Source organism: Rhodococcus sp. NCIMB 12038 (genome assembly GCF_002165735.1).
In the GTDB taxonomy this organism is placed as follows: Bacteria; Actinomycetota; Actinomycetes; order Mycobacteriales; family Mycobacteriaceae; genus Rhodococcus_F.
Genome location: NZ_NHML01000007.1, coordinates 230687 through 288357, shown reverse-complemented (window position 1 = coordinate 288357; position 57671 = coordinate 230687). Strand labels below are relative to the sequence as shown.

The following is a 57671-nucleotide window of genomic DNA, read 5'->3' as shown; positions in this document are numbered from 1 at the left end:
GCCGGGCTGCTCACCGAGACGATCGAACACGCGTCCGTCCTCGAAGCGCAGGAGGAGAGCGCCGGAGCGCTCAGCGAAGTGGACGGGGCGCGGCTGCATCTGCCGTCCCTCGCCGACGGTGTGGACCTGGGCGGGCTGTACGAGCTCGCGGAATATCTGACGGAACAGGGTGTCCGATGACCCAGACAGCTGAACACGAGCGTCGCCGCACCGCCTCCGCACTCGACGTCGCGGGGATTCTGGAGAACAGGGCAACGCGGATCGTCGTATGTTGCGGAGCCGGCGGCGTCGGCAAGACCACCACGGCCGCGTCGCTGGCACTGCGCGCGGCGGAGCAGGGACGCAAGGTGGTCGTGCTGACCATCGACCCGGCCCGCCGGCTCGCGCAGGCTCTCGGCGTCGCGGAACTCGACAACACGCCGCAACCGGTGCAGCTCGGACCGGACGCGACGGGCGAACTGCACGCCATGATGCTCAACATGCGCCGCACGTTCGACGAGATGGTGATCGAGCACTCCACGCCGGAGAAGGCGGAGCAGATTCTCGCGAACCCCTTCTACCAGACCGTCGCCAGCTCGTTCTCGGGGACGCAGGAGTACATGGCGATGGAGAAGCTGGGGCAACTCGCCTCCAGCGACGAATGGGATCTGGTGGTCGTCGACACGCCACCGTCGCGCAACGCCCTGGACTTCCTCGACGCACCCCAGCGCCTGGGCGCCTTCCTCGACGGTCGCATGATCCGGTTGCTCACCGCGCCCGGCCGCGGCCTCACCCGGCTCGTCACCGGCGCGATGGGCCTGGCGCTGCGCGGCGTGTCCACCATCGTCGGCAGCCAGATGCTGTCGGACGCCTCGAGTTTCGTGCAGTCACTGGACTCGATGTTCGGCGGATTCCGGGAAAGGGCAACGCGCACTTACGAATTGCTCCGGCAGCCGGGAACGAAGTTTCTGGTGATCGCCGCAGCGGAACCGGACGCGCTGCGCGAGGCGGCATTCTTCGTCGACCGGCTCGCAGGCGACGCGATGCCGCTCGCGGGCCTCGTCCTGAATCGGACGCACCCCACTCTCAGTTCCCTGTCGGCCGATCACGCGGTCACTGCCGCCGACCAACTCGGGGACCAAGACCCCCTCACCGCCGCTGTGCTGCGAATCCACGCCCATCGGGCGGTGATCGCCAAGCGTGAGGTCCAACTACTGAGCCGGTTCACGGCAGCCCACCCTCGGGTACCGATCGTCGGCGTGCCCTCGCTGCCGTTCGAGGTGTCGGACCTCGAGGCCTTGAGAGCGGTAGGCGACCAGCTCACCCGGACGAGCTGATCAGCCCGCTACCGGAGAACCGGTCACCCGCCTGTGTTCTTCCTTACTGCGAATCCGATCCCGCATCTCAGACAGCGGACTGGTGCTGCCGCTGAGCCTCGAAGAAATCGGACCATGATTCCACCTCGGGGTGCTGCTTGAGCAACGCCCGGCGTTGACGTTCCGTCATGCCACCCCACACGCCGAACTCGACACGATTGTCGAGTGCATCGGCTCCGCACTGCATCAATACCGGGCAATGCCGGCAAATGGTTGCGGCCTTGCGCTGTGCTGCACCGCGTACAAAGAGTTGATCGGGATCGACTTCCCGGCAACGGGCCTGGGTGACCCAGGCGATTCGCGCTTCTGCTTGCTCGACGTCCAGACGGCTGGTTGGGGTGGTCATGTGCATTCGTTTCCCCTCTTCGAGTCTGCGCAAACCCAGCGCGTAGCACGCCGAGGCTGCACCACATAAGCGATGGGGTGTTATCTCCATCACACTGTTCCAACAATTTAGGTAAAGAAACCGCCACGCGCAAGACGAAGAACACGCTTTTTTGGTACGGCCGTCCATACCCCGTGCTCAGGGCATTTTCCGGGCCGAATTCTGCGCCCAACCAGCGCACCCTCAGACCCCACGTAGTCTGTAGATCGTGTCGATTGCAAAAACAGTGGGGAAGCTCGCAGGATCCTCCGCCTTGGCAGGAGTGCTCCTCGCCGGCGTGATGTTTCCGCTCGCCGGAGGCTTCGGTTACGCCTCCAACAGGGCGGCTGACACCGTCGACAACGTCTCCGCCGAACTGGTCGAAGGAACGGTCCCCGCGGTCTCGACGATGGTCGACTCCGCGGGCAATCCCATCGCATGGCTGTACGACCAGCGCCGCTTCGAAGTCCCCAGCGACAAGATCTCCAACGAGATGAAGCTCGCCATCGTCTCCGTCGAGGACCGCCGGTTCCCGGAGCACAAGGGCGTCGACTGGCAGGGCACGATGCGCGCCTTCCTGACCAACACCACGAGCGGTGAGGTGCAGCAGGGCGCGTCGACACTCGACCAGCAGTACGTGAAGAACTACCAGCTGCTCGTCGTCGCCAAGACGGACGCCGAACGGCGGGCCGCGATCGAGACGACACCCGCCCGCAAGATCCGCGAGATCCGGATGGCGCTGACGCTCGACAAGGAACTCACCAAGGACGAGATCCTCACCCGGTATCTCAACCTGGTGCCGTTCGGCAACGCCTCGTTCGGCATCCAGGACGCCGCCCAGACGTACTTCGGCATCGACGCGTCCGAACTGAACACCCAGCAGTCCGCGATGCTCGCGGGCATGGTGCAGTCCAGTTCGGCGCTGAACCCGTACACGAACCCCGAGGGCGTCCTCGAACGCCGCAACGTGGTTCTCGACACGATGATCTCGAGCATCCCCGAGCGCGCCGCCGAACTGCGGGCGCTCAAGGAGACGCCCCTCGGCGTGCTGCCCGAACCCAACCGGCTGCCCCGCGGGTGCATCGCCGCAGGCGACCGCGGATTCTTCTGCGACTACGCCCTGCAGTACCTGGCCAACGCAGGCATCAGCCGCGAGCAGATCGACAAGGGCGGCTACCTGATCAAGACGACGCTCGACCCCGCGGTGCAGGCGTCCACCAAGGCGGCGCTCACCGCGAAGGCCAGCCCCGGCCTCGACGGCATCGCCAACGTCATGAACGTGGTCCAGCCCGGCCAGGATTCACACCGCATCCTCGCGATGGGCAGTAGCCGCACCTACGGCCTCGACGCGAACGCCAACGAAACCGTCCAGGCCCAGCCGTACTCGCTGGCCGGTCACGGCGCCGGGTCGATCTTCAAGATCTTCACGACGGCCGCCGCCATGGAGAAGGGCCTCGGCACCAACGCCGTCCTGGACGTCCCCGGACGGTTCGAGGCCCGGGGCATGGGTAGCGGTGGTGCCCGCGGATGCCCGGCGGCCACGTACTGCGTCGAGAACGCGGGCAAGTACCCGGCGTCGCTGTCGGTGACGGACGCGCTCGCGCAGTCGCCCAACACGGCGTTCGTCAAGCTCATCCAGGCCACCGGCGTCGCCCCCACTGTCGACATGGCGGTGCGGCTGGGGCTGCGCTCGTACGCCGACCCCGGCACCTCCGGATTCGACGACCGCAGCATGGCGGACTTCCAGAAGGATCAGAACCTGGGTTCGTTCACCCTCGGGCCCACCTGGGTCAACCCGCTGGAACTGTCGAATGTCGCGGCAACGCTCGCGTCGCACGGCAAGTGGTGCCCGCCCACCCCCATCGATTCGGTCTTCGATCGTGAAGGCAAGCCCGTCTCGGTCACGCAGCAGGCCTGCGAGCAGGTGGTCGAACCCGGCCTCGCGGACACCCTCGCCAACGCCATGAGCAAGGACGACAAGCCAGGCGGCACGTCGGCCGGGGCCGCGGGCAGTGCCGGCTGGACGCTCCCGATGTCGGGTAAGACCGGAACCACCGAGTCCCACATGTCGTCGGGCTTCCTCGGGTTCACCAACAACTTCGCCGCCGCCGTCTACGTGTTCGGCGACTCGCCGACACCGGGCGAGATCTGCTCGGGCCCGCTGCGGCCCTGTGGTGACGGAAATCTCTATGGCGGTAACGAGCCCGCCCAGACGTGGTTCGCCGCGATGAATCCCGTCGCCAACAACTTCGGGCCGACGACGCTGCCGCCGATCGACCAGAAGTACGCGCGGGGTTCGCAGAACGGTCAGGTTCCGGACGTCACCGGGCTGAGCCAGTCGGCCGCGACATCCCGCCTGCAGGGAGCAGGATTCACCGTGAACGCGATCACCACCGCGTCGCAGGTCGCCAAGGGGACGGTCACGAGCTCGGCGCCGTCGGGTTCGGCGATTCCGGGGTCGACGATCACGATCTACGTCAGCGACGGATCGGTGAAGGCCGCTCCCCCGCAGGCCCCGGCTCAGGGAATCCCCGTTCCGCCCATCCAGCTGCCCGGCCTGCCGCCGATCCAGCTGCCGCCCATACCCCGGTAACCACAGGTGAGTGGGAAAGTGTGCAGGCGCACGCTTTCCCACTCACGTGGGGGTCAGAGGCGGGACTTCACCGCGTGCGAGAGCCGTGAACCGTCCGCCTTGCCGCCCGCGAGTGCGCCTGCGGCCTTCATGACCTGACCCATCTGACGCATGCCGGGACGCTCACCGATCTCCTCGGCCACCTGGGCGATGGCGGTGTCCACGACGTCGACGAGTTCGGCGTCCGTCAGCGGCGTCGGCAGGTACTCGTCGATGATCTGCGCTTCGGCCCGCTCCTGCGCTGCCAGCTCACCCCGGCCGTTCTCGGTGTAGATCTCGGCGGACTCGCCGCGCTTCTTCGACTCCTTCGCGAGGACCTTCAGCACCTCGTCGTCGGTGAGTTCGCGGGCTTCCTTGCCGGAAACCTCTTCGGTCTGCACGGCGGCCATCAGCATGCGGATCGTGGCGGTGCGCAGCGAATCCTTGGCCTTCATGGCGGCCGTCATGTCGGAGCGCAGTCTTGCTTTCAGTGAATCTGGCATGGGCGAAACGCTACGCGCCCCGATTCGGCCACTGCATCTCGATTGCGCTCATCAGTATCCTGGAAGAGTGTCTGACGAGTTCCGCACGAACCTGACCCGCGCCGCCCTGGGTACGGCGGGTGCCGCCGCCCTCGGCATCGGCTACGCCTCGCTCATCGAGCGCAATGCGTTCGCGCTGCGTGAGGTCACGATGCCGGTGCTCGAACCCGGGTCGTCGACGCTCCGCGTGCTGCACATCAGCGACCTGCACATGATGCCCGGACAGCGGCTGAAACAGAACTGGCTGCGGGAACTGGACAACCTCGACCCCGACCTCGTCGTGAACACCGGCGACAACCTGTCGCACCAGCGGGCGGTGCCCGCCGTGGTCCAGGCGCTGGGGAATCTGCTCGCCCGCCCCGGACTCTTCGTGTTCGGCAGCAACGACTACTTCGCACCGAAGCCGAAGAACCCGTTCGAGTACTTCCGCAAGGACCGCAAGCGCATCCTCGGCGAGCCGTTGCCGTGGGGCGACCTGCGCGCCGCGTTCACCGAACGCGGCTGGTTCGACGTCACGCACGTGCGCCGCGACCTCGAGGTGTCGGGGGTCCGGATCGCGTCGGCCGGGGTCGACGATCCGCACCTCCAGCGCGACCGGTACGACACCATCGCCGGCCCGCCCAATCCGCTGGCCGATCTCCGGCTGGGCATCACCCACTCGCCCGAGCCGCGGGTTCTCGATCGGTTCGCGGACGACGGGTACGACCTGGTGCTGGCCGGCCACACGCACGGCGGTCAGCTGTGCCTGCCGTTCTACGGCGCGCTCGTCACCAACTGCGACATCGACCGCTCGCGGGTGAAGGGGCCGTCCAAGTGGGGGGCGCACACCCAGCTGCACGTGTCCGCGGGGATCGGGACGTCGCCGTGGGCGCCGGCCCGCTTCTGCTGCCGCCCCGAGGCGACGCTCCTGACGTTGGTCCCGGCACAGCGCGGCGGCTCGGACGCCGACACCGCGCGGGCTCGCGCCGAGTCGTCGGAGAGCAGCGTTTTACGCAATTGACCAGGGGATTTAATGGTGACTGGTTGGGTAATGTAAGCTAGCCGAGGTTCAACACGGGGTGTGGCGCAGCTTGGTAGCGCGCTTCGTTCGGGACGAAGAGGTCGTGGGTTCAAATCCCGCCACCCCGACAGTGTGAGACACGCAGAAGAGGCCTCGACCGGTTCGCCGGTCGAGGCCTCTTCTGCGTGGTGGGGGCGTTTTCCGGTAGCCGGACCCCGCCACCGTTCCTCCAATACCTCAGGCTAGCCTCACCTCATGTCATCGAGGCTCTACGTACGCGCCGGGCTGGTCGCCCTGGCCAGCGTCTTTCTCGCCGCCTGCGGCACCACCGACACCGGATCGACCACCGGCAACACCGACGTCGCCACCGGCGGCCGCCTGTTCGCCACGGCGGACGCCGAGACCGCCAAGCTCGGCACCGACGCCGAACCGGGCGTCTTCCCCCGGACCATCACCCATGCGCTCGGCGAAACCGTCATCGAGAAGAAGCCCGAACGGGTGATCGTCCTCGACGGCGGCGAACTCGACGACGTGCTGTCTCTGGGAATCACGCCCGTCGGACTGGCCAGCCCGGAGAGCGCCGCCGGACAGCCGTCCTACCTGGCCGACAAGCTCGCCGGAGTGCCGGACGTCGGGACCACCAACAACCTGAACCTCGAGGCGATCTCCGCACTGCATCCCGATCTGATCCTGGGCAGCAAACTGCGCGCCGACAAGCTGTACCCGCAGCTGTCGTCGATCGCGCCGACCGTCTTCGGCATCCGCCCCGGATTCCCGTGGAAGGAGAACTTCCTGCTCGTCGCGGACGCCCTGGGCGAGGAGACCAAGGCGGAGGGCGTGCTCAACGCCTACCAGGCCCGCGCGGACGAGGTCCGGGAGTCCATCACGGACGAACCGACGATCTCGCTGGTCCGGTTCATGTCCGGCAAGATCCGCCTGTACGGCAACCTGTCGTTCATCGGCGTCATCCTGCAGGACGTCGGACTCCCGCGCCCCACGGTGCAGAACATCGACGAACTCGCCGTCGAGGTCAGCCAGGAGACGATCGGCGAGGCGGACGCCGACCGGATCTTCTACTCCAGCTACGGCGCGCCCGAGACCACCGACGAGTCGACCGTGGTCGGTGGACCGCTGTGGAATCAGATGCAGGCGGTGAAGGACGGCAAGTCCGTGCACGTCAACGACGAGACCTGGTTCCTCGCGCTCGGACCCACCGGGGCGATGCTCGTCCTCGACGACCTCGAGAAGATGCTCGCAGCCTGAGTCACCTGAGTCACGTCGGCGCCTGATTCACTTCGGGGCGGGGACGAATGCGTCGTAGATTGCCTGCGGCGCACCGTCGACGGCCCAGATGACCATGAGTCCGACGGCCACCGTCAGGGCGGGCCCGAGCACGATCTTCTCGAAGGGCCCGCCCGCCCGGATGGACAGGAACGACGGGAGCCGGAACTCCCACCACCGTTCCTTACCGAGCGTGAGGAACGGCGCGAGGAAGGGGACGCCCTCCTTGGTGATGGCGTCCCCGAGGCAGTGCGTCGCGCAGCCGAGGGCCACGGCGACGCCGAGCCCGGTGGAACCGGCCTCGGTGGGATACGACTGCCAGGTGAGCGCAGACAGCACCGCGGCGACCGCCGAAACCGCCAGCCAGCCTTTTTCTTTGGCCAGCTCACCGGCCAGCCCGCGCAGGGCCAAGCCGAGGCAGACGAACAGCGTCGCGATGATGGCGGGCTTGCCGAACTGGACGACGAGCGCCGACACCCCGGCCCCGATGCCCGCCGCGAACAGGGCGGTGTGGGTGAGCGTGCGGTGCCCACCACGCCGCTTGCCGTCGCGTTTGCCCTTGGTGATCGTGTAGAAACACAGCGACACCGCGTCGACACCCTTCGCGACGACGCTGCTGACCGGACCAAATGACCGCGACACCGTGGACTGGCTCGTGTCGAGGTCCGGGAGCAGCGCCGCCCCGGCGCACACCGCCGCGAACGTGAACGTCTCGGCGGTGGACGTGGGCCCACCCCAGTCGAGCGGCAGCAGATCTGCCACCGCCAGACCGACGGCCGCACCGGACATTGCGTGGGTGGGACCCATCACCATGGAAGACAGCACCTTTCGACCCCGACTCGGGACACGGTCATCCGAGCCGGTGTCCTGACACCGCTCAACCTAGCAACAACATCCGACACACCCGTCACACCCCCGTGAGTACTTGTTAACCGCCGGCGGTTAATAAGTACTCACGGGTGCGAAGCACATGAGGGATGATGGAATCGTGCGCTACGTCCAGTCGGGCGAAGGAGGGTCGTCGTGGAAACTGTGGTGGTTTTCGTTCTCGCGTTGCTGGTCTATTGGTGGGGCCTGCTCTGAGCCTGCCCTACCGACGACATCAGTTCTGGCTCTGCCCTTCCCGGACACCGATTTCCACTCGCTTGCCCAGGTCGGGGTCGACGCTCTTCCAGTAGTCGAACACCCGGAGCAGAACCGGTTCGCTGACACCGCCGAGTGCGTGACCGACGATGTTGCTGACCAGGCGGTCGCGTTCGTCGTCGCTCAGGACCTCGCGGACGAGGGTGCCCGCCTGCGTGAAGTCGCCGTCCTCGGCGTGCTCGACGTAGCCGGCGCGCACGGACTCGCCGTCGAACGCCCAGAGGCCTTCGTCGCCCGCGAGCGACGCGTCGGCGTGCGGGCCGCCGTACGAGTTCGGCGCGTACACCGGGGTCTCGGGCGAATTGGTGGCGTACCGCATCGCGCCGTCCTGCGAGTACGAGTTCACCTGGTTCTTCGGGGCGTTGACCGGCAGTTGCGCGTAGTTGGCGCCGATGCGGTACCGGTGCGCGTCGGCGTACGAGAAGACCCGTCCCAGCAGCATCTTGTCGGGTGAGAAGCCGATTCCCGGAACGACATTCGACGGTTCGAACGACGCCTGCTCGATCTGGGCGAAGAAGTTGTCGGGGTTCCGGTTGAGGGTCCACTTGCCGACCTCGATCAGCGGGTAGTCCTTCTGCGACCACACCTTGGTGAGGTCGAACGGGTTGAACCGGTAGCCCTCGGCCTCGTCGACGGGCATGACCTGGACCTTCAGCGTCCAGCTGGGGAACTCGCCGCGGGCGATCGTGTCGTACAGGTCGGCGCGGTGATGGTCGGGGTCGGTGCCGGCGAGGGTGTCGGCCTCGTCCTGCGTGAGGAACTCGATGCCCTGGTCGGTCTTGAAGTGGTACTTGACCCAGAACCGCTCGCCCTCGGCGTTGACCCACTGGTACGTGTGCGAGCCGAAACCGTCCATGTGCCGCCACGTCTTCGGGATGCCGCGGTCACCCATCAGCCAGGTCACCTGGTGCGCGGACTCGGGCCGCAGCGTCCAGAAGTCCCACTGCATGTTGTGGTCGCGCAGACCGGATCCGGGCAGCCGCTTCTGCGAGTGGATGAAGTCGGGGAACTTGATCGGGTCCTTGATGAAGAAGACGGGCGTGTTGTTGCCGACGAGGTCGTAGTTGCCGTCCTCGGTGTAGAACTTCACGGCGAATCCGCGCGGGTCGCGCCAGGTGTCGGGGCTGCCCTGCTCGCCTGCGACGGTGGAGAAGCGCACCAGCGATTCGGTCTTCGCGCCGGGCTGGAACAGCTTGGCCTTCGTGTAGCGGCTCACGTCGTGGGTGACGACCAGTTCGCCGAACGCGCCGGCGCCCTTCGCGTGGACGACGCGCTCCGGGACGCGCTCCCGGTTGAACTGCGCGAGCTTCTCGACGAGGTAGTGGTCGTGCAGCAGGATGGGGCCCTGGGGCCCGGCGGTGAGCGACTCGTTGTCGCTGGCGACGGGGATCCCGGCGTTGGTGGTGGTCGCGCGCTGAGTTTCAGGCATGGCAAAGCCTCCAGGTTGCAATCGGGTGAGGGTGTATCGGCGGGGACGAACGGGGTCAGGACAGGGCTGCTGCCGACCCGGTTCCGCTCTTCGCGTCGGTCTGACACCGGGAGCAGAGCCCCCAGAAGACGACCTCGGCCTCGTCGATCTCGAAACCGTGGGCCTGCGAGGGGTCGAGGCACGGTGCCTCGCCGACGGCGCAGTCCACGTCCACGACGGTCCCGCAGCTGCGGCACACGAGGTGGTGGTGGTTGTCTCCGGTACGGGTTTCGAACCGTGCGGGCGATCCCGCGGGTTCGATACGTCTGAGCAGACCGGCGGCGGTGCACGCCTTGAGGACGTCGTATACCGCCTGGGTGGAGACCGATCCCAGCTCTTCACGAACTACGGCTGCAATGTCGTCGACGTCGGAATGCGGCTGTACTGCAACCGCATTCAACACTGCAACGCGTGGTGCAGTGACACGCAGGCCCACGCCGCGCAGCTGCGCTTTGGGATCTGTGTCGTGTCGCATGTGTTCCAGTATCGCGCCTTTTTGGAATTAGTCAAGAAAAGGATGTGTCGGAGATTGTTGACATGTCGGAAATCTCCGACATAAGCTCGCCCCGTGCCCGACGACGACGTCTTCCTCGCCCTCGCCAACCCGGTGCGACGCCGTCTGCTCGAAATCCTGGCGGACGGACCGCTCACCGCCGGGGACCTCGCGGGCCGGTTCGACCTCAGCCGTCCCGCGGTGGCGGAGCATCTACAGGTGCTCCGCCGGGCCGGACTCGTCCGTGACGAACCGTCCGGACGGCAGCGGCACTACCACCTGACCGCCGAGCCGCTCGCCGACGTCGGCGACTGGCTGCACCCGTTCGAGCGGTTCTGGCGTCACCGCTTGCGCACACTCGCCGACTTCCTCGAGGAGGACTCGTGACCGACCGCACCACCACCCAGATCTCCGTCGACCAGTTCATCGCCGCGCCGCCCGCCAAGGTGTGGCGCGCCCTCACCGAGCCCGACCTGCTGGCCCGCTGGTGGGCCGCGGGCGACGTCGCCGCGACCGTCGGGCACCGGTTCCACCTCGACATGCCCGGCTGGGGCGCCGTCCCCTGTGAAGTGGTCGAGGTCGAGCCCGAGCGGCGCTTCGTCTACACGTTCACCGAGAACTGGACGCTGGTGTGGCGCCTCGTTCCCGAGGGCGCGGGCACGCGCCTGTTCCTCGACCACTCGGGCTTCGACCTCGACGACAAGCGCAGCCGTGACGCGTTCGAGCGGATGGGTCCGGGCTGGCGCGACACCGTGCTGCCGCGCCTCGCAGGCGTCGCCGCGGAGATCGCATAGCGCCAGGCAGTCAGCGCTGCCGCGCGGGCCCGGTGGTCATCCGGCCGTCCGTGATCACGATGCCGTGATGGGTTCCCGGAGTCAGCCAGTCGGCAAGCGTGGGTCCGTCGGCCGCCACGTCCACGCGGGCGTACCGGAAGTGGCCCCGGAGCCGCGCGGACGCCGTCACGAGACCGTGCGCGTCCTCGGCCGGTTGCGCGAACCCCAGCGCTCCGGCGATCGGTAGCCGCGGTCCGCGCGGCCGAGTGCTCGTGGTGACACGCCATGCCCCGGACGCCGCCGCGAAGTTGCCGTGCACGTCGCCGTCGAACTCGGCAGGCACCTTGGGCAGGCTCCAGTGTGCGCGTCCACCGTGTACGGAGGGTTCCGAATCCACGGCGATGAACGGGACCGCCATGCGCGGCAGGACGCCGACCCGACGTCCCGGCGCGCGGAGCACCGGGCTGGCGAGGATTTCCCGGTAGGGGCCGACTGGCGAGTCCAGATAGTCGACCATCATCGCGAGGGTCATCGGCACGGTGGCGCCCTCCGGTCCGAGGGCGCGCGCGGCCGCGGTGCTGCGGTGCCACCACAGCGTCGCGCGAACGGTCGCCGGCCACGGGGGCGGTGAACTCTCGGGCCAGTCGGTGCGCTCGGTGGTCGATTCAGGCACGCTCCACATCGACTGTCTCCCTTCGGTTCACGACCGTCAGCGGAAGCCGCAGCGCACCCGGCGCGTCGGCGGGCACCACCGGATTCCGGGGCGGTGACGGTTCGATACGTACGTATGGCTTGCCCGGTTCGGGCCGGGTGTCGGTCTCACCCTTGTTGGGCCACAGCGCGAATGCGCGCTCGGCCTGGGCGGTGATGGTGAGCGACGGGTTGACGCCGAGGTTCGCGCTCACCACCGACCCGTCGGCCACGTGCAGCCCGTCGTGTCCGTACGCGCGCAGGTAGGGGTCGACGACTCCGGTATCCGGCGAGTCCCCGATGGCGCATCCCCCGAGGAAATGCGCGGTCATCGGAATGTTCACGACGTCGGCGACCGAGCCGCCGGGGTCGCCACCGATCCGCGCGGCCACCTTCCTGATGGCCGTGTGCCCCTGCGGGATCCATTCGGGCGGCGGATCTCCGGGCCCCGGACGGCTGGTGACCGCCCGGCCGAGTCGCCCCTTACCCTTGGCCAGCTCGAGCGAATTGTCGTCGGTCTGCATGACGAGCGCGATCACGGTGCGCTCCGACCAGTGCCGCACCGACAGGCTGCGGGCGAACGCCCCGGGCCGGCTCAGCGCGACGCCCACCGTTTTCAGCAGCCGCGGTGCCCGGCCGCCGCCGTCGCTGAGGACGGTCTGCAGCAAGCCGATCGCGTTGCTGCCTTTGCCGTACCGCACCGGCTCGATGTGGGTGTGATCGTCCGGGTGGAACGAGGACGTGATCGCCACGCCCTTCGTGTAGTCGGTGTCGCGGCTGCGGGCCGTGGCCGCGAGCACCGCCTCCGAGTTGGTGCGCACGACCGAGCCCAGTCTCGGCGACAACCGTGGCAGCGCACCGGATTCCTTCATCGCCAGCAGCAGCCGGGCGGTGCCGTACGTGCCCGCGGCAACCACCACCTGGTCGGCGGTGAACGTGTGCTCCCGCCTGCGGATTCCGTCGGTGCGGCGGGTCCGCAACTCGTACCCACCTCCCGATCGGGGGCGCAACTCCTTCACCGTCGTCAGCGGATGGACCCGGGCGCCCGCCTTCTCCGCGAGGTGGAGGTAATTCTTGACGAGCGTGTTCTTCGCTCCCACACGGCAACCCGTCATGCAACTGCCGCACTCCGTGCACCCCGTGCGGTCGGGACCCTCGCCGCCGAAGAACGGGTCGGCCACCCGCGATCCCGGTTCCCCGAAGAAGACACCCACCGGTGTGGACGTGAACGTCGCACCGGCGCCCATCTCCTCGGCAACCTCGCGCATGACGGCGTCGGCGGGGGTGAACGACGGATTGGCCGTCACCCCCAGCATCCGCTTCGCCTGCTCGTAGTACGGGGCCAGCTCCGACTGCCAGTCGGTGATGTGCGCCCACTGCCGGTCCTCGAAGAAGCGGCGCGGCGGCTGGTACAGCGTGTTCGCGTAGTTCAGCGAACCACCGCCGACCCCGGCGCCTGCCATGACCAGGACGTCGGGGAGGAGGTGGATCCGTTGCACGCCGTAGCAGCCCAGCCAGGGCGCCCACAGGTAGCGTCGCAACCGCCAACTCGTTTCGGGCAGTTCGTCGTCGGCGAAGCGCCTGCCCGCCTCGAGAACACCGACCCGGTACCCCTTCTCGGTGAGCCGGAGCGCCGCGACGCTGCCGCCGAACCCGGAGCCGACCACGACCACGTCGTAGTGCGTCACGCGACGGTCTCCTTCGCCACCTTGCGCCGGGAGACGTAGTTCTCCCGGTCGAAGCGCTGCAACTGCGAGCGGAACTTCCAGGTGAACGTCGGCCACTGGACGGAGTTCCGGCCCTCGGAGTCGTAGTACCAGCTCGAGCAGCCGCCCTTGTTCCAGACGGTGGTCCGCAGATCGGACTGGATGCGGGCGTTGTATCGGCGCTGCGCCTCCTCGGTGACCTCGAACGCGGCGATTCCGTTGTGGTGCATCGCCGTCAACGCGTCGGCGATGTACGCGGACTGCGATTCGAGCATGTAGACGATGGAGCTGTGACCGAGATTGGTGTTGGGCCCGTACATCAGGAACAGGTTGGGGAACCCGGCGACGGTGGTCCCCTTGTACGCGCTCGGGCTCCCGGCCCAGTGCTCGGCGAGGGTGCGGCCGTTCGCACCGCGCAACGCGTGCGCCACCGGCGGTTCCGTCGGCGTGAACCCGGTCGCGAAGATGATGGTGTCGACCTTGTGCTCGTTGCCGACCGCGTCGACGACACCGTCCGCTGTCACCCCGGCGAGTCCGGCGTCGACGAGCGTGACGTCGGGGCGGTCGAGGGTCCGGAGCCAGTCGTTCGACAGCAGCATCCGCTTGCAGCCGATCGTGAATTTCGGTGTGAGCTTCCGCCGCAGTTCCGGGTCCCGCACCTGCCTGCGGAGGTGCATCCGCGCCACCGCCTCGAACACCGGTAGCAGTCCGGTTGCGTGCGCGAGCACCCCGCCCAGCGCTTCCCGGAAGCTGTACACCGACCCGCGTACTACCTTCTGCACCAACGGCAGTCGTCGATAGAGGGCCTTCTCTGCGTCCGGCAGTGCACGGTCTAGTCGGGGGATCACCCAGGCGGGCGTGCGCTGGAACACGGTGAGATGCTCGGCCACCGGCGCGATCTCGGGCACGAACTGCACGGCCGACGCACCGGTGCCGATGACGGCCACGCGTTGACCGGTGAGGTCGTGGTCGTGATTCCACGTCGCCGAATGGAACGTGGTGCCGCCGAAACTCTCCAGCCCGGGCATGTCCGGGACACTGGGCGTCGACAGCGCACCGGTCGCGGCCACCACGACGTCGGCCGTCAGCGTTCCGCGGCTCGTCCGGACGGCCCAGATGGCGGCGTCGTCGTCCCAGTGCGCCTCCTGCAGTTCGCAATCGGTGACTACTCGGGACCGAATACCGGTGTCGTCCGCGACCTTCTTCAGGTAGCGGTGGATCTCGGGCTGGCGGGCGAACGTGTGACTCCAGTCGGCGCTGGGCGCGAACGAGTACGAATACAGCGACGTCGGGACGTCGCACGCGCACCCCGGGTAGGTGTTGTCGCGCCACGTGCCGCCGACGTCGTCGCCGCGCTCGATGATCAGGACGTCGGCGTGCGGCTGCGCCTGCAGGATGCGCGCCGCCAGGCCCAGGCCCGCGAAACCCGCCCCCACGATCAGGGTGTGTACGTGCTGCGGAAGATTCACGTCTTCTCCACCTTCGATTCCCACACGGGCAACAGCCGCGCGCGTAGTGACTGTTCGGCCTCGGGCGTGCGGAACAGTGCCGACACCGCCAGACCGCGAACCAATTCGATACTGAGTTCGATGGCATCGGAGTCGAACCGATCGCCGAACACCTCCGCCGACCCGCGTCGCAGCGCGTCGGTGACCTTCCGCTCCAGCGGGACCGTCGCCTCGAACAGGGCCGGGTCGGTGCGGGCGGCCACCCACAGTTCGAGGGCCGCGTAGAACAGCGGGCCGGAGAAGGCGTCGGCGAGCACCTCGATGCCGCGGCCGGCATCCACCTCGGCGGCGAGGATCTCCTCCATCCGCTTGTCGACGAGATGTTCCACCGCGGCCACCACCAGCGACTCCTTGGTCGGGAAGTGGTGCAACTGCGCGCCGCGCGACACCCCGGCCCGCCGTGCGATGCCCTGCGTCGTTGTGCGGGCGTATCCGAACTCGACCAGGGAGTCGACGGCCGCGTCGAGCAGCTTCGTCCGCATAGCCGCGGTCCGCTCGGCCTGTGTGCGGGTCGTTTTGGCTACTGCCGTGTCAGGGGTCACACCCAGGACTGTAGGCCGAAAAAAGAAAACAGTCCAGACTGACTTTAAGTTGCTGTGAGTACTTGTTAACGTCCGGCGGTTAAGAAGTACTCACGGGCCTCAGGGCACGAGGCGGTACCGCAGCATCATGTCGTGGTCCTCGTGGTCGAGCATGTGGCAGTGCCACACGTACCCCTGCAGGGGATGCGACGACTGCTCCATGTGACCGCCACCGGAGTGATCCATCGTGTGCGCCGCCGACATCCCGAAGGTCGCGTCCGGGTCGAAGCCAAGTTCGTCCGCCGTCGGGAACCGGACGATGATCCGGGTGATCGAGTTCGCGTCCGCGATCACGGTGTCCTTGAACCCCGACTCCCACACCTGCGGCGCCTGGACCGGCCCGACGACGAACGGGTCCGCCGACGGCGTCCACCGCACCCCGACCGCGGGTACCGGGACGGCCTGCATCAGGGCGTTCGTGTCGATCGCCTGCCGACCGATCACCCGGAACGTCACCAGATGCAGATGGATCGGGTGCGGTTCGGGCGTGACGTTGACGATGTTCCACTGCTCGACGGTCCCCTGGCGGGGCATCTCGATGTCGTCGGTCGTGTAGCGCAGGTTGTTCAGCGACATCAGCGGGGACGGCTGACCGGGGCCCTCCGCGAGCTGCATCACCGACACGTTCCGCACGACCGACGGTTGCGCGACGGGCGGAAGCACGGTGAGACCACGACTGCTGCCCCGGAGCGTTTCCGGCACGCCGCCGGTGAACCCGGCGGCCGTGCCGACCCGGAACCGGCAGAACCGCGGCATGATCTGCACGCCGCGTTGAGCGACCTGCGCCGTAATCGGCTCGTCGTTGCGCAGTTCCACCGTCGTACCGGGGGCGAGGGCCCCGAAGTCGACGAGGAGGTCCACCCGCTCCCCCGGTCCGAGCCGGACGTGGTCGGTGGGGACGGGCGCGTCGAGCAGTCCGCCCTCGGCGCCGATCACCCAGAACCTCATCCGGTTCTCGAAGAACAGATTCCACACGCTGAACGACGCCGCGTTCACCATCCGCAGCCGGTACAGACCCCGCGCCACCGCCATCTCCGGCCACACCTTGCCGTTCACCACCCCCACGTCACCGGGGGTGGCGGCCTCCCAGCTGCCCTGCGGATTCAGCGGGTTGGAGCGGACACTCTGCCGTCCGTCGTCGGTGAAGTTCTTGTCCTGCAACACCAGCGGCAGTTCGAACTCGCCCGAGGGCAAGCCGAGGGGGTTGCCGCTCAGACCGGTGTCGTACTCGTCGCGCAGCAGGTACATCCCGGCCAGCCCGGCGTAGATGTTGAGCCGGGTGACGCCCATCGCGTGGTCGTGGTACCAGAGCGCGCAGGCGTCCTGCCGGTTCGGGTATTCGTGCACCATCCCCTGCCCGGGCCGCATCGTGTCCTCGGGGTGTCCGTCGAACTCGGGGGGCGTCCGGCCGCCGTGCAGGTGCAGCGACGTCGGGACCTGGGTGCGGTCCTGCTCGCTCACCCCGTGGATCCGTGGGTCAACGTCGGCGGCGAGCGGGTTGCTCGTGATGTCGTTGCGGTAGGTGAGCGACGTCCGTTCACCGACGTGCGCCTCGATGGTCGGACCCAGGTAGTCCATGCCGCCGTAGCCGAGGGCCGGCGAAGCGGGGAGGTCGGGATGGAACACGTGCATCGTGCTGCTCGCGTGCACCTCGACGGCGGTCCCGCCCAGCACCGGCAGCGGCGGCAACTGTTCCCGGAACGGCTGCAGCGGCGGCGAGGAGAAGACGAACGGCCGCAGCGGATCGATGCCGAACGGGTAGGCACTCGCCGATCCCGCTCCGACGGCACCGAGCCCGGCCGTCAGCGCCAGACCACGCACGAACGACCTACGCGGAATTCGTCCATCCATTCGGTGGAGCCCCCTGCACGATGCGACCAGCGTTGCGACTGGAGCAGCCGACTCGAGTAGCCGACGGTACCCCAACCGTCACCGCTCGCACCCGGTTTACGGGCGCACCGTCGCACGGCGGCCGCCGTCGTGCCAGTCTGACCCCATGACTCGTGCAGTTCCGAAGAACATGGCATGGATCCCCGGGGGCACCTTCTGGATGGGTTCGGAGGACTTCTACCCCGAGGAACGCCCCGTCCACCAGGTGACGGTCGACGGCTTCTGGATGGACGCACACCAGGTCACCGTCGCCGAGTTCCGGCGGTTCGTGAAGGACACCGGCCACGTCACGACCGCCGAGATCGCCCCCGACCCGGCCCAGTACCCGGGCGCGGATCCGGCTCTGCTCGTGCCCGGTTCGCTGGTGTTCACCCCGACCCCCGGCCCGGTGCCCCTCGACGACTTCACCCGCTGGTGGTCGTTCACGCCGGGCGCCGACTGGCGGCACCCGGAAGGTCCGGGCAGCAACGTCGGCGGACGCGAACGCCATCCCGTCACGCACGTGTCGTGGTTCGACGCCCGCGCCTACGCGGAGTGGGCGGGCAAGGACCTGCCGACCGAGGCCGAATGGGAGTTCGCCGCCCGCGGCGGCCTGGACCGGAAGCCGTTCGTCTGGGGCGACGAGCACGAACCGGGTGGCAGGCCCGGCGGCAACGTGTGGCAGGGGCAGTTCCCGTGGGAGAACCTCCTCGAGGACGGGTTCGCCGGGACGTCGCCCGTCGGCCATTTCCGGTCCAACGGTTACGGACTCGGCGACATGGCCGGCAACGTGTGGGAATGGACCAGCGACTACTTCACTGCCGACCACTCCGAGGGCGGCAAGAACGTGGCACCCGCGAGTTCCTGCTGCATTCCGGCGAACCCCCGCATCGACACCGCCGCCGCCCCGGACCCGCACGAGCCGTACGCGCGCCGCGTGATAAAGGGCGGCTCGCATCTCTGCGCACCCAACTACTGCCTCCGCTACCGGCCCTCGGCCCGGCAGGGTGACACCGAGGAGACGTCGACCTGTCACATCGGGTTCCGGTGCATCGTCCGCTCGTGACCGGTCCCCGCGTTCTCACCTCACGCGGATGATGACAACCCGGCCGAATCGGTGTTCGCTCGAAGAGTGCGGTCGACGAAACTATCTGTGGCGCTGGCCAGGGAAGCTCTGGCCGCGCGCACCGAAACGGCTAACGGCTGGCTCCAGGGAACCCCTCCCGGGCGCACGGTCCGGCGGATCATCGACGGCCTCGTGGAGATCGAACTCTTCGACAGGTCCATGACGCTCGCCGCGAAGATCTTCACGTCGGTGCTGCCCGTCATGATCGCGGTGTCGACGGTCAGCGAGTGGAACGTGACGGCCAGAAGTCTCGAAGACCAGTTCGGCTTCGATCCGTCCGTGTTGTCGTCCGCGGTGGGCACCGTGGATCCGACCACCCCGACGTTCGCCGCGTTCGGCGTGTTCGGCCTGTTGATGGTCGCCGTCAGTGGCACGTCGTTCGCGCGGGCGCTCGCACGGATCTACGCGAAGATCTGGAACGTCCCCTCGATCTCCCTGCGCGACGCCTGGCGCTGGCTGGTGGTGCTCTTCGCGGTCGCGCTCTCGACGTCCGCGATCGCCGCCGCGAACCAGCTCACCAATCTGAGGTACTTCGGACTCACCCTCACGCTCGTCGCCGAACTCGCGATCTGGTGGGCGGTGTGGACGCTCTGCCCGTACCTGCTGACGATGGGAACCCTCAAGGGACGCGTCCTCTGGGCCAGCGGCGCGCTGACCGCCGCGGGGCTTACAACCATCCATGCCGGCGGACGTCTCGTCCTTCCCCGGATCACCCAAACCGCGCAACACCAGTTCGGTGCGATCGGACTCGTGTTCACCGCGATCAGCTGGCTGTTCGTCATGTCGGTGGTCATCGTGGCGGCGGCGGTGATCACCAAGGCAGTCGCGCTCGACGAGACCTACATCGGCCGCTATCTGCGAGGACCCGTCAACGGCTCAGAACAATCCACCGAATCCCTTCCCGAGAACGACGGCGCCCATCACGAGTAGCAGCACGCTCATCACTGCGGCGTTGTTGGCCTGCAACCAGACCTTGAGGCTGTCGAGGGTCCCGCGCATCCTGTCGGCGGCCACGGCGTACGCGACCACCGGGACGAGGACGGTAGATCCGGCCAGCACGGTGTACACGACCAGGGCCACCACCTGCTCGGGGCCGCTCACCCCGGAGGTGCCGATCCCGACGCCCGCGGACACACAGAGCAACAGGTTCTTGGGATTGATCGCCGCCAGCGCGAATCCGAGTCCCGTGGACTTCACGAAGTTCAGGTCGTCGATCGCCTGCATCCACTTCGGGGGTTCCGCGTCAGCGTTGCGACTGCGCCACTGCCGTCCCGCGAGCAGGAGCAGCAGCACACCCAGAACGACTTTCACCCACGACGTCGTCGCGGAGGGGCCGTCGGCATCGGATGTGTCGACGCTGCCGGCGAGGAGCACGAAGATCCCTGTCGCGACGACGATGCCCAGGATCCAGCCGACACCGAAGCCCACGCTCGCCCCGCCCGCACGCTTCGACAGCAGCATCAGGATGACGGCGATGATCGGTATCGGCGAGATCGCGACACCCACGGCGAGCGGTAGCAGTTCTCCGATGACTGAGCCCATGTCCGAACCGTAGGGGTCGCGCGGCCGTGTCCGCCTCGCACGTCCCGGGTGAGGTGAGCGGCAATGTGTGTGGGAGGACGCTTTGCCACTCACCTGGGGGTCAGGACAGCACCCGCGCAGCGAACGCGAGGGACTCCGGCATGGAGGCGATCAGCGACCCGCGATGGTCCTCACCGACGAGTTGCTGGAATTCGGCGTTCACCCCGTGCTGCCGCATCTCGGCGAGCTGCGCCCACGTCAACGGAATCGGCACCGACGCGTCGGACAGGCTGTGCACCACCCGCAGGGGCCGGTCGAAGCCGTCGACGGGTACCTGCTGCATCTCCCGGAACAGCTCCCGGAACTGCTCGTTCCACAGGGGCGCCGCGAACAGGTCGCCGACCGACGTGGGGTGGTCGAGCAGGTACCGGCCGAGTTCGCGGCTGCACGTCACCTTCGCGAACTCCATCAGGTCGAGTCCCGTCGGCGACAGGTACCGCCGGATGTCGACCTCGGGACGCTGGTCGTCGATACCGGCGAGGGTCAGCAGCGCGTAGTTCACGATTCCGGATGTCGGCAGATCCGGAACCGCCGGACCCCCGGCGGGGAAGAGCTGTTCGAGGTGGGTCGGCGCGGCCACGGCGACGGCGCCCCGAAAGTCGAGCGCGGGTGCCCGGGTGGTGGCCTCGCGGGCGGCGAAGTAGGTCGCCTGCCCGCCCTGCGACAGTCCGGTGACGATCCACCGGTCGGCGAGCACGTCGCCGTAGACCTCGTGCGCGGCGAGGACGACGTCGACAGCGTTCGCGGCGGCCGCCGGACCGTCCAGATAAGCGTTGACACCCGGTGTGCCGATTCCCGCGTAATCCGTTGCCGCGACGGCATACCCGGCGGCGAGCCACTGCTCGATCGCGGGCAGCTCGACGTAGTTGAATCCGGCGACGGACGGCGCGCACTGGTCGGCGACACCGACGGTGCCATGGGCGTAGGACACCACCGGCCAGCCGCCGGCGGGCGGGTCGCCACGGGGAAGGAAGACCGATCCGGTCGATTCACCGGTCGCGGTCGAGGTACGCAGGGTGGAGTAGCGCACCCGGACGCTGTCGCCCGCCTGGGCGGGGACCGCGGCGGGGGGCAACTGCTCCTGCGACAACAGGATCCCGGGCGGCTGCGCGGAGACCTCACTCGCGCCGGTGAGCAGCAGCAGAACCGTCGCCACCGCGGCCCCGACCACTCTCATCGGCCCAGTATCCACCCGCAACCGACACGTGAGTGGCAAAGCGTGCGGGAGCACACTTTGCCACTCACGTGGGGGGAGAGCTAGACGAGCAGTTCGGCGATCTGAATGGTGTTGAGGGCGGCACCCTTACGCAGGTTGTCGCCGGACACGAACAGCGCGAGCCCGCGGCCCTCCGGAACACCCGGATCCTGACGGATCCGCCCGACCAGCGACGGGTCGCTGCCCGCGGCCTGGAGCGGGGTGGGGACGTCCACGAGCTGCACGCCGGGAGCCTTCGACAGGATCTCCTGCGCGCGTTCCACCGACAGCGGACGCTCGAACTCGGCGTTGATCGACAACGAGTGGCCCGTGATCACGGGGACGCGGACGCACGTGCCCGACACCAGCAGGTCGGGCAGTCCGAGGATCTTGCGGCTCTCGTTGCGGAGCTTCTGGTCCTCGTCCGTCTCACCGCTGCCGTCGTCGACGAGCGAGCCGGCCAACGGCAGCACGTTGAACGCGATCGGTGCGACGTACTTGTTCGGGGCCGGGAAGTCGACGGCGCTGCCGTCGTGGACCAGCTTCTCCGCGTCGCCGATGACGGCGCGGGCCTGGCCCACCAGCTCCTCGACACCGGCGATGCCGCTGCCGGACACGGCCTGGTAGCTCGACACGATGAGACGCTGCAGTCCGGCCTCGTCGTGCAGGACCTTCAGCACCGGCATCGCGGCCATCGTGGTGCAGTTGGGGTTGGCGATGATGCCCTTCGGCGGGTTCTTCGCCTGCTCCGGGTTCACCTCGCTGACGACCAGCGGAACGTCGGGGTCCTTGCGGAACGCCGAAGAGTTGTCGACGACGGTGGCACCGGCCGCCGCGAAGCGCGGGGCCTGCTCACGGGACAGCGTGGCACCGGCCGAGAACAGGGCGATGTCGATGCCCTTCAGGTCCTCGTCGGACGTCGCGGACGCGTCCTCGACGACGATCTCCTCACCGCGGAACGGCAGCTTCTTGCCCGCCGACCGCGCGGAGGCGAAGAACCGCACCTTGTCCGCGGGGAAATTGCGTTCCTCGAGGAGGGTGCGCATGACGATGCCGACCTGTCCGGTCGCACCGACGACAGCGATGGTGGTCATGATTACCGTCCCGTTCCTGCGTGCACGACGGCTTCTTCGTCGCCGCCGAGCTCGAATGCATCGTGGATCGCCTTCACGGCCTTGTCCAGCTCCACGTCCTTGACGAGCACCGAGATGCGGATCTCCGACGTGGAGATGAGGTCGATGTTGACACCGGCCTTCGCGAGCGCCTCACAGAACGTCGCGGTGACGCCGGGGTGGCTCTTCATGCCGGCACCGACCAGCGACACCTTGCCGATGTGGTCGTCGAACAGCACCTGCGTGAAGCCGATCTCGCCCTGCAGCTTCGTCAGCTTCTCGACCGCCCGCGGTCCGTCGGCCGTCGGCAGGGTGAACGTGATGTCCGTCTTGCCGGTCTCGACCTTCGAAATGTTCTGCAGCACCATGTCGATGTTGATCTCCGCCTCGGCCACCGCGCGGAAGACCTGCGCGGCGTAACCCGGGGTGTCGGGCAGGCCGACGACGGTGATCTTGGACTCGCCGCGATCGTGCGCGACTCCGGTGATGATTGCCTCTTCCACGGGGATGTCCTCCATCGATCCGGACACGATGGTGCCCGGCTTGGTCGTGTATGACGAACGGACGTGCACAGGCACGTTGTATCGGCGGGCGTACTCGACGCAGCGGAGCATGAGCACCTTCGCGCCGCACGCCGCGAGTTCGAGCATCTCCTCGAACGACACCGTCTCGAGCCGCTGCGCGTCGGGAACGATGCGCGGGTCGGCGGTGAAGATGCCGTCGACGTCGGTGTAGATCTCGCAGACGTCGGCCTCGAGGGCTGCGGCGAGGGCCACCGCGGTGGTGTCCGAACCGCCGCGCCCGAGGGTCGTCACGTCCTTGCTGTCCTGGCTGACGCCCTGGAATCCGGCGACGAGGACGATCGAGCCCTCGTCGAGCGCATCCCGGACGCGGCCCGGTGTGACGTCGATGATCTTGGCGTTGCCGTGAGCACCGGTGGTGATGACGCCCGCCTGCGAGCCCGTGAACGAACGGGCCTCCGCACCGAGCGAATGAATCGCCATTGCGACGAGAGAATTGGAAATGCGCTCACCGGAGGTCAGCAGCATGTCCATTTCGCGGGCGGGTGGGGCTGGGCACACCTGCTGAGCCAGATCGAGCAGCTCATCAGTGGTGTCCCCCATCGCTGAAACCACGACGACGACATCGTTGCCGGCCTTCTTGGTCTCGACGATCCGTTCAGCCACTCGTCGGATTCTCTCGGCGGTTGCCACCGAGGATCCGCCGTACTTCTGGACGACGAGAGCCACGCGTTTCTACCTCCAGGTCGATGAATCTGTACTGGTCCAGCTGTCGAGCTTACCGGCGGAGTCCAATCTGATCCCGGGTGAGTCCGTTCGGCGGCCTATCCGAACGCCGTGTTCGCGGCGTCCGCGACCCTCGCCACGGCGGCGCAGTTCGGGCCGTGAACAGTGACGACTGCACCCGCGTGGCCGAGCCTGCGGGTGAACTCGTCGACACCCGCCCCTGGCCGTGTGATGTCGATCGGCTCACCCATCGGGCTCGTCCACCGGCACCGGTCGCCGACCGTCTCCGGCACGGCGGGAACGGGTGGTCTGTTTTCCTTCACCGGCGACATCGTGAACGACACGGTCACCTCGCTCCCGGGCACCCGATTCGGGTTCGGGAACAGGACGCAGTCGAACGGAGCGGGCGGCGACTCCGGATCGACGACGCGTCCGCCCGCCGTGGTCCCCAGCACGTCGAGGACTTCGCAGGGGTCGTGGACGGCGAGCGCCACCTGATCCGGGGAACCGGCGTCGCGCGCGGGCAGCCCCGACCGCATCCTGTCGAGCGCCGAGTCCAGCACCGCGTCGGCCAGCGGGCAGGCGTCCTGGCCCGCGCCGATTCCGGCGCGGACGGTCGCAGGCGGCCCTCCCACCTGTTCGTCACCGGTTCCCAGGGGTAGCCGGAAGACCCGCTCGCACGTCCCGCGAGCCAGGTCGGCGCCCGCGCCGCGGTAGACGGTCACCCCGTCCACCGTCTCCGGCCGCGTCAGCGACTGTTCGGACAGCATCGACGGCAGCAGGGACAACTCCACATAGGTGCTCGCGCCGTCGGGCCGTGTCATCAGCGCCGAGCACACCGGCAGTTGCACGGCCGATCCGTACTGCTGGACCGTCCCGGCGTGCCGCACCACCGCCTCGTCGAGCAGCCCGCACGGATCGGCGGCGCGGAGCGCATCCTCGACGTGGACGTGCCGTTGCTGGTCCGGACTCAGTTCCTGCAGCGGGGACGCCCCCGCGGTTCCCGACACGCTGTGCGCGCACCCGGACGTGATCGCGGCGCACAGCAGCGCCGCGGCGACCTTCTTCACCCGATCCCCCCTCGAATCGGCCCGAACACTACCGCCGATTCACGTCCCGCGGATCACGCGGTCTTCACGATCGGCGGGATCTCGAACGTGCCGTCGAACACCTCGGTCCGGGGGCTGTACATCCGCAGCATCGGCCGGAATCCGGCGGCCGGTGTGGGCAGCCAGTTGGCGCGGGCGACCGGGTCGGCCGGAGCGGTGGCGCCGAGCGTGATGGTCAGCGAACCGTCGTCGGCGAACACCAGTCCCGGCGTGCGGTCGCCGATCGAGTAGCGGTCGATCGGATTGTCGACGAGGAAGAACTCCGGGAGGTCGTACATGGTGATCGACCAGAACGCGTCGACGGGCGGGGTCGGCGCGAACGTGAGGGTGTAGGTGTGTTCGCCGGAGAGTTCGTTGCCTTCGCTGTCGTGGTAGATCGGCGCGTACGCGGCCTCGTAGCCGTGGTTGCCCCACAGTCCCGCCATCGCGGGCCCGGCCCGCAGGCCCAGCGCCTCCGAGCGGTCCTCGATCCGCCACTCGGGTGAGTCCACGGTGCCGACCTCGAAGAAGTCGTCGTTGTAGTCGAAGGCGTGGTACATCAACTGCCAGCCGTTGACGATCGCCGCACCGCCACCCGATTTCAGTGCGGCTACGAGCGATCGGTGGCCCGCCTCGGCTCCCGCCGTCAGGACGGACGCGAGATCCGGCGGAGCCTCGAGGTACGGCGACGCCCCGGTCTCGAGCAACCCGAGTGGGGCGAACATCTGCTCGGCGATCAGGTCCTGCGCGGCCGGCGGGTACGCCTGCGAGTACACCCGCAGCTTCTCCCAGAACCGAAGGTCCTCGGGGACGTTCGGGTCGGGCACGGGCAGACCCTTCGCCGGTTCCCGGTCTCCGACGGGTTCCAGCGTGAGGGCCGACTGCAGTGCGTTCACCCGCTCGAGGTCGTCCACGCCGTCGCAGGCCCAGCGGCCGACGATGGTGCCGACCGCGGTGGGGAACGCGATCCGCGTCGCGCCGGCGGGGATCTCGCCGGACCACCCGGGGCCGGTCAGCAGATACCGGCCGGCCGCCGTTCCCGTCGCGCGTTTGCCGACGTACGCGAAATTGTCGGTCCACGCGTCGACGAACTGCAGCACGTAGTACGCGCCGCCGCTGTCGGGCACCCGCAGCAGTTGCGGTCCGTGGCCGAGGTCGATCTGGGCGATCGAGTAGACGGTGTCGTTGTTGACCGAGACGAAGGTGTCCCGCGGCCCGGCGAGGGTGCGGGCGTGACTGAACGTGTTGAACGGTGCGGGCGCGAGGCTCCCCATCCCGTCCGCCACGAAGCGGTTCACCTGGTCGAGGTCGAACACCAGCGGGAAACCGTACACCCACGCCTTCGCGGCGAGTTCCTGCAATTCCGTGCTGACGGTCACGAATCCTCCTCTGGCCGTTCCCTGCTCGTATCGGCAAGTGCTTCCCGCACGGTCGGGTACAGGCCGACGGGTGAAGTTCGGGAGCCCGCCCGGCGCATCGTGTCGCGGAACTGACCGATGTCGCGGGCCACCCGGAGGTCGACGCCCTTGCGTTTCAAGGCGTCGCGTAGTTGCACGAGCATCTGCGCCGCACTGACGTCGATGAACGGGGACGTCTCCGCGTCGAGCACGATCGTCCTGGTGCCTTCGGTGCACAGTTCTTCGATGCGGTCCTTCACGTGATCGGCGTTGGCGAAGAACAATCCGGACTCGACCCGTACGACCACCACGTGCGGGGTGGCGGGCAGTTCGGGGTGGCGTTCGGCGTCCACCCACAGCGACCCGTCCTTCACGAGCGCCACGACGTGGGGGCGGGAGGCCCGGTAGAGCAGCAGGAGCATGGAGACGCCGATGCCGATGACCAGGCCGGGCAGGGTGTCGAAGAGCAGGACGCCCAGCATCGCCGCGAGTGCCGCCGCGAAGTCGGCGCGCGCGGCGTGGCCGTAAATGCTGCCCAGCCGCCGCGTCCACACCCCGTACAGCCTGCGGAGCGCGGCGATGTCGACGAGTTCGATGACGGCGGCGATCACCACCGCGGCCAGGGTCGCCTCGGGCAGCTTCTCGAAGAGTCCGGTGAGGAACAGCAGCGTGACCACGGTCAGTGCGGCGACGACGAGTCCGCTGACCTGAGATTTCGCACCCGCCCCACCGTTCACCGCCGTCTTCGAGAGGCTGCCGTTGACCACCATCCCCGAGCACAGGCCGGAACCGAGGTTTGCGGTGCCGAGGCCGAGAAGTTCCCGGTTCGCATCGATCTCGTAGCCTTCCTTCGCCGCGTACGTCTTCGCGGCACCGAGACCTTCGGCGAAGCCGATCAGCAGCACACCGACCGCCGGACCCAGCAGGTCCACGTAGTCGTCGAACCCGACTCCGGCCGGCAATCCGAGCGCGGGAAGACCCGGATCGATGTGCCCGACGATGTCGACGCCCCGGTCGTCCAACCCGAACAGCGACACCGCCGCGATCCCGAGGAGCACGGCGAGCAGCGATCCCGGGACCAGCGGCAGCCACCGTTTGAACCCGAGCACCACCACCAGGCTGAGACCGCCGACGACGAGCGTTAGCCCGTGCGTGTCCCCGAGATGTGTGAGCACCCCCCAGGCCTGTTCGAAGAAGTTGCCCTTCGCCTTCTCCACCCCGAACAGCGCGGGCACCTGTCCGATGATGATGGTGAGGGCGAGGCCGACGATGAAGCCCTTCAGCACCGGCTCGGAGATGAACGAGGCGATGAATCCGAGGCGCAGCAGACCGGCCAGCAGCCCCGCGATCCCGGTGGCGATCGCGAGGACGGCGGACAGCGCCGCATACTTTCCGCCGTCCGCACCGGCCAGCGGCGCGACGATCGCCGCCGACAGGGCGGCGGTCGCCGACATCGGGCCCACCACGAGGTGACGCGAACTGCCTGCCGCCGCGTACAGGATCAGCGCAGGGACCGCCGCGTAGAGGCCGACGACCGGTGGCACTCCCGCGATGGTCGCGTAGGCCAGTGCCTCCGGGACGAGCACCGCCCACACGGTCAGGCCCGCGATCACGTCGGGCCTGACCCACCCCCGTCGGTAGTCGCGCAGCGAGCCGAAGACCGGCCAGGCGCCGGTCGCGGACTTCACCACGTCATCCGGCTACCCTGTCGGTGTCCCAGGTGGTGACCGCCCAGATCACGACGACGTCGAGTGCGATGATCAGAATGGACCACAGCGGGTAGTAGGGCAGCCACAGGAAATTGGCGAGGATCGACAGCGCGGCGATGCAGACCGCGACGACGCGAGCCCACGTGGCACCCGTCATCAGTCCGATCGCACTGATGGCCAGGACGACGCCCAGCACGATGTGGATCCAGCCCCACGTGGTGGTGTCGAACTGGTAGGTGTACTGGACGCCGATGACCAGCAGGTCGTCGGACGCGACTGCGGCGATGCCCTGGAAGAACGAGATCACACCGACGGTCAGCAGCAATATCGCCGCTGCCAGTGAAGTTCCTGCTGCAAAACCCTGTTTCACAGGGCTGTCCGTCCTGGACTCCGGGGTAGTCGTCATGTCCATGCCCTTCTCGAAAGTGTGTTTGCGAACAGTCGAATCGTCCGGCCCCGGGCGGTGGGGGGCATCATCCGCGCCGGGTGATCCTCATCTGCAACGGATGATGTGACGCCGACGCCGCGGTGCAAGAGTCGAATCGGGGCATCCCGGAAGGCCGGCCGTTGCGAAGGGACACGCGATGATCGATCCGCAGGACGCATCCGGCGCGGAGCCGGACTCTCGGTGGTCGATGCCGCGGGGCCTGATCGTGATCCTCGGACTCGCCGCGCTCGTCATCACCGTGGCCGGGATCGAAGTGGCGGCATCGATCCTCGCCCCGATCTTCCTCGCCCTCATGCTCACCGTCGCGGTCCACCCGCTCCCCGTATGGCTTCACCGGAAGGGCGTCCCGCCGTGGCTCGCGACGATCGTCGCGATCGTGGTCGTCAACGGCATCCTCGTCGTACTCGTGCTGTCGCTGGCGCTGTCGGTCGCGCAACTCGCCACGCTGCTCCCGCAGTACGCGGACGACTTCACGTCCCTCATCGACAGCGCCCAGAGCTTCCTGAACAGCCACGGCGTGAACTCCACCAGCGCCCAGACTTTGCTCTCCCAGGTGGATTACACCAAGGTGTTCGGTTTCGTGGACGGCATCCTGCAGGCGATGCTGGGAATCTTCTCGAACCTGCTGTTCCTCGCCGCGCTCCTGCTGTTCATGGCCGTAGACGGAAGCTCCTACGGTTCGCGGATGAGCATCGTCACGCGGATGCGCCCCGACATCGCCACCGCCCTCTCCGCCTTCTCCCTCGGCACCCGCAAGTACCTGGTCGTCACCACGGTCTTCGGATTGATCGTCGCCGTCATCGACACCGGGGCACTGTGGGCGTTGGGGATTCCATTGCCGATCCTGTGGGGTCTGCTGTCGTTCATCACCAACTACATCCCGAACGTCGGCTTCATTCTCGGACTCGTCCCGCCGGCCCTGCTGGCGCTGCTCCAGGGCGGTCCGGGACTGATGCTGACCGTCATCGTCGTGTACAGCGTCATCAACGTCATCATCCAGTCCGTGATCCAGCCGAAGTTCGTCGGGGACGCGGTCGGCCTGTCCGTGACGTTCACGTTCCTGTCGCTGGTGTTCTGGACGTGGATCCTCGGACCCCTCGGCGCGATCCTCGCCATCCCGCTGACCCTGATGGCGAAGGCACTGCTGATCGACATCGACCCGTCCACGAGGTGGGTGAACACGATTCTCAGCGACTCCCCCACACCCCCGGCACCGATCACCGCCCCCACCACACCGCGACACGAGAAGGAAGAACAATGACACCCGACTTCTCCGACACCACCGATTTCGAAGACGCCGACCGCGGTTTCGTCGACCGCCTCGACCCCTGCACCGTCACGGACGCGGACGGTCGCACGGTGTGGGACATGCAGGAGTACGCGTTCCTGTCCGGCGACTGCCCGGACACCGCCGACCCGAGTCTGTGGCGCCAGTCGCAACTGTGCGCGAAGGACGGGTTGTACGAGGTCACCGAGGGCATCTACCAGCTACGCGGAATCGACCTGTCCAACATGACGATCGTCGAAGGCGAGACAGGCGTCCTGGTGATCGACCCGCTCATCTCGCAGGAGACCGCGGCCGCGGCGCTCGCGCTGTACCGGAAGAACCGGGGCGACCGGCCCGTCACCGGGGTCCTCTACACGCACTCCCACATCGATCACTTCGGCGGCGTCGTCGGCGTACTCCCGGACGGTCGCGGCGACGTCCCGATCTTCGCGCCCGAAGGGTTCCTCGAGCACGCGGTCTCCGAGAACATCTACGCCGGAACGGCAATGGGCAGGCGCGCCACCTACATGTACGGACCACTGCTGCTGAAGGGTCCGCGCGGGCACCTCGGTGCGGGGCTCGGAACGAACACGTCGACCGGAAGGCCGGGGCTGATTCCGCCGACCGTCGACATCACCCACACCGGCCAGGAGGAGACCGTCGACGGCATCCGGATCCTCTTCCAGGTGACGCCGGGAACGGAGGCGCCCGCCGAGATGAACTTCCTGTTCCCCGACCACCGGGCGCTGTGCATGGCCGAGAACGCCACCCATAACCTGCACAATCTCCTCACGTTGCGCGGCGCGTTGGTCCGCGATCCCCGCGCCTGGTCGCGGTACCTCGACCAGGCGATCGAGATGTTCGACGGCGGTTACGACGTCGCGTTCGCCTCCCACCACTGGCCGACGTGGGGTCGGGACCGGGTGGTGAAATTCCTGTCGGAGCAGCGCGACCTGTACCAGTACCTGCACGACCAGACCCTGCGGATGCTCAACGCGGGACTGACCGGGATCGAGATCGCCGAAGACTTCCCGCTGCCACCCGCCCTCGAATCCGCCTGGCACGCACGCGGTTACTACGGGTCGGTCAGCCACAACGTGAAGGCGATCTACCAGCGGTACATGGGCTGGTTCGACGGCAACCCGACGTCGCTGTGGCAGCATCCGCCCGAAAGCGTGGCCACCCGCTACGTCGAGTGCATGGGCGGCCAGGGCGAGGTCCGGTCGAAGGCGACGCAGTACCTCGAGCGCGGAGATCTGCGGTTCGCCGCCGAACTGCTCAAGCACGCCGTGTTCGCCGACCCCTCCGACGATGCGGCCAAGGAACTGCTGGCCCGCACGTACGAGCAACTCGGGTTCGGCGCGGAGAACGCCACGTGGCGCAACTTCTACCTCACCGGGGCACTCGAACTGCGCGGCGGCATCACCACCCCGCCGCTCAGCGACCTCGGCGCGGACATGCTGAGCGCCCTGACGATCGACCAGATCTTCGACTCCGTCGCCCTCCGCATCAACGGCCCGCGAGCCTGGGACGCCACCCTCGTCGCGGAGTGGCACTTCACCGAACCCGAAGCGCACTACCGGACGACGCTGTCCAACGGCGCGCTCATCCAGACGGTCGCGCCGAGGACCGCGGCGCAACCGGACGTCACTCTGACCCTGACGAAGATGCAGTTGCTCGCCCTGTTCGCCGGCCGGGGTCTGGAGGGCATCGAGGTGACGGGTGACCCGTCGAAACTCCTCGCGCTCACCGAATTGCTCGACCCACCCGACAACGTGTTCCCGATCGTCACGCCGTAGGCGCTTCGCGCCCGTGCGCCTTTTTGGTTGTTCCAGCTACCAGAAAGGCGCACGAGCCCGGAGGGCCTACCCGAAGTCGACGATCGCGAGGTTGCTCGGAAGCTCATCCGTCCGCGGTTCACCGGTGGGCAGTTTTCCCTGCAGGAACTGCCCCGAAAGGTAGTCGTCGGCGTCGAGGATCTGCTGCGGCGCGACCTGCCCCTCGTATTCGAAGCTGTCGAAGACGTACGGCAGGGAGTCGGCGTAGAGCAGGCTCGGGCCGTTCATCAACTGGAAGTGCAGGTGCGATGCGTTGGCGTTGCCGGTGTTCCCGAGTTTCGCGAGGGTGTCGCCCTTCGAGACCTTGTCGCCGGGCTTGACGAGCAGCGAACCCTCGATGAAGTGCGCATACATCGCGTAGACACCGCCTCCGAGGTCGAGGACGACGTGGTTGCCGTCGACGTTCTCGACGGTGAGTTTCGCGGCGAGTTCCGGGACCTCGGCGGGCAGTGTGCCCGGGGCGTTGGCGGGCACGTTGTCGAGCGTGGCCACGACCGTTCCGTCGGCGACGGCGTACACGTCGGAACCGTAGTCGACGTAGCTCTCGTTCTTCGTCCGGTCGCCGGTGTAGAACTCGCCCTGGTCGTTGGTGCGTTTCCAGTCGATCGCGAATCGTTGACTGTTGTTGATCTTGCCGTCGACCGGGAGCGGCGACGTACGGTGCGGGAAGCCCGGGAGGCAGCAGCCGTTGAGGGCAATCCAGTTGTCGCCTTTCAGCGGTGGCGAAATGACGCGTGGGGTCCCGGCGTCGATGTCGAGCGCGGTGATCAGATAGTCGACGGGGGACGGTTCCCGTGACGACGGCGCGGCCGCGGCGCTGCCGTACAGGTGATGGAGCACCGCTTTCGGGGCCTGGTCGAGCGAGTCGAACGTGTAGTCGACGAACAGGATACGAGTCTCCTGCGGCGGGATCGCCGTGGACGTCGCTGCCGGCGCGGTCAGCATTCGCAGCCGGTTGCAGTCGCCGTACGGACAATTCGGTTCGACGAGCGCCGCACCGGAGAACGACGCGATCACCTTCGACGGGTCGGTTCCGTCGACGACGTCCAGTTTGTCGAGGGTCGCCGGGACGGGTGTCGCGTTCGTCAGCTGGAGGTCGTAGGCGACGTGGTACTTCCCGTCGGTGCCCGGGAACGGGAAGGTCGGATCACCGATCGGGGTGAGGATCAGTCCCGTGTACGCGTCGGGGACGGTGACCGCCCCGGTCCCGCCCGCCGTCGTCGGCGACGCGCTGGTATCCGGCGCGTCGCCGCCGCTCGAGCACCCCGCCGCGACGAGTGCGATCGACATCATCAGCCCGGCAACTGCCAACTTCATGGTCACTCCGTTCAGGCACTTCGCCGCGGCCCTGTGCCCTTCGACGTGGCCATCGTCCGCCGGCCCGCCCGCCGCGGATTCACCCGTCGAGTGTGAATTTCAAGTTGCTGCCGGTTTGCGGTAACCACGTTCACCCACACAAAACAACTGGTACTCGCTAAAATCATCGCACCGGCTCACTGCGTCGGGGATTGGCGTTTGTCGAAGATCGTTTCTCGGTGCAGCGAGAATTGGGGGTCGGCGTGACGGCAGCACCGCTCGGGGAGTTTCGTCTGAGTACTCGAATACCGTCGAGTGCAGGGGGTCGAACGGTCACCCGTACCCGCCTGCACACCATGCTCACCGACGCGCTCACCGACGACACCCGCCCCTATCCGGTCGCGCTTGTCTGCGCGCCTGCCGGGTCCGGCAAGACGCGGGCCGTTGCCGACTGGGCGCGGGAATTGCTGGCCGCCGACGACGCCCCGACCATTGCCTGGCTCACCATCGAGGAGCGGCACAACGACCTCGACGTCGTCCACCGGGCGATCCTCCGCGCGCTCACCGACGCCGGAAATCCTCGTCTGCAGACGGCGTGCGCCGGGCTCGATTCCGAGTCACCCGACCTCGGTGCCACATTGTCGGCCGCGTTGCACGAACTCGGCGAGAACATCTGGATGATCATCGATGACGCCCATCTGCTCCGCGGCACCGACGTCCTCACCGACCTCGAGTCGTTCATGCGCTGGCAACCGCCCCTGCTGCGGACGGTCATCGTCGGGCGGTTCGAGCCGCCGCTCGCGCTGCAGCGGCTTCGCCTGGACGGCAAACTGTTCACGCTCACGGCAGCGGATCTCGCGTTCACGTCCGACGAGTCGGCCGAGATGCTCGACGAGCACGGCGTGGTGCTACCGGCGTACGATCTCGACGCCCTCATGGTTCGCACGGAGGGCTGGGCCGCCGGAATCCGGCTGGCGGGAATGTCTTTGGAAGGGCATCCGGATCCGAGCCGGTTGATCGCCGAGTTCTCGGGCGACCGCCGGGCCGTCGCCGACTATCTCATCGAGGAGGTCCTCGCCGGCCAGACCGACGAGATGCGCGAGTTCCTTCTGCGCACGTCCGTTCCCGCGTCGTTCACGGTCGAACTCGCCGAGAAACTCACGGGCTGCACGGATGCGCACGGAAACATCGATTGGCTCGAGCACCACAATTTTCTGATCAGCCGGATCACCGAGAACCCCACGCATTACCGTTACCACCCGCTGCTGCGGAGTTATCTGCGCGCGGAGATCAGTCGCATCGGCCACGTCGAAGTCGAGCATCTCGAATTGACGGCGGCCCACTGGCACGACGAATTCGGCGATGCGCTGCTCGCGCTCGAGCACGCGGTGAACTCCGGTGATCACGACGAGATCGTGGCGCTGCTGGCCAGGACGTCGCTGCCCCTGATCATCGGGGGCCACGGCGAGGCCGTCGACCGGATTCTCGCGCGGGCGCCCCGCGCGTCGCAGGACCATCCGTCGGCGCGGCTGCTCCGCGCTGCCGCCGCGCTCGCCTCGGGAAACATCCCCGTGGCGACGTCCACCCTCGAACTCCTCGACCGCAGGAAGTCGGGTCTGCTGGTGGACGGCGCCGCCGAATCCCGGGTACACCTGCTGCTCCGTGAATCGCTGCGGGTGCAGACCGCGATCGGGACCGGCGACATCGAGACCGCGCTGAACCGGCTGCAGAGGGTGGGCGGCGGTTCGAGCGGCGACCCCGATCTCGACGCGTTCGTCCTGCTCCAGGAGGGGCGCGCGCTGCTCTTCCTCGGACGGGACGACGACGCGGAGTCCGTGCTCGGGAGGTCGCTCGCGCACGCGCGACTCGGCGACGCACCGCTGAGCGTCATGTACTGCCTGGGCAGTCTCGCCGCCGTCGCGATGGCGCGGGGGGACGTGGCCGTGGCATCCGAACTGGTGGACGAGGCCCTGACGATCGGCCGGACGCAGTCGGCGACGGGCGATCCGACGTTCCAGTTGACGAAGCTCGTCGACTCGTGGTGCCGCTACATGCGGATGGACCCCGACGCCGCCCGCGTCGCCGCCGAATCCGCCGAGGCGTTGCGTCGCGCGAGCATCGGAACCGCGGGTTTCGCCGACGGCGCCGCGGCCCTGTTCGGTCTCGACGAGTCCGAACACCGGCACGGTTCGGTGACGATGGTGCATGCGGACAGCCCGGTGTCGTCCGCACTGCCGATGCCGCCGGGAATCCGCGCGGTGCTGCTGCCCGCCATCCAGTACGCGTATCTGTCCGCCGGTGAGGTCGGGTGGGCGCACGAGTTGGCCACCGAGGCGCAGGCCTTCCTCGGGCCCACCGGCGACACACCCCTCGTCGAGGCGATCATCCACCTGCATCTGCACCGCCTCGACCTGGCCCGCCGGACGATCCAGCCAGTCCTGGACGGTGAATTGGAATGCGCGGCGGGCACCAACCTGATCGCGGCGTGGCTCGTGGACGCGTCGATCGCGCTTGCCCGCAAACATGATTCGCGCGCCCACAGCGCACTCACCGAGGCGCTGCGGCTCGCGGAGCCGCAGTCGGTGCTGCGTCCGTTCCACGACTGCGGACCACAGATCCGGGATCTTCTCGTGCGGAGCACCGGCCGGTTCGGGGTGCTCGAACCGTTCACGGAACGGCTCCGCGCGTCGTTCCCCCGGTCGGAGAGCGCGGCGTCCGACATGCTCACTCCCCGTGAACTGGAACTGCTCGTGGAGCTTCCGTCGTGGCGCACCGCCGAGCAGATCGCGGCCGACCTGTGCGTGTCGGTGAACACGGTGAAGACTCATCTGCGCGGGATCTACCGCAAACTCGGCGTCACGTCCCGCCGCGACGCGATCGCCGCCGCGCAACACAACGGTCTGCTCTGAGACGGTTCACCACTTGCGGGTGAGGCGCGTCGCCGTTCCGTCGGTCACCCTGAAATCTACGGCTGACCGAGTTCTGGAACGACGATGCGAATGAAGGAGCCCACCGTGGTGCGTCCTGAATCGAACTGGCCGGGCAAGGTCAGGTACGCCTTCCTGATCAGCGGCGCTCTCTCCGATCGGGTGCTGGCGGCCTTCCCCGAGTTGGACGTCTCGGACGTCACGACCGGTGATACGACGCTCTACGGCCCGGTCGACGGCCCGTCGGATCTCCGCGGCATGCTGGCCCGCTTCGACGCGCTGGGGCTGACCGTCATCGAGATGCGCAGGCTACCGGACTGACCGGGCCGCGGGGTTCAATGGTGAAGGGTTCCCGGGAGGCGGTGAAGCCGAGTGAGCGGCGAGTTCGAACCGGGCACGGTGTTTGCCGGCTACGTGATCGAACGGGTTCTGGGACGAGGCGGGATGGGCACCGTCTACCTCGCCCAGCATCCCAACCTGCCGCGCAAGGTCGCTCTCAAACTGCTCGACACGTCGTGGACGAGCGACGACTACGTCCGGTCGCGTTTCGAGTCGGAAGCGGACCACGCCGCCCATCTCGACCATCCCAACATCGTCACCGTCCACGACCGCGGCCGCGAGGGCGGCAGGTTGTGGATCGCGATGCAGTACGTTCCCGGCGTCGACGCCAGGAGAGCGCTCAGTTCCGGGGCACTGGACGTCGAGCGCGCCGTGCACATCGTCAGCGAGACCGGGAGGGCGCTCGATCACGCGCACGAGGCCGGGATTCTGCATCGCGACGTGAAGCCGGCGAACATCCTGCTCGCGCCGGGCGACCCCGAACGTGTGCTGCTCACCGATTTCGGCACCGCCAAGGCCCTCGACGAAACGCATCAGCTGACCCGTACCGGGATGCTGGTGGCGACGCTGCACTACGCGGCGCCCGAGCAGATCGAGGGCCGGAAACTCGACCACCGCGTCGACATCTACGCGTTGGGCTGCACCTTCTTCCATCTGCTCACAAACGAACCGCCGTATCCCGGGACCACCGCGTCCTCGGTGATGCACGGTCATCTGAACGGGCCGATTCCCAAGCCGAGCGTGGTCCGGCCCGGGCTGCCGGCCGGTGTCGACGCGGTCGTCGCGCGCGCCATGGCCAAGGACCGCGAGGAGCGCTACTCGACGTGCCGTGAGTTCAGCGACGCCGTCCACGCGATCGCGTGGGACGGGCCGGGCAGCGTCACCCGTCCTGCCGCACGCGCCGACTCCGCTGCGACCACCCGGACGAGCCGTCCCGCCGTGACCCGGCCCGACGCCGAGCCGACGGCACCGACCACGGTCGCGGGCCGGTGGCGGCGGAAACGCTGGCTGCTCGCCGCTCTTCTGGCGGGTGTCGTCGTCGCCGCCGCTGTCGCCTACGTCGTCTGGCCGGGCGAGGAGTCGCCCGACAGTCAGGTCGTGCTCCCGCTGACCGGTTTGCAGGGCCCGGCCGGGATCGCGGTGTCGGGCAGCGGGAACCTGTACATCGCGGACAGCGCGGCCAAGCAGGTTCTGGAGGTGCGGGCCGGGTCCTACGAGCAGACGGTTCTTCCGTTCACCGGACTCGAGGTTCCGCAGGGAGTTGCGGTCAGCACGTCCGGCGACGTGTACGTCTCCGATCTCGTGACCAACACCGTGACGATGCTGCACGGCAGCACCCAGGTACCGATGCCGATCGGTGGGTTGAACCAGCCGTTCGGAATCGCGCTCGGACCGGACGGGACGCTGTACGTCGCGGACACGCTGAACAACCGGGTGCTGGCCCTGCGCGACGTCACCGCCGCCCCCGTCGCGGTACCGCTCTCGGTGATCGGCCCGTTCGCCGTCGCCGTCGGTGAGCAGGGCGACCTCTACGTCGGCACACCCAACAAGGTGCTCGCGTGGAACGCCGCCACCCGCAGCCAGAGTTTCCTGCCGTTCACCGACCTCCAGAGCGTCGGTGGTGTCGCGGTCGACGACGAGGGAACCGTGTACGCGATCGACCAGAACCACAACCGGATTCTGCGGCTGCCCGCCGGTTCGGACGAGCAGGAGGTCCTCCCGTTCACCGGCCTGGACCAGCCGGAGGGCATCGCCGTGTCGAGCCGGGGCGACGTGTACGTCGCGGACACCGACAACAGCCGGGTGGTCATGCTGCCCGCGGGCAGCTGACTGCTCAGGCCTGGCGTGCCAGGTCGAACCCGAACGATTCGGCGACGGCCTCATCCACCCGGCCGTGGTGATTGGCGAGCAGTTCTTCGCGTTCGTTCGCGGAGAGACCGCCCCAGATGCCGTACGGTTCACGGACACTGAGCGCGTGCTCCCGGCACTGCACCAGCACGGGGCAGCCGCGGCAGATCATCTTGGCGCGGAAGTCCCGCATCTCGCGGGCCCGGCCACGTTCGCGGTCGGGGTGGAAGAAGGTGGACGACTCGTAGCCGCGGCACGCGGCGTCCCTCTGCCAGTCCCACACCTCGGCGACCGGAATGGGAAGACTCAACCGATTGGACATTGCACTCCTCCAGATACTCGTGAGCCGTTGTGTGCGAGCCCGAGAACGCGTTCCCGGGCCAGATCGGCGGCGCCGACGATGCCGACGTTCGCGCCGAGTTCCGCCAGTCGCACCTCGGCGACCGGTCGATGTGCGCGTCCGGTGAGGCGGTTCTCGAAAGCGGCGGCGGCGGGACCGCGCAGCAGTTCACCGGCCTCGCACACTCCCCCGCCGATGATGAACAGGTCGGGGTCGAAGAACGCGGCGATGTCCGCCATGCCGTGCCCCAGCCAGGAACCGATCACCCGGAAACATTCGAGCGCCGCGGGGTCACCGTCCTGCGCGGCGGCGGTGACGTGCAGGCCGGTGATGGCGTCCGCCCTTCCGCCTGCGCGGGCGAGGAGATCGGCGGCGAAACCGGGCGACACGTTCGCGAGATCCTGCGCTTCCCGGACGAGTGCCCGCCCGCTGGCGTAACGCTCCCAGCAGCCGTGGTTGCCGCAACCGCACCGGCGGCCGTGCGGTTCTACGTTGAGGTGCCCGAACTCCGCGGCCACCCCGAACTTGCCGCGGTGGAGGACGCCGTCGACGACGATGCCGCCGCCGATCCCGGTTCCCACGGTGAGCACGACGACGGTCTGTCCCGTCCGCCCGGCGCCGAAACGCGCCTCGCCCCAGGCCGCGGCGTTGGCGTCGTTCTCCACCACCGTCGGCAGTCCGCACGCCGCTTCGACCACCGCACCGAGCGGTTCGTTGCGCCACGCGAGGTTCGGGGCGAAGAGCACGGTGCTGAGGTCGGCGGCGACGAAGCCTGCCGCGCCGATGCCGACGGCCTGGACCGGATGGGTATCGGCCAGTTCCCGGACGAGTTCGGCGATGACGTTCTCGACGCCGCGCGCATCGTGTGACGGGGTGTCACGACGCACCATCCGGTGGATGACTCCGTCGGTGTCGACCACGCCGGCGGCGATCTTCGTGCCACCCACGTCGATGCCAATTGTCAGAGCCATATCTCGTGTCCTCTTCAAATCTGCGAGTGAGGGGTGTCACGCTGACAGTAGAGGACCTTTGGATTTTCATCAATACATACTTCAGTCTTTTTGAGAACAAAGACCGTCCATCCTCGACTGGACAAGGCATGTGATCTAGGCCATAGTTCTTCTCCGTCGGCGTCTGCCGGCACGCCCCTGACACTCGGATCGTCCGGCACGTTCCTGCCGGTGGAGGGATTCATTTCTCATGGCAACAATCACGTACGACCGCGCAACCAGGCTCTTTCCCGGGTCCGACGTCCCCGCAGTCGATCAACTCGACCTGCACATCGAGGACGGCGAATTCCTCGTCCTCGTCGGCCCGTCCGGCTGCGGAAAATCCACCTCACTCCGGATGCTCGCCGGACTCGAGGACGTCGACGGCGGCCAGATCCTGATCGGCGGCCGCGACGTCACGCACGCCGAACCCAAGGACCGCGACATCGCGATGGTCTTCCAGAACTACGCGCTCTACCCACACATGACCGTCGCCGAGAACATGGGCTTCGCCCTCAAACTCGCAGGCACCGACAAGTCCGAGATCCGCACCCGCGTCGCCGAGGCCGCCGACATGCTCGACCTCGGCGCCTACCTCGACCGCAAGCCCAAGGCCCTCTCCGGCGGCCAGCGGCAGCGAGTCGCCATGGGCCGCGCCATCGTCCGGCAACCGCAGGTGTTCCTGATGGACGAGCCGCTGTCGAACCTCGACGCGAAACTGCGCGTGCAGACCCGCACCCAGATCGCCCAGCTGCAGCGCCGCCTCGGCACCACCACCGTCTACGTCACCCACGACCAGGTCGAGGCCATGACGATGGGCGATCGCGTCGCCGTCCTCAAGGGCGGCGTGCTGCAGCAGTGCGCCTCCCCCCGCGAGCTCTACCGCAGGCCCGCGAACGTGTTCGTCGCCGGGTTCATGGGCTCACCGTCGATGAATCTGTTCACCGTGCCCGTCGCCGACGGCGGCGTGCTGATCGGCGACCAGCTGGTGCCCGTCCCCCGCGACGCGCTCGCGGCGGCGGGCAGCGAGGTGATCTTCGGGATCCGTCCCGAGCACGTCGAGATCGCCGATTCGGGCGGCCTGAAACTCGAGATCGACGTCGTCGAGGAGCTCGGCTCCGAGGCATTCGTGTTCGGCCGCACCACCGTCCACGGACGGACCGAGAACCTGGTCGCGCGCGTCGACTGGCGCAACCCGCCCGAGAAGGGCCAGGTCGTGCACGTCCGCGTCGACGAGGCGCACGCGCACCTCTTCGCCACCGACGCGGCGGGTGAGCGCCTGGTGCGCTGACCTCAGAGTTCCGCGGGACGGGCGGTCGAGCCCCTGACCACCAGGTGGGTCGGGAGCACGACCGCCCGTTCCGCCGGTTCCCGGCCACCGAGCAGGTCCACGACCACCCGGCCTGCCGCGGCACCCTGCTCTGCCACCGGTTGCCGGACCGTGGTCAGGTCGGCCAGTTCGGCCGTCGGGTGATCGTCGATGCCGATCACCGACATTCCGGCCGGGACGGGTATCCCCGCTCGTCGCAGCGTGCGTAGCGCTCCGACGGCGACCTCGTCGGAATGGCAGAACACCGCGGTGGGCACGTCGGCCCGGCTGAGCAGCAGTTCCATGCCGCGCTCGCCGCCCTCGATGCCCCAGGGCACGGTCGCGGTGCAGTCGTCGTCGAGTCCGGCGTCGGCGAGCGCACCGTGGAAACCCGCGACCCGGGCGATGTCGCCCTCCCAGGACTGCCCCTCCGGGTCGACGGTGCGGATCATGCCGATCCGCGTGTGGCCGATCCTGATCAGATGCCCGACGGCTTGACGCGCGGCCAGTTCGTCGTCGATCCGGACGGACGGGAAGTCGCCGGCGTGCGCGCCGATGACCACCACGGTCACGTCCATCTCCTCGAGCCGCGCCCGCTCCGGCCCGGTCAGCGGAAACGCCACGGCGATGACCGCATCAACCTTGCGGCGCAACGGAAGCCGCTCGAAGAACGATTCGCGCTGGGACGACTCCTCGAGGCAGTACAGCATCACGTCCAGGTCGGCGGCGCGGAGTTCGTGTTCGATGCCGGCGAGTATCCGTGAGTAGAACCAGGCGTCGATCCACGGCACGACGACGGCCACCCGGCCCGTCGCGCCGCCCGACAGCTTCGACGCCTCGGGCGAGACGACGTACGCCAACTCGTCGGCGATCCGCTGAATCCGCAGCCGCGTCGCTTCGGAGACCCCCTTCTCGCCGCGCAACGCACGGGAGACGGTGGCGATCGAGACGCCGGTGCGGCGCGCGACGTCGGCCATGTTCACGGACTGCTTGGGGATCACGTTCCCACAGTAAGCGAGGAACGCAAATATTTGCGCAAATTCCTTCCGTAACGCAAGCCGCTGTAGTGCGGAAAAGAAACCACCCTGTTCGAGTTGACAGGAACCTGTGACGTGCCTCACGCTCTTAACGCAAACGTTTACGCATCACATTCGCCCATCCCATCCCCGCACCGAGGAGATTCGATGACCCAGTCCGTGGAGTCGACCGCAACCACCGTCGCGAGCCGGCACCCCGAAGCCTGGTGGAAGACGGCCGTCGTCTACCAGGTCTACATCCGCAGCTTCGCCGACGGGAACGGCGACGGCATCGGCGACCTCACCGGGTTGCGTTCCAAGCTGCCCTACCTCGCCGACCTCGGCATCGACGCCGTGTGGATCAACCCCTGGTACCCGTCGCCGATGGCCGACGCCGGCTACGACGTCGCCGACTTCCGCGACATCGAGCCGTCGTACGGCACGCTCGCGGAGGGTGAGGCGTTCATCGCCGAGGCCCACGAGCTGGGGATCCGCGTGATCCTCGACATCGTGCCCAACCACACCTCCAGCGAGCACCGCTGGTTCGAGGCCGCGCTCCGCGACGAGCCCGGAGCACGCGAGCGCTACATCTTCCGGCCCGGCCGCGGCCCCGCAGGTGACGAACCGCCCAACGACTGGCAGAGCGCATTCGGCGGTCCCGCGTGGAGCCGCCTCGACACCGGCGAGTGGTACCTGCACCTGTTCGCCCCCGCGCAGCCCGACCTCAACTGGGAACACCCCGAGGTCCGTGCGGAGTTCGAGGACATCCTGCGCTTCTGGTTCGACAAGGGCGTCGACGGCTTCCGGATCGACGTCGCCCACGGCCTGGCCAAGGACCCCGCGCTCCCGGATGCCGGTGAGCGACTTCCCGGTTCGCAGCACACCGACCCGCACCCCGCGTGGGACCAGGACGCCGTCCACGAGGTGTACCGGGGCTGGCGGGCCGTCGCCAATGCCTACAACGACCGCGTCTTCGTCGCCGAGGCCTGGGTTCCCGGCAACGACCGGCTGGCCCGGTACCTGCGCCCCGACGAACTCCACACCGCGTTCCAGTTCGACTTCCTGCGCGCCCCGTGGCGTTCGGACAGCATTCGCGCCGTGATCGACGACGCGCTCGAGCAGGCGGCCACCGTCGGCGCACCCGCCACCTGGGTGCTGTCCAACCACGACGTGCCCCGCACCGTCACCCGCTACTCCCGCTCGCAGCCCGACCACCTCGTCGAAACCGATTGGGAGCGCGCCCGCTGGGCGCTCGAGGAACCGAACCACGACCTGGGCAGGCGCCGTGCCCGCGCCGCCGCGCTGCTGCAGTTGGCGTTGCCCGGCACCGCGTACATCTACCAGGGCGAGGAACTCGGACTGGAAGAGGTCGAGGACCTTCCCGACGACGTCCGTCAGGATCCGACGTGGTTCCAGACCGGCTTCACCGACTGCGGCCGCGACGGCTGCCGGGTGCCGATCCCGTGGTCGAACGACGCAGTGCCGTACGGCTTCTCCCCCTTCGACGCGGAAGAGGACACCTGGCTTCCGCAGCCTGGGCACTGGGCCCCGCACACCGCGGAAGCGCAGGCAGGCCACCCCGAGTCGGTCCTCACGCTGTACCGCCGGGCGCTGGAACTGCGACCCGAGTTCTTCGACACCCCGCACGGCATCGAGTGGCTCGACACTCCCCCCGGCGTCCTCGCGTTCGCACGCGGCGGAGTGCAGTGCTGGGTGAACACCGGCACCGAACCGGCCGCACTTCCCGAAGGCTCGACCGTGGTGCTCGGTTCGATCGCCGGCATCACCGGCGGCCTGCTCCCGTCCGACGCCGCGGTGTGGCTGTCGGAACCGGGCTCGGGTGAATCACGATGAAGCGCGTCGCCGCCGCCGCGGTGGCCGTCGGGGTCCTGTTCGCGGCGACGTCCTGCGCCGATCAGGGCATCGACGCCGCCGCGCAGGCGGAGAAGCAGAACCTCGACGGCCGCGGGCCCATCACCTACGTGCAGGGCAAGGACAACTCCAACGTCGTCCGGCCGTTGATCGACGAGTGGAACGCCACCCATCCCGGTGAGGAGGTGACGTTCAAGGAGCAGTCCGACCAGGCCGACCAGCAGCACGAGGACCTGGTGCAGCATTTCCAGTCCCGTGACCCCGGCTACGACGTCGCCGTCGTCGACGTCGTGTGGACCGCCGAATTCGCGGCCCGCGGATGGCTGCAACCGCTCCAGGGTCCGATGGCGATCGACACGTCCGGCCTGCTCCCCGCCACCGTCGCGGGGGCCACGTACGGGGGTGTCCTGTACGCGGCGCCGCAGACCAGCGACGGCGCCCTGCTCTACTACCGCACCGATCTGCTGGATCACCCGCCCGCCACGTGGGACGAGCTGGTCGGCGCGTGCGGGACGGCGCAGCAGGCCGGAATCGGCTGCTACGCCGGTCAGTACGCCAAGTACGAGGGGCTGACCGTCAACGCGTCCGAGGCCATCAACACGGCAGGCGGGTCGATCCTCGCACCGGACGGCGTGACCCCGACGATGACCACCCCGGAAGCCAAGGCGGGGTTGCAATCGCTCGTCGACGCCTACCGCTCGGGCGCCATCCCCCGCGAGTCCGTCACGTTCCAGGAAGAGCAGGCCCGGCAGGCGTTCCAGAGCGGCGACCTTCTCTTCATGCGCAACTGGCCTTATGCGTACAGCCTGATGAACGGTCAGGGCAGTTCCGCGGTGTCCGGCAAGTTCGCGGTGGCGCCGCTGCCCGGGAAGAACGGGCCCGGTCACTCCACGCTCGGCGGGCACAGCGCCGCGATCAACGTGTACTCGGAGCACAAGGCCACCGCGTCCGACTTCCTGAAGTTCTTCCTGGAGAAGAAGTCGCAGGCGTTCTTCCTTTCGCAGGGGTCGCTCGCGCCCGTCCGCGCCGACGTCTACGACGACCCGGAACTGATCGGGCAGTACCCGTACATCCCCACGTTGAAGACGTCGATCGAGAACGCCGTGACCCGGCCGGTCACCCCGTTCTATCCCGCGGTCACCCGGGCCGTGCAGAACAACGCGTACGCCGCGATCAAGGGCGAGAAGACGGTGGACCAGGCCGCCGCCGACATCCAGTCCGCGATCGCCGCGGCCGGGTCCTAGAGGAGACAAGCCGATGACCGTTCACGAACTCTCGGAACCGACGACCGAGGTCGTCCCGCAACCGGATTCGTCCGAAGCGCCGCCACGGCCCAGGAAGGGACGCAGCAAGGCAGCGATGCTCCTGGTTCTGCCGACCATGATCCTGCTGGGCATCGTCGTCCTGTACCCGGTGGTCAGCGCGATGGTGATGTCGCTGTTCAAGGACCCGACCATCGACCCCGCCACCGGCAAATTCGTCGACCAGGGCTTCGCGGGGCTGTCGAACTACACGCACTGGCTGTTCCAGCGGTGCACCGACACGACCGGGGCGTCCGTGTCCTGCCCCGGCGGCACACTGGGATCGCTGTTCTGGCAGTCGATGTGGGTCACCGTGTTCTTCACCGTCGTCACCGTCACCATCGAGGTCGCGCTGGGACTCTGGTTCGCCACGATCATGAACCGGGCGTTCCGCGCCCGGGCACTGCTGCGCACCAGCATCCTCGTCGCGTGGGCCATCCCCACCGCCGTCACCGCGAAACTGTGGTACTTCGTCTTCGCGTACGACGGCATCGCCAACAAACTGCTCGGCACGGACATCCTGTGGACAGGTGACACGTGGCCCGCCCGGTTCGCCGTCGTGATCGCCGACGCCTGGAAGACCACCCCGTTCGTGGCGTTGCTGATCCTCGCCGGACTGCAGATGGTGCCCGCCGAGGTGTACGAGGCGGCGCGGATGGACGGCGCCGGCGCGTGGCAGCGGTTCCGTTCGATCACATTGCCCCTCATCAAGCCGGCCATTCTGGTGGCGGTCCTCTTCCGCGTCCTCGACGTCCTGCGGATCTACGACCTCCCGGCGATCCTCACCGGCGGCGGTGGCGGCGACGGCACCGCCACCACCACACTGTCGATCCTCGTGATCGACCAGATGCGCCAGGGATTCAACAGCGCGTCCGCCCTCTCCACGATCACGTTCCTGTTCATCTTCGCCGTCGCCTACGTGCTCGTGAAGGTGATGGGCGTCAACGTGATCGACACCCAAGAGCAGCAGCGAAAGGCCTGACCCATGTCCACAGCAGTCGTCACGCCGGGAACAACCCGGCCCACGGTGACACGCAGGCGCCGGGGACCGTCGCTCGCGTCGATCCGCACGTACGCGGGCCTCGCGGTGATCGTCGTCTGGGGTCTGGCCCCCGTCTACTGGATGGTGGTCACCGCCTTCCGGGACTCCGACTACACGTTCGACACCACGCCGTGGCCCACCCACGTCACGCTGGACAACTTCGCGAACGTGTTCTCCACGGACGCGGGGAACCACTTCGCCCGGGCACTCGTCAACAGCACGATCATCGGCGCCGTCACCACCGCGATCGGACTGATCGTCGGGGTCGGCACCGCGTACGCGCTGGCACGGTTGCAGTTCCGGGGCAAACACACGGTCCTCGGGATCATCCTGGCCGCGTCGATGTTCCCGGGTGTCGCCGTCCTGACACCGCTGTTCCAGCTGTTCACGTCGATGGGCTGGTTCGGCACGTACCAGGCGCTGATCGTCCCGAACATCTCGTTCGTGCTGCCCCTCACCATCTACACCCTCACCGCGTTCTTCAAGGAACTGCCCTGGGAACTCGAGGAGGCCGCCCGGATCGACGGGGCCAGCAGACGGCAGGCCTTCCGAATGGTGCTGCTGCCCTTGGCCGCACCGGGACTGTTCACCACCGCGATCCTCGCCTTCATCGCGTCGTGGAACGAGTACCTGATCTCGAGTCAGCTGTCCAACGACATCACCCAGCCGGCCACCGTCGCCATCGCACAATTCGCGGGAAGCAAACCGCACGAAGAGCCGTTCACGTCCGTGATGGCCGCGGGAACGGTCGTGACCATCCCGCTCGTCATCATCGTGCTGCTCCTGCAGCGCCGCATCGTGTCGGGCCTCACCGCGGGCGGCGTGAAGTAGGGCGGCTCCGCCGCCCGTGAGTACTTATTAACCGCCGGGGGTTAATAAGTACTCACAGGTTCACCGTTCGGGGGACGCACGCGCCGTTGCCCGGCGAGAATGACCGTCATGGCTACTGGCAACGAGTCGTCGACGGTCGCGGGATCCCGTCTCGTCCTGACCGTGCTGGCGTCCGGCCAGTTCCTCATGACATTGGACAGTTCCGTCATGAACGTGTCCATGGCCACGGTCGCCTCGGACCTGGGCACCACGATCACCGGTATCCAGACGGCCATCACGCTGTACACACTCGTGATGGCGACGCTCATGATCACCGGAGGCAAGGTCGGCACGATCATCGGTCGCCGGCGCGCGTTCGGCCTCGGCCTGGTCATCTACGGCGCCGGCTCGCTGACCACCTCGCTGGCACCGAACCTTCCGGTGTTGCTGATCGGCTGGTCGCTGCTCGAGGGCATCGGCGCCGCGCTGATCATGCCCGCGATCGTCGCCCTCGTCGCGTCGAACTTTGCCGCGGAGCGGCGTCCCGCAGCGTACGGACTGGTGGCCGCGGCCGGTGCGATGGCGGTCGCGGCCGGCCCCCTCATCGGCGGTGCGGTCACGACGTTCGCGTCGTGGCGGTACGTGTTCGCCGGCGAGGTGGTGATCGTCGTCGGCATCCTGCTGGTGCTGCGCCGCATCAGCGACGTTCCCCCGTCGAAGGTGCACCTCGACCTGGTCGGATCGGCGCTGTCGGTGGTGAGCCTCGGCATGGTGGTGTTCGGTGTGCTGCGGTCGAGCGAATGGGGCTGGCTGCAGCCCAAGCCCGGCGGACCCGACGTCCTCGGGTTGTCGCCCGTCGTGTGGCTGGTCCTGGTCGGCCTGCTCGTGCTATACGGGTTCCTGCGGTGGGAATCCCATCTCGCCGCCACCGGCGGCGAGCCACTGATCGACCCCGGACTGCTGCGCAACCGGCAACTGTCCGGCGGGCTCACTATGTTCTTCGCCCAGTTCACCATTCAGGCCGGTGTCTTCTTCACCGTCCCCCTGTTCCTGTCCGTCGTCCTCGAACTCAACGCGCTGCAGACCGGGCTCCGGCTCATCCCGCTGTCCGTCGCTCTGCTGCTGGCCGCCGCCGGAATCCCCAAACTGTGGCCCGCGGCCAGCCCGCGCACGGTGGTCCGGTTCGGTCTGACCTCGATGATCGTCGGCATCCTCGTCCTCGTGGCAGGCATGGATCCCGGGGCCAACGCCGGTGTCGTGGCCGTTCCGATGCTGCTGATGGGGCTCGGGCTGGGCGCGCTGGCCTCCCAACTCGGCGCCGTCACGGTCTCGGCCGTCCCCGACTCGCAGAGCGCCGAGGTCGGCGGCCTGCAGAACACGGCCACCAACCTCGGTGCGTCGCTGGGCACGGCGTTGATCGGATCGGTGCTCATCGCGACCCTCAGCACCTCCATCGTCGCGGGAATCCAGGCCGACCCCGACGTTCCGCCGTCGGTGCAGGAGCAGGCCACCACCGAACTGGCGAGCGGTGTCCCGTTCCTCTCCGACACCCAACTGGACGCGGCCATGAAGGACGCGTCCGTTCCGGATTCCACCGCCCAGGAGATTCTCGCGATCAATTCCGACGCGCGACTCGAGGCGCTTCAGGTCGCGTACGCCGTCACCGCGCTGCTCGCCATCGCCGCGCTGTTCTTCACCGGGCGGATTCCCAGCACCCCCGTGGGAACCCCAGACCGGACGAGCACACCCGACCCCGAGGATCGTCGCAGTTCGTAGGACTTTGCCGGGCCGCGTTCCGGTGGCAGCATTCTTCCCGTGACCTTCGCCCATCGTTTGCGTCCCCGTCTCGTCGAAGAGCGAGCGTCGGTGTCGCCGCTCGAGCTGTTCTTCGACCTCGTCTTCGTCTTCGCGCTCACCCGTGTCACCGACCTGATGGCCGACGACCCCACCGGCGTCAATCTGCTGCGCGGCGCCTTGGTGATGGCCGTGCTGTGGTGGAGCTGGGTGGGGTACGCGTGGCTCTGCAACCTCGTGCGCGCCGACGAGGGCATCGTGCGGGTCGTGATGTTCGGGGCGATGGGCGCCATGTTCGTCACCGCGTTGACCATCCCCGAGGCCTTCGACGACCTCCAGGGCGGACTCGACGGTCCCGTCATCTTCGCCCTCGGCTACTTCGTCGTCCGGCTCCTGCACCTGGTGATGTTCTGGGTGGTCAGCCGCGAGGACCCGCAACTGCGCGGCCAGGTGCTCCGGTTCGCACCCAGCATGGTGACCGGCACCGTGTTCCTGCTCGTCGCGTCGCAACTCACCGGCACCGCGCAGACCGTCATGTGGATCCTGGCGCTCGCCGGGGACTACCTCGGGACACTGGTCGGCGGAAACGACTGGCGGCTGCGGTCGGTCAGCCACTTCGCCGAGCGGCACGGGCTCATCATCATCGTCGCGCTGGGCGAGTCGATCGTGTCGATCGGCATCGGTGTCGCGAGCCTGCCGATCTCGTGGGCGATCATCGTCGCGTCCCTGCTGGGGCTCGCGGTGTCGGGACTGCTGTGGTGGTCGTACTTCGACGTCACATCCCTGGCGGTGGAGCACGCGTTCGAGGAGGCAACCGGTGCGCGTCAGATCAAGATCGCCCGCAACTGCTACAGCTTCATCCACCTGCCGATGGTGATCGGGATCGTGATGCTGTCGCTGGGTCTGAAGAAGATCCTGTCGTACGTCGGCGACGGCAACAATCACCGATTGGTGGATCCGCTGCACGGCTGGCCGCTGGTGGCACTGTTCGGTGGCGCGGCGCTGTACCTCCTCGCGCTGGTCGCCTTCAAGGCGTACGCGACGAGGTCGGTGACCGTGCCGCGCGTCGTGACGGCGGTCGTGCTGATCGCACTGCTGCCCGTCGTCTGGCACATCCCCGCGCTCGCCACGCTCGGCGTGCTGACCGCGGTCCTGCTCGCGATGATCGGATACGAGATGGTTCGCTACGACCAGCCGCGGGACGAGATCCGGCACGGCCACCCGTGAGTACTTGTTAACGTCCGGCGGTTAACAAGTACTCACAGGCCCGAAGGGCAGTCCTGCACGGCGGCGGTACCGAATCACCTCTGAGGCTCGAGACGATCGAGCCGGAGGGATTGATCACGATGACCGACCACTCGCGCGGCCCACGGCTCCGCAGTCCACTGCGCGGACCGTGGCTGACCTCGGTATTCGGCCTCGTACTGCTGATCGGGCTGCCCGTCGTCATCGTCACGGGACTGCTCTCCTACATCGCGTACGGGCCGCAATTCGGCCAGGCCCGCCCCGGCGACGTCGGCTGGTTGCACCTTCCGTATTTCGCGTGGCCCACCCGGCCGTCGTGGTTGTACCGGCTCACGCAGGGTCTGCACGTCGGGCTCGGACTGATCCTGGTGCCGATCGTGCTCGCCAAACTGTGGTCGGTGATCCCGAAACTGTTCGTGTTCCCACCGGTGCGGTCGCCGGCGCAGGCGCTCGAACGACTGTCGCTGATCGCCCTTGTCGGTGGTGCGCTGTTCGAGATCATCACCGGCGTCCTGAACATCCAGTACGACTACATCTTCGGTTTCGACTTCTACACGGCGCACTACTGGGGCGCGTGGGTCTTCATCGCCGGGTTCGTGACGCACACGATCCTGAAGGTGCCGTTGATGGTGCGGTCGCTGCGGTCCCGGTCGTTCCGGGAAGTGCTGCGCACGTCCCGCGCCGACACGCGGCCCGAACCGGCGGACGAGAACGGCCTCGTCGCCGAGGACCCCGCCCCGGCCACGATCAGCAGGCGCGGCGCCCTCGCCCTCGTCGGTGGCGGCGCCCTGCTGGTCGCGGTGCTGTCGGTCGGGCAGACCACCGGCGGGTTCCTGCGCAACGCCGCACTGCTGCTGCCGCGTGGTCGCTCGTACGGCGACGGTCCCAACGACTTTCAGATCAACCGGACCGCAGCGGCCGCGCAGATCACCCCGGAGCAGACGGACGACGCCTGGCGGCTGTCGGTAACGGGTGGCGCGGAACCGGTGCAGCTGAGCCGAAGTCAGCTGCGTGCGATGCCGTCGCACACCGCGTCGCTCCCGATCGCGTGCGTCGAGGGGTGGTCCACCGTCGAGACGTGGACCGGCGTGCGACTGCGTGACCTCGCCGACGCCGCGGGGGTGACGGTGTTCGGCTCGGCGAAGGTGACGTCGCTGGAGCGGTCCGGGGCGTTCAATCAGGCGGTGCTCACGGCCGATCAGGTGCGCGACTCCGACGCCCTGCTCGCCCTCGAGGTGAACGGCGCGGAAATCTCCCTCGACCACGGCTATCCCGCGCGGATCATCGTTCCCGCCCTGCCCGGTGTCCACAACACCAAATGGGTGCAGTCCATCGAATTCCGGGAGGCGTGAGATGCGCCGATTCGCCCGCGTCTACGGAGCCGACCCGCTGCATCTGCTGGCCGTGCTGTTCACGTTCGCACTCGCCGGGTACGCGGTGTCGGTGGTGGGTTTGCACAATCTGTGGAATCCGGACGTGTGGTGGAAGTCGATCGCCGTGTGGTTCCTCGGCGCGGCGATCGCCCACGACCTCGTGCTCTTCCCGCTGTACGCACTCGCCGACCGGTCGCTGACGTCGGGGCTGGACGCGGTGCGGGGACGGAGACCTCCGCAGCCCCGGACGGTTCCGGCGCTGAACTACATTCGCGTACCGGCGCTCGCGTCCGGGCTGACGCTGCTACTGTTCCTGCCGGGGATAATCGAGCAGGGCGGCGACGCATATCTTGCGGCGACGGGGTTGACACAGGAACCGTATCTCGACCGCTGGCTGCTACTCAGTGCCGCGTTCTTCGCGGTGGCCGCTGTCGCCTACGCCACCCGACTCGCGCTGTCCCGCAAGGACGGCGACGCCGTGAGTCGGCCATGAGGAAGACCGGGATGTCCACGGACCTCCTGCTGCGGCGGGCGTCGGCGGGGCTCCCGTGCTGGGTGCGTGATGCGACGGGAACGCGCCGCGCCCTGCCGCTCGACCGGTGGATGGGCGGCGCGTCCGCCTCGCTCGCCGATCGGATCGCCGACCGGGTGATGCTCGCCGGGTGTCACGGCGCCACTGTCGATCTCGGGTGCGGGCCCGGCAGGCTCACTGCGGCGCTCGTGTCCGCCGGTGTCACGGCGCTGGGCGTCGATTCATCCTTCACGGCAGTGCAACTCACGATCCGCCGCGGCGGTGTCGCGTTGCATCGGGACATCTTCGCGCCGCTGCCACGGTCGGGGAACTGGGACCGGGTGCTGCTCGCCGACGGCAACATCGGCATCGGCGGGGAACCCGTTCGCGTGCTCAATCGCGCGCGAGAACTGTTGCAGCCACACGGAATTGTGATCGCCGAGGTGGATCCGCCGACCACGGCCGGGGTCCGCCACGAACTCCTGCGCTGGGAGACGGAGCATCTCGCCGGAGACTGGTTCGCCTGGGCCAGTGTGGGCGTGGCCGCCGCGTCCGAGGTCGCCCGTGCGGCCGGGCTTCGGGTGATCGATGTTCTGCAGCATGCGAATCGGCACTTCGTGCGGATGGAATGGGCGTAGGAGCTCCCATCCGCCGGGAAAGCCGCGTCGAATACCTAGTGAACATCCACCCACCACCCCTTCCTCCGGAAAGGTTGTTTGATCATCATGTCGAACTATCGAAAAGCACTCGTAGCAGCGGCCATCGGAGCCCTGGCACTGACCCCGCTCGCGGCGTGCTCGAGCAATGATTCGAGTGCATCCTCGGATATGAGCGCAGTAGCATCCTCCCAGCCGGCACCCGTCGCCCAGGTCGACAACCTGACCGGGGTGAGTACCGCCGTCGCACTCGATCCCGGCTTCACCGGGGCGCTGACGACGCTCGGCCTCACACCCGGAGTGGTGGGCTCGGCAACGCTCGCCGACGGCTCGGTCAGCTTCCCGATCACCGGCGGCAACGTGAAGTACTGGGAGCCGGGCACGGTCGACCCCTACGTGCAGGGCGAGATCATGCACGACGGCAGCGGATTGTCGCTGGCGGCACCGGGCACCGTCGTCGAACTCACCGATTTCGCGATCGATCCGGGCACGTCGCTCCTCACCGGCGACGTGAGCGTCAACGGTTCACCCGCGGCGACCGACGCGGTGTTGTTCGATCTCAACGGCCGCACGCTGAAGCCGCTGCAGACCGGACCGAACGACACGGCGATCCTGCAGGGCACCGAGGTCAAGGTCTCGGCGGATGCTGCCGGCCTGCTGAACGAGACGTTCAAGACCGACGCCGTCACGCCGGGCCTGCTGGTCGGGATCGCAACCATCACGATCGCGACCAAGTGACCGTAGGCCCTCTCACGGCAACCCGGATGCGCCGGCCGTCACCAGTTGGTGAACAGCAGATGGTTGACGGCCAGCGCACCGGCGGCCTGCACCGCAAGCCAGAACCGATGGCTTCCGCGCGGCAGGAGTGCGGGGGCGGCGAGAAGCCACCATTCGAACGGCAACCAGATCCGCTCGGTCTCGGCTTTGCTCAGCGCGCTCAGGTCGGCGATCACCACTGCCAGAAGAGCGGCGAGCACCAGAAGAGGAACCGGCGACAGCGTCCGCACCCGCGACCAGGCGAACGTCCGGGGCAGCGCGGCGGGTACCGCCAACCCGACCGCGCAGATCAGCGACGCGAAGTTGGCCCAGCTCCAGTAGGCGAAGGGGCGGTCCGACGCGATGCCCTGGTAGTACCGTTCCTGCACCAACTGGTAGCCGTCGAACCACCAGAATCCGCACAGTGTGAACACGGCGGCCACCGCGAGCGCACCGACCAGTGCGCCGGCCAGCGGCCGGGCCGTGCGCGCGATCACCAGGACGGCGACCGCGGGAATCGCCATCAGTGTGAGCCCGTAGCTGAGGTAGACGCCGAAGCCGAGCAGCACCCCCGCGGCCACCGCGACGAGCGCGGGGACCGGGACGGCACGGGTCGCCGACAGCGCCAGCAGGGCGATCCCCCACGCCACCACACCCGCGAACAGCGCGTCCGCCGACACGGCCACCCAGATCGCGGCGGGTGCGAGCACCAGGAACGGGGCCGCGCGGCGTGCCGTCGCCTCGTCACCGAGGGCCCGGACGGCGACGATCACGGCAGCGCCGGCACTCGACCCGACCGCGACACACAGCGCGGACGCCCACGCACCGCCGTCGAGTCCGATCCGGTCGAGCCAGACGAACGTCAGGAGCGCACCGGGCGGATGCCCGGACACATGGGTGGTCCACGAATCGGGCTGCAGATCCACGATCCGAGCCGCGAAGCCCCGCAGCGTCGCCGGAATGTCCGTGACACCCGGGACTTCGTGCAGGTACTCGTCGGTGGACGTCAGGCGGTCGACGAACCCACGCCGCCAGCCGTCGACCAGCGCGAGCGCCATCGCCCACAGGGCGGACCCGAGCCAGACCCCGACCGTGAGGCGCCGCCACGACAGCGACTGCGCCAACCCGGGGCCCCACACGACGACCGCCGCCGCGAAGACGACGGCGACCGGGCTGCCCCACCCGAAGTGCACGTCGCGGAACCCGAACAGCGGCGCGGCGTCCGCGAAATCCCGCACACTCTTCGCGGTGCGGTTGACGATCGGGGTGATCGTCTCGTTTCCCAGGTGCGGGACGACGAACGCGACCACCACGAGGACCAGGGCGAGCCCGGCGCCGACGAAGTCGCGGTAGAGGAAATTCCGCTCGCCGGTGCGCTGTGGGGATCCGATGACGTCATCTCCTTCGACCAAAGTCGCACTCGCGCCCAGCATAACGACGGAGGATGGAGCGTATGACCGCAACGAGTTCACCCGACCCGGTCCGCGCGGACGTCGCCGTGATCGGAGGGAGCGGCTTCTACTCGTTCTTCGACGAGGGAGCCACGGAAGTCACGATCGACACGCCGCACGGCAGCCCGAGCGCTCCGATCACGGTCGGCGACGTGGAGGGCAGGACGGTGGCGTTCCTCCCCCGCCACGGCGTCCGGCACGAATTCGCTCCCCACACCATCCCGTACCGCGCGAATCTGTGGGCGCTGCGCACGCTGGGCGTGCAGCGGGTGTTCGCACCCTGCGCGGCCGGCAGCCTTACCACCGACCTGGGACCGGGCGCGATGGTCGTGCCGGACCAACTGGTCGACCGCACCAGCGGCCGCACGCAGACGTACTTCGACGGCGGCGGCGTGCACGTCCAGTTCGCCGACCCGTACTGCGCCGACCTGCGCAAGGCCGCCGCCCGGCCGGGCACCGTCGAGGGCGGTGTGCTGGTTGTGGTCGAGGGACCGCGGTTCTCGACCCGGGCCGAGAGCCTGTGGTTCGCCCGGCAGGGCTGGACCCTCGTCAACATGACGGGTCATCCCGAGGCGGTGCTCGCCCGGGAGCTCGAGATGTGCTACGCCACCATCGCTTTGGTCACCGATCTCGATGCGGGAATCGAAGCCGGCGACGGCGTGCGTGCCGTGGACGTGTTCGCCGAGTTCCAGCGCAACCTCGGGTCACTGAAGACGCTGGTCCGGTCCGCGATCGCCGCCGCCCCCGAGGGCCCGTGCGACGCCTGCCGGGTCCACGAGGGCGTGACCCTGCCGATCGAGTTGCCGTGACGGCAACCCGCGTACTGCTCACGGGCGCAGCCGGTTTCATCGGCGTCCACGTCCGCACCGCGCTGGTCGAGGCCGGCCACGACGTCGTCGCCGTCGACGCGCTGCTTCCGTCCGCGCACGGGAAAGGCGCCGAACCCTCGGACGGTGTGCAGCGTGCCGACGTGCGCGACCTGCACGCGCTGACCGTATTGCTGAGGGGTGTGGACGTGGTGTGCCATCAGGCTGCCGTCGTCGGCGCCGGGGCCGACGTGAGCGACGCCCCGGCCTACGCCAGCCACAACGATCTCGGCACGGCGACACTGCTCGCCGCGATGCACGAGTCTGGTTGTCGCCGAATGATACTCGCGTCGTCGATGGTCGTCTACGGGGCGGGCCGGTATCGCAACGGGCGGGGCGAGTTCGTGGAACCGTCCGCCCGGCGGGCCGAGGACCTGGCGGCGGGGAACTTCGACGAGACGGACCCCGACACCGGCGAGCCGCTGGAGTGGGCACTCGTGGAGGAGAATTCGCCGCTGCGCCCGCGGAGTCTCTACGCCGCGGCCAAGGTGGCCCAGGAGCACTACGCCCTCGCCTGGGCACTGGCCACCGGCGGTTCCGTGACGGCGCTGCGCTACCACAATGTGTACGGCGACCGCATGCCGCGCGACACCCCCTACTCGGGGGTCGCGGCGATGTTCCGGTCCGCACTCGAGGCCGGCGAACCACCGCGCGTGTTCGAGGACGGCGGGCAGACGCGGGATTTCGTGCACGTCCACGACGTCGCGGCGGCGAACCTGGCCGCGCTCGCGGCAGCGCTGCCGGGATTCACGGCATTCAATGTGTGCTCGGGGCAACCGATCACGATCGGCGAGGTCGCGGCGACGCTCGCCCGGTCCTACGGTGGGCCCGAACCCGTCGTCACCGGTGAGTACCGGCCCGGCGACGTCCGGCACATCGTCGCCGACCCCCGGCAGGCCCGGGAACAACTGGGATTCCGGGCGAAGATCCTGCCCGCGGAGGGGATTGCGGCGTTCGCGCACGCACCCCTACGGGACGCGGCGCCGGCGGGACCTCCCCGTGTCTGAGCGTGCGCCGATTGCCGCGGGGGACGTCACCGTCGTGATCCCGTGCATGAACGAGGCCGGTTCCCTGCCCGGCGTGCTCGCTGCGGTGCCCCGCGACTATCGGACGGTGGTGGTGGACAACAACTCCACCGACGACACCGCCGCGGTCGCGGTGGCCCACGGAGCGTCGGTGGTGCGCGAGCCCGTCCCAGGGTACGGTTCCGCCGTGCACGCCGGGGTGCTGGCGGCGCAGACCCGGGCGGTCTGCGTGCTGGACGGCGACGGCTCGATGGACCCCGGCGAACTCCCCCGACTGGTCGCCGCCCTGAACTCGGGCGCCGACCTCGCCGTGGGGCGGCGACGGGGAACGTGGCCGCTGCACAGCAGGATCGGCAACGCCGTCCTCGCCGCCCGCCTCCGGCGCCGGTACGGGCTGCCGATCCACGACCTCGGCGCGATGCGAGCCGTACGCAGGCAGGATCTTCTCGATCTGGGCGTCGACGACCGCAGGTCCGGCTACCCGCTGCAGCTTCTCGTGCTCGCGGGCCGCGCCCACTGGCGGGTCGTGGAGCAGGACATCACGTATCGTCCGCGCACCGCGGGCACGTCGAAGGTGTCGGGTTCGCTGAAGGGCACCGTCGTTGCCGTCCACGACTTCTGGAAGGTGATCGGGTGACCCTCGACGTCGCCGTGCTCGTGGTCGCGAAGGCGCCGGTGCCCGGCTTCGCGAAGACCCGGCTCGCACGGGACGTCGGCGATGACCGGGCCGCAGGCCTCGCCGCCGCGTCGCTGCTGGACACGCTCGACGCCGTCGCCGGTGCCGGGGTGGCGCAGCGGGTGGTGGCGATGACCGGCGACCTCGGCCGCGCGGTCCGGGGCGGCGACATCGCCGCGACGCTTCGCCGGTTCACGGTGCTGCCGCAGCGGGGTGAGAGTTTCGCAGAGCGGTTGGTGAACGCCCACGCCGACACGTTCGGCCGTTTCGGGCTGCCGATTCTGCAGATCGGAATGGACACACCACAAGTGACGGCGGGACTGCTCGCCGACTCCGCGGACCTCCTCACCGCGCGGCAGGGCCGGTGCGCCCTCGGACTCGCGGAGGACGGCGGGTGGTGGATCCTCGGTGTGCCCGACGCGAGTTCGGCGCGGGCGATCCTTCCGGTTCCCACGTCGAGGCCGGACACCGGGCGTCTCACCCGGGCCGCGCTGCTCGCGGCCGGAGCCGAGGTGCTGTCGCTGCCGACGCTCCGGGACGTCGATTACGCGGCCGACGTCGCGCCGGTCGCCGCCCTGTGCCCGGATTCCAGCCGCTTCCGCCGTGAGTACTTGTTAACGTCCGGCGGTTAACAAGTACTCACGGGCGGCGAAGCCGCCGTGAGTACCATCGGAGTAGATGCCGGAGAGAGTTACACGCCATCCGTCCACCGTGGCCGACTGGAGCGACGACCGCCGCAAGGCGCGACTGCACGCGACACGGCTCGGTCACCGGTGGCAGAAATTCGGCCGCACCAGGCGCTTCCTCGCGGCCGTCGCGCTCGGGACCGTTCCCCTT

At 68.3% G+C, this 57671-nt stretch carries 53 protein-coding genes and 1 tRNA gene (2 of these 54 running past the window's edge); 31 read left to right on the top strand and 23 right to left on the bottom strand.

Annotated features, from left to right (window positions below):
* Together CA951_RS13165 and CA951_RS13160 are read left to right on the top strand one after the other, a co-directional pair.
* Positions 1-180, top strand: partial view of an ArsA-related P-loop ATPase gene (locus tag CA951_RS13165; RefSeq protein WP_087557260.1) — the 3' portion only. Its footprint begins 837 nt before the window's first position; 180 of the gene's 1017 nt are visible here — the last part of the coding sequence; its start codon lies beyond the left edge, outside the window; its stop codon occupies positions 178-180.
* Positions 177-1316, top strand: a complete 1140-nt coding sequence (locus tag CA951_RS13160) for an ArsA family ATPase (RefSeq protein WP_087557259.1) — start codon at positions 177-179, stop codon at positions 1314-1316. Before CA951_RS13165 ends, CA951_RS13160 begins: the two co-directional genes overlap by 4 nt.
* A 67-nt stretch (positions 1317-1383) precedes the next feature.
* Here the strand turns inward: CA951_RS13160 and CA951_RS13155 are convergent, their stop codons facing one another.
* Positions 1384-1707 (bottom strand): WhiB family transcriptional regulator, encoded by a 324-nt coding sequence (locus CA951_RS13155; RefSeq protein ID WP_005248496.1) that lies wholly within the window; start codon positions 1705-1707, stop codon positions 1384-1386.
* Between the two features lie 259 nt (positions 1708-1966).
* Here CA951_RS13155 and CA951_RS13150 point away from each other — a divergent pair, with 259 nt between their 5' ends.
* The gene (locus tag CA951_RS13150) at positions 1967-4312 is read left to right on the top strand and encodes a transglycosylase domain-containing protein (RefSeq protein WP_087557258.1); all 2346 of its coding nucleotides are present in this window, start codon (positions 1967-1969) and stop codon (positions 4310-4312) included.
* 53 nt (positions 4313-4365) lie between these two features.
* Here CA951_RS13150 and CA951_RS13145 read toward each other — a convergent pair whose 3' ends face one another.
* The gene (locus tag CA951_RS13145; RefSeq protein WP_005248498.1) at positions 4366-4833 is read right to left on the bottom strand and encodes a GatB/YqeY domain-containing protein; all 468 of its coding nucleotides are present in this window, start codon (positions 4831-4833) and stop codon (positions 4366-4368) included.
* Positions 4834-4900: 67 nt separating this feature from the next.
* Between CA951_RS13145 and CA951_RS13140 the strand changes: the two genes are divergently transcribed.
* The 3 genes from CA951_RS13140 to CA951_RS13130 all read left to right on the top strand — a co-directional run bounded on the left by CA951_RS13140 (position 4901) and on the right by CA951_RS13130 (position 7135).
* Positions 4901-5872, top strand: a complete 972-nt coding sequence (locus CA951_RS13140) for a metallophosphoesterase (protein ID WP_087557257.1) — start codon at positions 4901-4903, stop codon at positions 5870-5872.
* 54 nt (positions 5873-5926) lie between these two features.
* Positions 5927-6000: transfer RNA gene (locus tag CA951_RS13135), tRNA-Pro, on the top strand.
* 127 nt (positions 6001-6127) lie between these two features.
* Positions 6128-7135 (top strand): ABC transporter substrate-binding protein, encoded by a 1008-nt coding sequence (locus CA951_RS13130; protein ID WP_087557256.1) that lies wholly within the window; start codon positions 6128-6130, stop codon positions 7133-7135.
* Between the two features lie 27 nt (positions 7136-7162).
* On the opposite strand, the gene CA951_RS13125 is transcribed toward CA951_RS13130, so the two are convergent.
* The 3 genes from CA951_RS13125 to CA951_RS13115 form a co-directional block, all read right to left on the bottom strand.
* Positions 7163-7966, bottom strand: coding sequence for a metal-dependent hydrolase (locus CA951_RS13125; RefSeq protein WP_087557255.1), 804 nt, complete (start codon positions 7964-7966; stop codon positions 7163-7165).
* 289 nt (positions 7967-8255) lie between these two features.
* Complete coding sequence (locus CA951_RS13120) at positions 8256-9725, bottom strand: catalase (protein ID WP_087557254.1); 1470 nt, start codon at positions 9723-9725, stop codon at positions 8256-8258.
* Between the two features lie 55 nt (positions 9726-9780).
* Positions 9781-10239, bottom strand: a complete 459-nt coding sequence (locus tag CA951_RS13115) for a Fur family transcriptional regulator (protein ID WP_087557253.1) — start codon at positions 10237-10239, stop codon at positions 9781-9783.
* 93 nt (positions 10240-10332) lie between these two features.
* Here CA951_RS13115 and CA951_RS13110 point away from each other — a divergent pair, with 93 nt between their 5' ends.
* Together CA951_RS13110 and CA951_RS13105 are read left to right on the top strand one after the other, a co-directional pair.
* Complete coding sequence (locus tag CA951_RS13110; RefSeq protein ID WP_087557252.1) at positions 10333-10644, top strand: helix-turn-helix transcriptional regulator; 312 nt, start codon at positions 10333-10335, stop codon at positions 10642-10644.
* The gene (locus CA951_RS13105; protein ID WP_087557251.1) at positions 10641-11051 is read left to right on the top strand and encodes an SRPBCC domain-containing protein; all 411 of its coding nucleotides are present in this window, start codon (positions 10641-10643) and stop codon (positions 11049-11051) included. Before CA951_RS13110 ends, CA951_RS13105 begins: the two co-directional genes overlap by 4 nt.
* Positions 11052-11061: 10 nt before the next feature.
* On the opposite strand, the gene CA951_RS13100 is transcribed toward CA951_RS13105, so the two are convergent.
* The 5 genes from CA951_RS13100 to CA951_RS13080 all read right to left on the bottom strand — a co-directional run bounded on the left by CA951_RS13100 (position 11062) and on the right by CA951_RS13080 (position 17366).
* Positions 11062-11712 (bottom strand): hypothetical protein, encoded by a 651-nt coding sequence (locus CA951_RS13100; RefSeq protein WP_087557250.1) that lies wholly within the window; start codon positions 11710-11712, stop codon positions 11062-11064.
* A complete protein-coding gene (locus CA951_RS13095; RefSeq protein WP_087557249.1) occupies positions 11696-13408 on the bottom strand; it encodes a GMC family oxidoreductase in 1713 nt (570 codons plus the stop codon). Before CA951_RS13095 ends, CA951_RS13100 begins: the two co-directional genes overlap by 17 nt.
* The gene (locus CA951_RS13090; protein ID WP_087557248.1) at positions 13405-14895 is read right to left on the bottom strand and encodes an NAD(P)/FAD-dependent oxidoreductase; all 1491 of its coding nucleotides are present in this window, start codon (positions 14893-14895) and stop codon (positions 13405-13407) included. The genes CA951_RS13095 and CA951_RS13090 overlap by 4 nt, the downstream gene beginning before the upstream one ends.
* Positions 14892-15416: a TetR/AcrR family transcriptional regulator gene (locus CA951_RS13085; RefSeq protein WP_087557247.1), complete on the bottom strand. Its 525-nt coding sequence runs from the start codon at positions 15414-15416 to the stop codon at positions 14892-14894. Before CA951_RS13085 ends, CA951_RS13090 begins: the two co-directional genes overlap by 4 nt.
* Before the next feature lie 159 nt (positions 15417-15575).
* Positions 15576-17366 carry a multicopper oxidase family protein gene (locus tag CA951_RS13080; RefSeq protein WP_087557246.1) on the bottom strand — a complete coding sequence of 597 codons (1791 nt, stop codon included), beginning with the start codon at positions 17364-17366 and terminating at the stop codon, positions 15576-15578.
* A gap of 145 nt (positions 17367-17511) precedes the next feature.
* Between CA951_RS13080 and CA951_RS13075 the strand changes: the two genes are divergently transcribed.
* Together CA951_RS13075 and CA951_RS13070 are read left to right on the top strand one after the other, a co-directional pair.
* On the top strand, positions 17512-18450 hold the full coding sequence (locus CA951_RS13075; RefSeq protein ID WP_087557245.1) for a formylglycine-generating enzyme family protein: 939 nt from the start codon (positions 17512-17514) through the stop codon (positions 18448-18450).
* An 87-nt stretch (positions 18451-18537) separates the two neighbouring features.
* Entirely contained in the window at positions 18538-19440 is a 903-nt protein-coding gene (locus CA951_RS13070) for a hypothetical protein (protein WP_179220184.1), read from the top strand.
* Here the strand turns inward: CA951_RS13070 and CA951_RS13065 are convergent.
* From CA951_RS13065 to CA951_RS13030, 8 genes are all read right to left on the bottom strand, one after another.
* Positions 19387-20052 (bottom strand): GAP family protein, encoded by a 666-nt coding sequence (locus tag CA951_RS13065; RefSeq protein ID WP_087557243.1) that lies wholly within the window; start codon positions 20050-20052, stop codon positions 19387-19389. The two genes, CA951_RS13070 and CA951_RS13065, sit on opposite strands and share 54 nt — an antisense overlap.
* A 100-nt stretch (positions 20053-20152) precedes the next feature.
* Complete coding sequence (locus CA951_RS13060; protein ID WP_087557242.1) at positions 20153-21268, bottom strand: S9 family peptidase; 1116 nt, start codon at positions 21266-21268, stop codon at positions 20153-20155.
* 80 nt (positions 21269-21348) lie between these two features.
* Complete coding sequence (locus CA951_RS13055; protein ID WP_087557241.1) at positions 21349-22380, bottom strand: aspartate-semialdehyde dehydrogenase; 1032 nt, start codon at positions 22378-22380, stop codon at positions 21349-21351.
* 2 nt (positions 22381-22382) lie between these two features.
* Positions 22383-23648 (bottom strand): aspartate kinase, encoded by a 1266-nt coding sequence (locus CA951_RS13050; RefSeq protein ID WP_005248517.1) that lies wholly within the window; start codon positions 23646-23648, stop codon positions 22383-22385.
* Positions 23649-23743: 95 nt separating this feature from the next.
* Positions 23744-24715 carry a hypothetical protein gene (locus tag CA951_RS13045; protein ID WP_087557240.1) on the bottom strand — a complete coding sequence of 324 codons (972 nt, stop codon included), beginning with the start codon at positions 24713-24715 and terminating at the stop codon, positions 23744-23746.
* Between the two features lie 53 nt (positions 24716-24768).
* Complete coding sequence (locus CA951_RS13040; protein ID WP_087557239.1) at positions 24769-26112, bottom strand: DUF1254 domain-containing protein; 1344 nt, start codon at positions 26110-26112, stop codon at positions 24769-24771.
* Positions 26109-27821 (bottom strand): SulP family inorganic anion transporter, encoded by a 1713-nt coding sequence (locus CA951_RS13035; protein ID WP_087557238.1) that lies wholly within the window; start codon positions 27819-27821, stop codon positions 26109-26111. Before CA951_RS13035 ends, CA951_RS13040 begins: the two co-directional genes overlap by 4 nt.
* Before the next feature lies 1 nt (position 27822).
* Complete coding sequence (locus CA951_RS13030; RefSeq protein ID WP_087557237.1) at positions 27823-28251, bottom strand: hypothetical protein; 429 nt, start codon at positions 28249-28251, stop codon at positions 27823-27825.
* A 172-nt stretch (positions 28252-28423) separates the two neighbouring features.
* Here CA951_RS13030 and CA951_RS13025 point away from each other — a divergent pair, with 172 nt between their 5' ends.
* Together CA951_RS13025 and CA951_RS13020 are read left to right on the top strand one after the other, a co-directional pair.
* Complete coding sequence (locus tag CA951_RS13025; protein WP_087557236.1) at positions 28424-29548, top strand: AI-2E family transporter; 1125 nt, start codon at positions 28424-28426, stop codon at positions 29546-29548.
* The gene (locus CA951_RS13020; protein WP_087557235.1) at positions 29545-31353 is read left to right on the top strand and encodes an alkyl/aryl-sulfatase; all 1809 of its coding nucleotides are present in this window, start codon (positions 29545-29547) and stop codon (positions 31351-31353) included. The genes CA951_RS13025 and CA951_RS13020 overlap by 4 nt, the downstream gene beginning before the upstream one ends.
* Positions 31354-31419: 66 nt before the next feature.
* On the opposite strand, the gene CA951_RS13015 is transcribed toward CA951_RS13020, so the two are convergent.
* Positions 31420-32709 (bottom strand): M23 family metallopeptidase, encoded by a 1290-nt coding sequence (locus CA951_RS13015; protein WP_087557304.1) that lies wholly within the window; start codon positions 32707-32709, stop codon positions 31420-31422.
* Positions 32710-33044: 335 nt separating this feature from the next.
* Here CA951_RS13015 and CA951_RS13010 point away from each other — a divergent pair, with 335 nt between their 5' ends.
* The 3 genes from CA951_RS13010 to CA951_RS13000 all read left to right on the top strand — a co-directional run bounded on the left by CA951_RS13010 (position 33045) and on the right by CA951_RS13000 (position 37784).
* Positions 33045-35597 (top strand): LuxR C-terminal-related transcriptional regulator, encoded by a 2553-nt coding sequence (locus CA951_RS13010; protein WP_087557234.1) that lies wholly within the window; start codon positions 33045-33047, stop codon positions 35595-35597.
* A 90-nt stretch (positions 35598-35687) separates the two neighbouring features.
* Positions 35688-35936 (top strand): hypothetical protein, encoded by a 249-nt coding sequence (locus CA951_RS13005; RefSeq protein WP_087557233.1) that lies wholly within the window; start codon positions 35688-35690, stop codon positions 35934-35936.
* Positions 35937-35987: 51 nt separating this feature from the next.
* The gene (locus CA951_RS13000; protein WP_087557232.1) at positions 35988-37784 is read left to right on the top strand and encodes a serine/threonine-protein kinase PknD; all 1797 of its coding nucleotides are present in this window, start codon (positions 35988-35990) and stop codon (positions 37782-37784) included.
* Positions 37785-37788: 4 nt separating this feature from the next.
* On the opposite strand, the gene CA951_RS12995 is transcribed toward CA951_RS13000, so the two are convergent.
* A complete protein-coding gene (locus tag CA951_RS12995; RefSeq protein ID WP_087557231.1) occupies positions 37789-38124 on the bottom strand; it encodes a WhiB family transcriptional regulator in 336 nt (111 codons plus the stop codon).
* A complete protein-coding gene (locus CA951_RS12990) occupies positions 38109-39113 on the bottom strand; it encodes an ROK family glucokinase (RefSeq protein ID WP_087557230.1) in 1005 nt (334 codons plus the stop codon). The genes CA951_RS12995 and CA951_RS12990 overlap by 16 nt, the downstream gene beginning before the upstream one ends.
* A gap of 229 nt (positions 39114-39342) precedes the next feature.
* Here CA951_RS12990 and CA951_RS12985 point away from each other — a divergent pair, with 229 nt between their 5' ends.
* Entirely contained in the window at positions 39343-40422 is a 1080-nt protein-coding gene (locus CA951_RS12985) for an ABC transporter ATP-binding protein (RefSeq protein WP_087557229.1), read from the top strand.
* Positions 40423-40424: 2 nt separating this feature from the next.
* Here the strand turns inward: CA951_RS12985 and CA951_RS12980 are convergent, their stop codons facing one another.
* On the bottom strand, positions 40425-41441 hold the full coding sequence (locus CA951_RS12980; RefSeq protein WP_087557228.1) for a LacI family DNA-binding transcriptional regulator: 1017 nt from the start codon (positions 41439-41441) through the stop codon (positions 40425-40427).
* Between the two features lie 183 nt (positions 41442-41624).
* Here CA951_RS12980 and CA951_RS12975 point away from each other — a divergent pair, with 183 nt between their 5' ends.
* The 10 genes from CA951_RS12975 to CA951_RS12930 all read left to right on the top strand — a co-directional run bounded on the left by CA951_RS12975 (position 41625) and on the right by CA951_RS12930 (position 52798).
* Positions 41625-43310 (top strand): glycoside hydrolase family 13 protein, encoded by a 1686-nt coding sequence (locus CA951_RS12975; protein ID WP_087557227.1) that lies wholly within the window; start codon positions 41625-41627, stop codon positions 43308-43310.
* Positions 43307-44572 carry an ABC transporter substrate-binding protein gene (locus CA951_RS12970; RefSeq protein WP_087557226.1) on the top strand — a complete coding sequence of 422 codons (1266 nt, stop codon included), beginning with the start codon at positions 43307-43309 and terminating at the stop codon, positions 44570-44572. The genes CA951_RS12975 and CA951_RS12970 overlap by 4 nt, the downstream gene beginning before the upstream one ends.
* 13 nt (positions 44573-44585) lie before the next feature.
* Positions 44586-45611 (top strand): carbohydrate ABC transporter permease, encoded by a 1026-nt coding sequence (locus tag CA951_RS12965; protein ID WP_179220183.1) that lies wholly within the window; start codon positions 44586-44588, stop codon positions 45609-45611.
* A gap of 3 nt (positions 45612-45614) precedes the next feature.
* Positions 45615-46502 (top strand): carbohydrate ABC transporter permease, encoded by an 888-nt coding sequence (locus tag CA951_RS12960; RefSeq protein ID WP_087557225.1) that lies wholly within the window; start codon positions 45615-45617, stop codon positions 46500-46502.
* 108 nt (positions 46503-46610) lie between these two features.
* The gene (locus CA951_RS12955; RefSeq protein ID WP_373413766.1) at positions 46611-48257 is read left to right on the top strand and encodes an MFS transporter; all 1647 of its coding nucleotides are present in this window, start codon (positions 46611-46613) and stop codon (positions 48255-48257) included.
* 39 nt (positions 48258-48296) lie between these two features.
* Positions 48297-49502 carry a low temperature requirement protein A gene (locus CA951_RS12950; protein ID WP_087557223.1) on the top strand — a complete coding sequence of 402 codons (1206 nt, stop codon included), beginning with the start codon at positions 48297-48299 and terminating at the stop codon, positions 49500-49502.
* Positions 49503-49621: 119 nt separating this feature from the next.
* Positions 49622-50872 (top strand): molybdopterin-dependent oxidoreductase, encoded by a 1251-nt coding sequence (locus CA951_RS12945; RefSeq protein WP_087557222.1) that lies wholly within the window; start codon positions 49622-49624, stop codon positions 50870-50872.
* A 1-nt stretch (position 50873) separates the two neighbouring features.
* Positions 50874-51386, top strand: a complete 513-nt coding sequence (locus tag CA951_RS12940; protein ID WP_087557221.1) for a hypothetical protein — start codon at positions 50874-50876, stop codon at positions 51384-51386.
* Between the two features lie 11 nt (positions 51387-51397).
* Positions 51398-52042, top strand: a complete 645-nt coding sequence (locus CA951_RS12935) for a class I SAM-dependent methyltransferase (protein ID WP_256973534.1) — start codon at positions 51398-51400, stop codon at positions 52040-52042.
* 87 nt (positions 52043-52129) lie between these two features.
* A complete protein-coding gene (locus tag CA951_RS12930) occupies positions 52130-52798 on the top strand; it encodes a hypothetical protein (protein ID WP_087557301.1) in 669 nt (222 codons plus the stop codon).
* A gap of 38 nt (positions 52799-52836) precedes the next feature.
* On the opposite strand, the gene CA951_RS12925 is transcribed toward CA951_RS12930, so the two are convergent.
* Positions 52837-54249 carry a hypothetical protein gene (locus CA951_RS12925; RefSeq protein ID WP_087557220.1) on the bottom strand — a complete coding sequence of 471 codons (1413 nt, stop codon included), beginning with the start codon at positions 54247-54249 and terminating at the stop codon, positions 52837-52839.
* Positions 54250-54269: 20 nt separating this feature from the next.
* Here CA951_RS12925 and CA951_RS12920 point away from each other — a divergent pair, with 20 nt between their 5' ends.
* The 5 genes in view from CA951_RS12920 to CA951_RS12900 are tightly spaced (at most 46 nt apart) and all read left to right on the top strand, a layout consistent with a single transcriptional unit that may run on beyond the window.
* Positions 54270-55076 carry an S-methyl-5'-thioadenosine phosphorylase gene (locus CA951_RS12920; RefSeq protein ID WP_087557219.1) on the top strand — a complete coding sequence of 269 codons (807 nt, stop codon included), beginning with the start codon at positions 54270-54272 and terminating at the stop codon, positions 55074-55076.
* On the top strand, positions 55073-56140 hold the full coding sequence (locus CA951_RS12915) for an NAD(P)-dependent oxidoreductase (protein ID WP_087557218.1): 1068 nt from the start codon (positions 55073-55075) through the stop codon (positions 56138-56140). The genes CA951_RS12920 and CA951_RS12915 overlap by 4 nt, the downstream gene beginning before the upstream one ends.
* On the top strand, positions 56133-56795 hold the full coding sequence (locus tag CA951_RS12910; RefSeq protein WP_179220181.1) for a glycosyltransferase family 2 protein: 663 nt from the start codon (positions 56133-56135) through the stop codon (positions 56793-56795). The genes CA951_RS12915 and CA951_RS12910 overlap by 8 nt, the downstream gene beginning before the upstream one ends.
* Positions 56792-57466 (top strand): DUF2064 domain-containing protein, encoded by a 675-nt coding sequence (locus CA951_RS12905; protein ID WP_087557217.1) that lies wholly within the window; start codon positions 56792-56794, stop codon positions 57464-57466. Before CA951_RS12910 ends, CA951_RS12905 begins: the two co-directional genes overlap by 4 nt.
* A gap of 46 nt (positions 57467-57512) precedes the next feature.
* Positions 57513-57671 carry the start of an alpha/beta fold hydrolase gene (locus CA951_RS12900; protein ID WP_087557216.1) on the top strand. It continues 1011 nt past the right edge of the window, so only the first 159 of its 1170 coding nucleotides appear in the window; it begins with the start codon at positions 57513-57515; its stop codon lies off the right edge, out of view.

Excerpts from the sequence above, each read along its gene's own strand:
- CA951_RS12995 (WP_087557231.1), bottom strand. The coding sequence starts at position 38,124 with ATGTCCAATCGGTTGAGTCTTCCCATTCCGGTCGCCGAGGTGTGGGAC.
- CA951_RS13160 (WP_087557259.1), top strand. The coding sequence starts at position 177 with ATGACCCAGACAGCTGAACACGAGCGTCGCCGCACCGCCTCCGCACTC.
- CA951_RS12955 (WP_373413766.1), top strand. The coding sequence starts at position 46,611 with ATGGCTACTGGCAACGAGTCGTCGACGGTCGCGGGATCCCGTCTCGTC.
- CA951_RS12940 (WP_087557221.1), top strand. The coding sequence starts at position 50,874 with ATGCGCCGATTCGCCCGCGTCTACGGAGCCGACCCGCTGCATCTGCTG.
- CA951_RS13125 (WP_087557255.1), bottom strand. The coding sequence starts at position 7,966 with ATGGTGATGGGTCCCACCCACGCAATGTCCGGTGCGGCCGTCGGTCTG.
- CA951_RS12945 (WP_087557222.1), top strand. The coding sequence starts at position 49,622 with ATGACCGACCACTCGCGCGGCCCACGGCTCCGCAGTCCACTGCGCGGA.
- CA951_RS12970 (WP_087557226.1), top strand. The coding sequence starts at position 43,307 with ATGAAGCGCGTCGCCGCCGCCGCGGTGGCCGTCGGGGTCCTGTTCGCG.
- CA951_RS13080 (WP_087557246.1), bottom strand. The coding sequence starts at position 17,366 with ATGGATGGACGAATTCCGCGTAGGTCGTTCGTGCGTGGTCTGGCGCTG.
- CA951_RS13060 (WP_087557242.1), bottom strand. The coding sequence starts at position 21,268 with ATGAGAGTGGTCGGGGCCGCGGTGGCGACGGTTCTGCTGCTGCTCACC.
- CA951_RS12920 (WP_087557219.1), top strand. The coding sequence starts at position 54,270 with ATGACCGCAACGAGTTCACCCGACCCGGTCCGCGCGGACGTCGCCGTG.
- CA951_RS12925 (WP_087557220.1), bottom strand. The coding sequence starts at position 54,249 with ATGCTGGGCGCGAGTGCGACTTTGGTCGAAGGAGATGACGTCATCGGA.
- CA951_RS12965 (WP_179220183.1), top strand. The coding sequence starts at position 44,586 with ATGACCGTTCACGAACTCTCGGAACCGACGACCGAGGTCGTCCCGCAA.
- CA951_RS13145 (WP_005248498.1), bottom strand. The coding sequence starts at position 4,833 with ATGCCAGATTCACTGAAAGCAAGACTGCGCTCCGACATGACGGCCGCC.
- CA951_RS13005 (WP_087557233.1), top strand. The coding sequence starts at position 35,688 with ATGAAGGAGCCCACCGTGGTGCGTCCTGAATCGAACTGGCCGGGCAAG.
- CA951_RS13065 (WP_087557243.1), bottom strand. The coding sequence starts at position 20,052 with ATGGGCTCAGTCATCGGAGAACTGCTACCGCTCGCCGTGGGTGTCGCG.
- CA951_RS13120 (WP_087557254.1), bottom strand. The coding sequence starts at position 9,725 with ATGCCTGAAACTCAGCGCGCGACCACCACCAACGCCGGGATCCCCGTC.
- CA951_RS13115 (WP_087557253.1), bottom strand. The coding sequence starts at position 10,239 with ATGCGACACGACACAGATCCCAAAGCGCAGCTGCGCGGCGTGGGCCTG.
- CA951_RS12990 (WP_087557230.1), bottom strand. The coding sequence starts at position 39,113 with ATGGCTCTGACAATTGGCATCGACGTGGGTGGCACGAAGATCGCCGCC.
- CA951_RS13055 (WP_087557241.1), bottom strand. The coding sequence starts at position 22,380 with ATGACCACCATCGCTGTCGTCGGTGCGACCGGACAGGTCGGCATCGTC.
- CA951_RS13130 (WP_087557256.1), top strand. The coding sequence starts at position 6,128 with ATGTCATCGAGGCTCTACGTACGCGCCGGGCTGGTCGCCCTGGCCAGC.
- CA951_RS13155 (WP_005248496.1), bottom strand. The coding sequence starts at position 1,707 with ATGCACATGACCACCCCAACCAGCCGTCTGGACGTCGAGCAAGCAGAA.
- CA951_RS13010 (WP_087557234.1), top strand. The coding sequence starts at position 33,045 with ATGCTCACCGACGCGCTCACCGACGACACCCGCCCCTATCCGGTCGCG.
- CA951_RS12985 (WP_087557229.1), top strand. The coding sequence starts at position 39,343 with ATGGCAACAATCACGTACGACCGCGCAACCAGGCTCTTTCCCGGGTCC.
- CA951_RS13020 (WP_087557235.1), top strand. The coding sequence starts at position 29,545 with ATGACACCCGACTTCTCCGACACCACCGATTTCGAAGACGCCGACCGC.
- CA951_RS12975 (WP_087557227.1), top strand. The coding sequence starts at position 41,625 with ATGACCCAGTCCGTGGAGTCGACCGCAACCACCGTCGCGAGCCGGCAC.
- CA951_RS13025 (WP_087557236.1), top strand. The coding sequence starts at position 28,424 with ATGATCGATCCGCAGGACGCATCCGGCGCGGAGCCGGACTCTCGGTGG.
- CA951_RS13100 (WP_087557250.1), bottom strand. The coding sequence starts at position 11,712 with ATGTGGAGCGTGCCTGAATCGACCACCGAGCGCACCGACTGGCCCGAG.
- CA951_RS12930 (WP_087557301.1), top strand. The coding sequence starts at position 52,130 with ATGTCGAACTATCGAAAAGCACTCGTAGCAGCGGCCATCGGAGCCCTG.
- CA951_RS13030 (WP_087557237.1), bottom strand. The coding sequence starts at position 28,251 with ATGGACATGACGACTACCCCGGAGTCCAGGACGGACAGCCCTGTGAAA.
- CA951_RS13015 (WP_087557304.1), bottom strand. The coding sequence starts at position 32,709 with ATGAAGTTGGCAGTTGCCGGGCTGATGATGTCGATCGCACTCGTCGCG.
- CA951_RS12935 (WP_256973534.1), top strand. The coding sequence starts at position 51,398 with ATGTCCACGGACCTCCTGCTGCGGCGGGCGTCGGCGGGGCTCCCGTGC.
- CA951_RS13075 (WP_087557245.1), top strand. The coding sequence starts at position 17,512 with ATGACTCGTGCAGTTCCGAAGAACATGGCATGGATCCCCGGGGGCACC.
- CA951_RS13085 (WP_087557247.1), bottom strand. The coding sequence starts at position 15,416 with ATGCGGACGAAGCTGCTCGACGCGGCCGTCGACTCCCTGGTCGAGTTC.
- CA951_RS12960 (WP_087557225.1), top strand. The coding sequence starts at position 45,615 with ATGTCCACAGCAGTCGTCACGCCGGGAACAACCCGGCCCACGGTGACA.